Origin of the sequence: Achromobacter sp., assembly GCF_032113835.1 — a bacterium.
GTDB lineage: Bacteria > Pseudomonadota > Gammaproteobacteria > Burkholderiales > Burkholderiaceae_B > Achromobacter.
Genome location: NZ_DAMCTG010000041.1, coordinates 1 through 46145, shown reverse-complemented (window position 1 = coordinate 46145; position 46145 = coordinate 1). Strand labels below are relative to the sequence as shown.

General features: G+C 63.2%; 43 protein-coding genes and 1 pseudogene. 33 read left to right on the top strand and 11 right to left on the bottom strand.

Translation table 11 applies throughout. The features are described from left to right. Both RT697_RS15685 and mnmE read right to left on the bottom strand, forming a co-directional pair. Nucleotides 1-478: contractile injection system protein, VgrG/Pvc8 family (locus RT697_RS15685; protein WP_313700033.1), on the bottom strand; the 478-nt coding region annotated here is incomplete at its 3' end. A 180-nt stretch (nt 479-658) separates the two neighbouring features. Continuing rightward, complete coding sequence (mnmE, locus tag RT697_RS15680) at nt 659-2011, bottom strand: tRNA uridine-5-carboxymethylaminomethyl(34) synthesis GTPase MnmE (protein ID WP_313700032.1); 1353 nt, start codon at nt 2009-2011, stop codon at nt 659-661. Nucleotides 2012-2127: 116 nt separating this feature from the next. On the opposite strand from mnmE, the gene RT697_RS15675 reads away from it, so the two are divergent. From RT697_RS15675 to RT697_RS15630, 10 genes are all read left to right on the top strand, one after another. Continuing rightward, nucleotides 2128-3714 (top strand): ABC transporter substrate-binding protein, encoded by a 1587-nt coding sequence (locus RT697_RS15675; protein ID WP_313700030.1) that lies wholly within the window; start codon nt 2128-2130, stop codon nt 3712-3714. 19 nt (nt 3715-3733) lie between these two features. After that, the gene (locus RT697_RS15670) at nt 3734-4708 is read left to right on the top strand and encodes an ABC transporter permease (protein ID WP_313700028.1); all 975 of its coding nucleotides are present in this window, start codon (nt 3734-3736) and stop codon (nt 4706-4708) included. Further along, complete coding sequence (locus RT697_RS15665; RefSeq protein ID WP_313700026.1) at nt 4705-5625, top strand: ABC transporter permease; 921 nt, start codon at nt 4705-4707, stop codon at nt 5623-5625. Before RT697_RS15670 ends, RT697_RS15665 begins: the two co-directional genes overlap by 4 nt. Before the next feature lie 11 nt (nt 5626-5636). After that, nucleotides 5637-6647 (top strand): ABC transporter ATP-binding protein, encoded by a 1011-nt coding sequence (locus RT697_RS15660; protein ID WP_313700024.1) that lies wholly within the window; start codon nt 5637-5639, stop codon nt 6645-6647. Then, entirely contained in the window at nt 6644-7660 is a 1017-nt protein-coding gene (locus RT697_RS15655; protein ID WP_313700023.1) for an oligopeptide/dipeptide ABC transporter ATP-binding protein, read from the top strand. The genes RT697_RS15660 and RT697_RS15655 overlap by 4 nt, the downstream gene beginning before the upstream one ends. 111 nt (nt 7661-7771) lie before the next feature. Next, nucleotides 7772-8971 (top strand): M20 aminoacylase family protein, encoded by a 1200-nt coding sequence (locus RT697_RS15650; RefSeq protein WP_313700021.1) that lies wholly within the window; start codon nt 7772-7774, stop codon nt 8969-8971. A gap of 178 nt (nt 8972-9149) precedes the next feature. Further along, entirely contained in the window at nt 9150-10052 is a 903-nt protein-coding gene (locus RT697_RS15645; protein ID WP_313700019.1) for a TauD/TfdA family dioxygenase, read from the top strand. Nucleotides 10053-10107: 55 nt separating this feature from the next. Beyond that, nucleotides 10108-11151 (top strand): ABC transporter substrate-binding protein, encoded by a 1044-nt coding sequence (locus tag RT697_RS15640; protein WP_313700018.1) that lies wholly within the window; start codon nt 10108-10110, stop codon nt 11149-11151. Between the two features lies 1 nt (nt 11152). Next, nucleotides 11153-11983 (top strand): ABC transporter ATP-binding protein, encoded by an 831-nt coding sequence (locus RT697_RS15635; RefSeq protein WP_313700017.1) that lies wholly within the window; start codon nt 11153-11155, stop codon nt 11981-11983. 11 nt (nt 11984-11994) lie between these two features. Beyond that, entirely contained in the window at nt 11995-12873 is an 879-nt protein-coding gene (locus RT697_RS15630; RefSeq protein ID WP_313700015.1) for an ABC transporter permease, read from the top strand. A gap of 137 nt (nt 12874-13010) precedes the next feature. On the opposite strand, the gene RT697_RS15625 is transcribed toward RT697_RS15630, so the two are convergent. The 5 genes from RT697_RS15625 to rpmH form a co-directional block, all read right to left on the bottom strand. Then, nucleotides 13011-14456 (bottom strand): catalase, encoded by a 1446-nt coding sequence (locus RT697_RS15625; RefSeq protein ID WP_313700014.1) that lies wholly within the window; start codon nt 14454-14456, stop codon nt 13011-13013. Between the two features lie 285 nt (nt 14457-14741). Beyond that, on the bottom strand, nt 14742-16418 hold the full coding sequence (gene yidC, locus RT697_RS15620; RefSeq protein ID WP_313700012.1) for a membrane protein insertase YidC: 1677 nt from the start codon (nt 16416-16418) through the stop codon (nt 14742-14744). Between the two features lie 48 nt (nt 16419-16466). After that, nucleotides 16467-16739, bottom strand: a complete 273-nt coding sequence (yidD, locus tag RT697_RS15615; RefSeq protein WP_056566024.1) for a membrane protein insertion efficiency factor YidD — start codon at nt 16737-16739, stop codon at nt 16467-16469. After that, entirely contained in the window at nt 16736-17107 is a 372-nt protein-coding gene (locus RT697_RS15610; RefSeq protein WP_313700010.1) for a ribonuclease P protein component, read from the bottom strand. Before RT697_RS15610 ends, yidD begins: the two co-directional genes overlap by 4 nt. A 107-nt stretch (nt 17108-17214) precedes the next feature. Continuing rightward, nucleotides 17215-17349 (bottom strand): 50S ribosomal protein L34, encoded by a 135-nt coding sequence (gene rpmH, locus RT697_RS15605; RefSeq protein ID WP_006228069.1) that lies wholly within the window; start codon nt 17347-17349, stop codon nt 17215-17217. A 392-nt stretch (nt 17350-17741) separates the two neighbouring features. Between rpmH and dnaA the strand changes: the two genes are divergently transcribed. From dnaA to gyrB, 3 genes are all read left to right on the top strand, one after another. After that, nucleotides 17742-19202 carry a chromosomal replication initiator protein DnaA gene (gene dnaA, locus RT697_RS15600; protein ID WP_175124834.1) on the top strand — a complete coding sequence of 487 codons (1461 nt, stop codon included), beginning with the start codon at nt 17742-17744 and terminating at the stop codon, nt 19200-19202. Nucleotides 19203-19204: 2 nt separating this feature from the next. Next, nucleotides 19205-20314, top strand: a complete 1110-nt coding sequence (dnaN, locus tag RT697_RS15595) for a DNA polymerase III subunit beta (RefSeq protein ID WP_175124835.1) — start codon at nt 19205-19207, stop codon at nt 20312-20314. A gap of 97 nt (nt 20315-20411) precedes the next feature. Next, a complete protein-coding gene (gene gyrB, locus RT697_RS15590) occupies nt 20412-22859 on the top strand; it encodes a DNA topoisomerase (ATP-hydrolyzing) subunit B (RefSeq protein WP_313700009.1) in 2448 nt (815 codons plus the stop codon). Between the two features lie 899 nt (nt 22860-23758). Here the strand turns inward: gyrB and RT697_RS15585 are convergent. Continuing rightward, on the bottom strand, nt 23759-23923 hold the full coding sequence (locus RT697_RS15585; RefSeq protein WP_313700008.1) for a hypothetical protein: 165 nt from the start codon (nt 23921-23923) through the stop codon (nt 23759-23761). A 194-nt stretch (nt 23924-24117) separates the two neighbouring features. Between RT697_RS15585 and RT697_RS15580 the strand changes: the two genes are divergently transcribed. The 9 genes from RT697_RS15580 (at nt 24118) to RT697_RS15540 (ending at nt 33593) form a co-directional block, all read left to right on the top strand. Beyond that, the gene (locus RT697_RS15580) at nt 24118-25008 is read left to right on the top strand and encodes a DUF6216 family protein (RefSeq protein ID WP_313700006.1); all 891 of its coding nucleotides are present in this window, start codon (nt 24118-24120) and stop codon (nt 25006-25008) included. Between the two features lie 871 nt (nt 25009-25879). Beyond that, nucleotides 25880-27049, top strand: a complete 1170-nt coding sequence (locus RT697_RS15575) for a reverse transcriptase family protein (RefSeq protein WP_313700005.1) — start codon at nt 25880-25882, stop codon at nt 27047-27049. Further along, nucleotides 27024-27257 (top strand): cold shock domain-containing protein, encoded by a 234-nt coding sequence (locus RT697_RS15570; protein ID WP_313700004.1) that lies wholly within the window; start codon nt 27024-27026, stop codon nt 27255-27257. Before RT697_RS15575 ends, RT697_RS15570 begins: the two co-directional genes overlap by 26 nt. A 549-nt stretch (nt 27258-27806) precedes the next feature. Next, on the top strand, nt 27807-28556 hold the full coding sequence (locus RT697_RS15565) for an SDR family oxidoreductase (RefSeq protein WP_313700002.1): 750 nt from the start codon (nt 27807-27809) through the stop codon (nt 28554-28556). 113 nt (nt 28557-28669) lie between these two features. After that, entirely contained in the window at nt 28670-29044 is a 375-nt protein-coding gene (locus RT697_RS15560) for a nuclear transport factor 2 family protein (RefSeq protein ID WP_313700001.1), read from the top strand. A gap of 14 nt (nt 29045-29058) precedes the next feature. After that, nucleotides 29059-29646, top strand: a complete 588-nt coding sequence (locus tag RT697_RS15555) for a VOC family protein (protein ID WP_313699999.1) — start codon at nt 29059-29061, stop codon at nt 29644-29646. A 134-nt stretch (nt 29647-29780) separates the two neighbouring features. After that, nucleotides 29781-30737, top strand: a complete 957-nt coding sequence (locus RT697_RS15550; RefSeq protein WP_313699997.1) for a helix-turn-helix domain-containing protein — start codon at nt 29781-29783, stop codon at nt 30735-30737. Nucleotides 30738-31053: 316 nt separating this feature from the next. After that, nucleotides 31054-31443, top strand: a complete 390-nt coding sequence (locus tag RT697_RS15545; RefSeq protein WP_313699996.1) for a hypothetical protein — start codon at nt 31054-31056, stop codon at nt 31441-31443. A 200-nt stretch (nt 31444-31643) separates the two neighbouring features. Continuing rightward, entirely contained in the window at nt 31644-33593 is a 1950-nt protein-coding gene (locus RT697_RS15540) for a WG repeat-containing protein (RefSeq protein WP_313699994.1), read from the top strand. Nucleotides 33594-33810: 217 nt separating this feature from the next. Here RT697_RS15540 and RT697_RS15535 read toward each other — a convergent pair whose 3' ends face one another. Next, nucleotides 33811-34743: a LysR substrate-binding domain-containing protein gene (locus tag RT697_RS15535; protein ID WP_082578919.1), complete on the bottom strand. Its 933-nt coding sequence runs from the start codon at nt 34741-34743 to the stop codon at nt 33811-33813. Nucleotides 34744-34914: 171 nt separating this feature from the next. Between RT697_RS15535 and RT697_RS15530 the strand changes: the two genes are divergently transcribed. From RT697_RS15530 to RT697_RS15505, 6 genes are all read left to right on the top strand, one after another. Continuing rightward, the gene (locus RT697_RS15530; RefSeq protein ID WP_313699991.1) at nt 34915-35826 is read left to right on the top strand and encodes an amino acid ABC transporter substrate-binding protein; all 912 of its coding nucleotides are present in this window, start codon (nt 34915-34917) and stop codon (nt 35824-35826) included. Nucleotides 35827-35916: 90 nt separating this feature from the next. Then, nucleotides 35917-36681, top strand: a complete 765-nt coding sequence (locus RT697_RS15525) for an amino acid ABC transporter permease (protein WP_313700036.1) — start codon at nt 35917-35919, stop codon at nt 36679-36681. A 1-nt stretch (nt 36682) separates the two neighbouring features. Beyond that, nucleotides 36683-37372: an ABC transporter permease subunit gene (locus RT697_RS15520; RefSeq protein ID WP_313699989.1), complete on the top strand. Its 690-nt coding sequence runs from the start codon at nt 36683-36685 to the stop codon at nt 37370-37372. 64 nt (nt 37373-37436) lie between these two features. Then, complete coding sequence (locus RT697_RS15515) at nt 37437-38171, top strand: amino acid ABC transporter ATP-binding protein (protein ID WP_313700035.1); 735 nt, start codon at nt 37437-37439, stop codon at nt 38169-38171. 5 nt (nt 38172-38176) lie between these two features. Beyond that, on the top strand, nt 38177-39259 hold the full coding sequence (locus RT697_RS15510; protein ID WP_313699987.1) for a GntG family PLP-dependent aldolase: 1083 nt from the start codon (nt 38177-38179) through the stop codon (nt 39257-39259). A gap of 40 nt (nt 39260-39299) precedes the next feature. Next, nucleotides 39300-40208, top strand: coding sequence for an EamA family transporter (locus tag RT697_RS15505; RefSeq protein ID WP_313699985.1), 909 nt, complete (start codon nt 39300-39302; stop codon nt 40206-40208). A 72-nt stretch (nt 40209-40280) separates the two neighbouring features. Here the strand turns inward: RT697_RS15505 and RT697_RS15500 are convergent, their stop codons facing one another. Continuing rightward, on the bottom strand, nt 40281-40577 hold the full coding sequence (locus tag RT697_RS15500; RefSeq protein WP_313699983.1) for an acylphosphatase: 297 nt from the start codon (nt 40575-40577) through the stop codon (nt 40281-40283). Nucleotides 40578-40740: 163 nt separating this feature from the next. On the opposite strand from RT697_RS15500, the gene RT697_RS15495 reads away from it, so the two are divergent. Further along, on the top strand, nt 40741-41637 hold the full coding sequence (locus tag RT697_RS15495) for a phytanoyl-CoA dioxygenase family protein (RefSeq protein WP_312433644.1): 897 nt from the start codon (nt 40741-40743) through the stop codon (nt 41635-41637). Between the two features lie 124 nt (nt 41638-41761). Beyond that, nucleotides 41762-42925, top strand: a complete 1164-nt coding sequence (locus RT697_RS15490; RefSeq protein ID WP_105236807.1) for an alpha-hydroxy acid oxidase — start codon at nt 41762-41764, stop codon at nt 42923-42925. Between the two features lie 80 nt (nt 42926-43005). Here the strand turns inward: RT697_RS15490 and RT697_RS15485 are convergent, their stop codons facing one another. Next, complete coding sequence (locus tag RT697_RS15485) at nt 43006-43848, bottom strand: IclR family transcriptional regulator (protein ID WP_313699981.1); 843 nt, start codon at nt 43846-43848, stop codon at nt 43006-43008. Nucleotides 43849-44059: 211 nt separating this feature from the next. Here RT697_RS15485 and RT697_RS15480 point away from each other — a divergent pair, with 211 nt between their 5' ends. From RT697_RS15480 to RT697_RS15470, 3 genes and pseudogenes are all read left to right on the top strand, one after another. Further along, complete coding sequence (locus tag RT697_RS15480; protein WP_313699979.1) at nt 44060-45130, top strand: ABC transporter ATP-binding protein; 1071 nt, start codon at nt 44060-44062, stop codon at nt 45128-45130. 1 nt (nt 45131) lies between these two features. Beyond that, nucleotides 45132-46022 carry an ABC transporter permease gene (locus RT697_RS15475; RefSeq protein WP_313699977.1) on the top strand — a complete coding sequence of 297 codons (891 nt, stop codon included), beginning with the start codon at nt 45132-45134 and terminating at the stop codon, nt 46020-46022. A 19-nt stretch (nt 46023-46041) separates the two neighbouring features. After that, nucleotides 46042-46145: pseudogene (locus RT697_RS15470) on the top strand (ABC transporter permease); the annotation flags it as partial.

Sequence of the window (46145 nt, the reverse complement as noted above, 5' to 3'; positions counted from 1 at the left end):
TGATGCGTTCGACAAAGTGATAGTCGGTGTCGCCGGCCTGCACGCAGTATTCGCGGGTCTGATGCTCGGTCGTGCTGCGCTGTTCGTAGTCCTGGGTGACGCCATGCGCCTTGAGCACGGCTTCGGCGATCTGCGGGACGGTGATGCCTTGGAAGATGCGCCAGTCGGAACTGAGTTTCAAGCGCGCCAGGCGTGGCTCGACGACTGCCGAATAGCGCGTGCGCCGAAAGCCCGTTTCGTCTTGGACAAATGAGGAGATCGCGCCGTGCACGTAGCGAACCGGCGTGTCGCCGTGCCAGATAGTCAGTAGCGCAGCTCGGTCGAGGACATTGGCGAAATCGATTGCCGCGTTGCCGCTGGCCAGTTCCACTTCAAGAAGAAAGGTCTGGGACAACCCTTCTTGCAGCGTAAATTCGACGACCTCAAACGATTCGTCGCCGACAGTGAACGTGAAGCGCAGATTGGACTGGGTGGGCATGGCGAGCTTCCGGTTGCGACGGACCGCGGGGGGTCGTCCTTGGTGCCAAAAGGCACCACCGGTTGTAAAAGCCGCCGATATTTCGTGTAAATCAGAAGAGTCTTATTAATAAAGAAAGCTGATCTGTACAAGCGTGTTGAAGCCGTCCGGCGATATTGGACTGCTGAGTGAAGGGCCTGATTACTTGCCGATGCAGAAACTGGAGAAGATCTCGCCCAACAGATCATCACTGGTGAACTTCCCAGTGATACTCGACAAGCTGTCATGCGCCAACCGCAGTTCCTCGGCAAACAAGTCCAACACCCGGTCATCCTGGCCGGCATGCGCGGCAGCTAGTTCCAGATGCTCCGCGGCCTCCTGCAACGCATGCAAATGCCGCTCGCGCGCCAGCCACGGTGATTCCGCGCCAGGATTCCAGCCGGCGATTTGCAGCAGTTCCGCGCGAAGCGAATCCAGGCCGGCGCCCCGCTTGGCCGATATGCCTAGTTCGCCGGGGCCGGCGGTAAAGGGCTCGGGCAGCAGATCGACCTTGTTGAAGACTTTCAGCACAGGTGTGCGGGGAGGCAGCCGCGCGGTGATCTGCGCGTCCAGCTCGTCGCCCGGCTGGGTGGCATCCTGCAAATGGAGGATGACGTCGGCGCGTTCGATCTCCTGCCATGTGCGGGCGATGCCGATGCTTTCGACCGTGTCTTCGGTTTCGCGCAGGCCCGCCGTGTCGACAATATGTAGCGGCACGCCGTCGATATGGATTTCCTGCACCACTTTGTCGCGCGTGGTGCCGGCAATGGGCGTGACGATGGCGATATCGTCGCCCGCCAGCGCATTGAGCAGGCTGGATTTGCCCACGTTGGGCTGGCCGGCCAGCACCACATGCAAGCCCTCGCGCAGGATGACACCTTGCCGCGCCTGGGCGATCAGCGCGGACAGGTCGCCGGCCAACGTATCCAGGGTAGGACGCGCCTGATATTTCTCCAGGAAGTCGATCTCTTCTTCCGGGAAATCCAGGGTCGCCTCGACCAGCATGCGCAGGTGAATGATGCGGTCGGACAGGTCGTTGACGCGCGCCGAGAATTCGCCCGACAGGGACGCCATCGCGCCGCGTGCGGCCGCTACCGAGGACGCCTCGATCAGGTCTGCGACCGCTTCGGCCTGCGCCAGATCCATGCGGTCGTTCAGGAACGCGCGGCGCGTGAATTCGCCGGGTTCGGCAAGGCGCACGCCGAGGTCCCGGCCCGCGACAAGACAGCTATCGAGCACGCGCCGCAGCACGGCCGGACCGCCGTGTCCCTGCAGTTCCAGCACGTCCTCGCCGGTGTAGGAATGCGGCGCACCAAAGTAGATGGCGATGCCTTCGTCCAGCAGTTCGCCATCCACCGTCTTGAAGGGCAGATAGTGCGCATGGCGCGGCGTGAGATCGCGCTGAAACAGGCGGCGCACCAATCCGGACAGGTCCGCACCAGAAATGCGCACGACGCCGATGCCGCCTCTTCCGGGGGCGGTGGCGATGGCGGCGATGGGGGCGTAGGCGGACATATCAGGGGGAGATGGCTGGGCTAAACAATAGGGGAATATAACTGTTGCGCGGCGCGTTGTTTGCTGGTTACTGTGGCCCCGAGGTTCAAAACCCGAAACAACTCTGGGAGATCACGATGGCATCTCGGTTTTCGCGTGTCTTGGCCTGCGGCGCTGCCGCGGTGGTGATGGCCTGTGGCACATACAGTTCGGCCATGGCCCGCGACCTGGTGATCGGGTTGAAGACCGAGCCGTCGTCGATGGATCCGCAGTACCACGCGTTGACCCCGAATACGCAGATCTCCCAGACCATATTCGATACGCTCGTCGCCACGGACGCGCAGCTCAAACCGCAGCCTTCGCTGGCGGAATCGTGGACCGTCGATGGCAAGGTCTGGACCTTCAAGCTGCGGCCGAACGTGAAGTTCTCCGACGGCACGCCGTTTACCGCCGAGGACGTCGTCTTTACGTATGACCGCGTCCCGAAAGTGCCGAACAGCCCGTCGCCGTTCACGTTGTATCTGGGTTCCGTCGCCAAGACCGAAGCGGTGGATCCGATGACGATCCGCATCACCACCAAGGAAGTCGCGCCGAACCTGCTGGTCAATCTGGCGCAGTTGCCCATCCTGTCGAAGAAGGCCGCGTCGGGCCCCGCCGCGGAAGGCAAGACGACGACCGAATTGAACAGCGGCGATGGCCTGATCGGAACGGGTCCCTACAAGTTCGTGTCGTGGAAGCGCGGCGCTGAATTCGTGCTGGCGCGCAACGACAACTACTGGGGCAAGAAGCCCGAGTGGGACCGCGTGGTCTACCGCCCCATCAGCAACGCGGCCGCGCGCGTGGCCGCATTGCTGGCCGGCGACGTGGACATGATCGAGGATCCTCCCACCGACGATCTGCCCAAGCTCAAGTCCGACAAGAAGCTCTTCGTCGAGGAAACGCCGTCGGTGCGCGTGGTGTATGTGGCGCTGGATCAGTACGCAGAGCCGTCGCCCGGCGTGCAGGGCACCGAAAAGAATCCGATGAAGGACAAGCGCGTGCGCGAGGCCTTGTCGCTGGCGATCAACCGCGACGCGCTGGTCGAGCGTGTTATGGGCGGTGTGGCCCTGCCCGCGGGCAACCTGCTGCCCTACCCCATGTTCGGCTCCAGCAAGGAGCATTCGAAGGCGCCCAAGGCCGATGTGGAAAAGGCGAAGGCGTTGCTCAAGGAGGCGGGCTATCCGAATGGTTTTTCGATCACGTTGGGATCCCCGTCCGGTCGCTACGTCAACGATTCGAAGGTGGCGCAGGCCATCGCGTCCATGTGGACGCGCATTGGCGTGAAGACCAGCGTGGACGCGATGGCGCCTCCGGTGTTCTTCAAGAACCGCGACAGCTATTCGTTCTCGGCGTATCTGGCGGGCTGGTCTGTGACCAGCGGTGAAATGTCCAACGCGCTGACGTCGCTGCTGATGACGCGCAATCCGGAAGCGGGCCAGGGCACGACGAACCGCAGCCGCTATTCCAACCCCAAGATGGATGACCTGGTGAAGCAGGCCTCGTCCACGATGGATGACGCCAAGCGCGCTGAGTTGCTGTCGACGGCAAGCAATATTGCGATGGACGACTTCGCGATGCTGCCGGTGCATTTCGAGCTGTCGGTCTGGGCCATGAAGAACGACATCCGCTACCAGGGCCGTCCGGACCAGGTCACGCTGGCGCAGAACGCAACACTGAAGAAGTAAGCGCGCCGGGCGACCTCTCGTGCTTGCAACCATCGTCAGAAGGCTGCTGCAGACCATCGTCGTCATGCTCGTCATGTCGGCGTTGGTCTTTGCCGGCATTTACATGGTTGGCGATCCCGTCTCGATGCTGGCCAGTCCCGAAGCGACCGAGGCGCAGCGCGCCGCCATCAGCGCGTCGCTGGGGCTGGACCAGCCGTTGTGGCGGCAGTACCTGATCTTCATGAGCCAGGCCGTGCGCGGCGATTTCGGGAACAGTTTCCTGACCGGCGAGCCGGCCATGCATCTGATTCTGGAGCGCATGCCGGCCACGGTGGAGCTGGCCTGTGTGGCGATGCTGCTGTCGGTGATGATCGGCGTGCCGCTCGGCATCCTGGCCGGTTTGAAGCCCGCGGCGGTGGGTTCGCGCGCGATCATGACGGGCTCGGTGCTGGGTTTTTCGCTGCCGAATTTCTGGGTGGGCCTGATGCTCATCATGGTGTTCGCCGTGATGCTGGGCTGGGTGCCGGCCGGCGGCCGCGGCGACACGGTCAGCATCGGCTCGTTGCAGCTGAGCGTGCTGACGTTTGATGGTTGGCTTAGCTTGGCATTGCCTGCCGCGACCATTGCCCTCGCCAAGTGCGCGATGATCATCCGCGTGACGCGCGCCGCCACGCGTGAGGCGCTGCCGATGGATTACATCAAGTTTGCGCGCGCCAAGGGGCTGTCGGAAAAGCGCGTGCTGGGCGTTCACCTGCTCAAGAACATCCTGATTCCGGTGGTGACGGTGGCCGGACTGGAGTTCGGCCAGGTGATGGCGTTTGCCGTCGTGACGGAGACTGTGTTTTCGTGGCCGGGCATGGGCAAGCTGCTGATCGATTCCATCATCAACCTGGACCGCCCGGTGGTGGTGGCGTATCTGCTGCTGATCGTTTTCTTCCTGGTCATGTTGAATCTGGTGGTGGACATCATCTACACGGTGCTGGACCCCCGCGTACGCCTGGATAGCCGCCGATGAACACGCCCGCCACCGTTGCCACGCCCCCGGCCCCGACGAAAGAGCAGACGCCCTGGCGCCGCTTCGTGTCGGACTTCTTTGCCAGCAAGCTCGCGACGCTGGGGTTGGTGATGCTGATCGTGATCGTCGGGGCGGCGCTGCTGGCGCCGTGGATCGCGCCGCAGAATCCGTACGATCTGGCCAGCCTGGACATCATGGATTCGAAGCTCAAGCCGGGCAGCGAAAGCGGCGATGGCTCGATGCGCTACCTGCTTGGCACCGACGGTCAGGCGCGCGATCTCTTTTCCGCCATTCTCTACGGCATGCGCACGAGCCTCATGGTCGCCACCGTGTCGGTGCTGGCGGCCTTTGGCATTGGGGCCACAGTCGGACTGATTGCCGCGTATTTCGGCGGACGCATCGATGCCCTGCTGATGCGGATTGTGGATATCCAGTTGTCGTTTCCGGCGATCCTGGTGGCGCTGATGTTGCTGGCGATTCTGGGCAAGGGTGTGGATAAGGTGATCATCGCGCTCATCGTCGTGCAGTGGGCGTATTTCGCGCGCGCCGCACGCGGCGCGGCGCTGGTCGAGCGCGGCAAGGAATATGTGGAGGCGGCGCGCTGCATGTCGCTGTCGTGGTCGCGCGTGCTGTTCCGGCACGTGCTGCCGAACTGTATGCCGCCGCTCATCGTGATCGCCACGATCGATCTGGCGCACGCGATCGCGCTGGAAGCGACGTTGTCGTTTCTAGGTGTCGGCGTGCCGGTGACCGAACCGTCGCTGGGCATGCTGATCTACAACGGCTTTGAGTATCTGCTGTCCGGCCAGTATTGGATTTCGTTCTTTCCCGGCATTGCGCTGGCGCTGGCCATCATCGCCATCAACCTGGTGGGCGACCACCTGCGCGATGTGCTCAACCCGCGGCACGCGAATTGAGGACGGGAGCAATGCAGACAAGCGCGGCGCAACGTCCCCTGCCCGGCCCGGCCCCCGTACTTGAGGTGCATGGCCTGAAGACGCATTTCTTCACGCGCAATGGCGTCGTGAAGGCCGTCGACGGCGTGGACCTGACGCTGGCCGAGGGCGAGATTCTGGGATTGGTCGGCGAGTCCGGATCGGGCAAGAGTATTACGGGTTTTTCCTTGATGGGCCTGCTGGATGAACCTGGCCGCATCGTCGATGGCAAGGTGCTGCTCAACGGCGAGGACCTGCGCGCCGCGACGCCCGCGCGGTGGCGCCAGTTGCGGGGACAGGAGATCGCGATGATCTTCCAGGATCCGATGATGACGCTCAATCCGGTGCTGCGGGTGGACACGCAGATGATCGAGGCCGTGCAGGCGCACGCCAAGGTGTCGCGCGACGAGGCGCGCCAGCGCGCGCTGCAAACGCTTGCCATGGTGGGCATTCCGTCGCCGGAGGAACGCCTGCGGACGTATCCGCACCAGCTCTCTGGCGGCATGCGCCAGCGCGTGGCCATCGCGATCGCGCTATTGAATTCACCGCGCCTCATCATTGCGGACGAGCCCACGACGGCGCTGGACGTCACGATACAAGGCCAGATCCTGTTCGAGGTGCAGAAGCTCTGCCGGGAAACGGGGACCGGTCTCATCTGGATCACCCATGACCTGGCCGTGGTGGCGGGCCTGGCTGATCGCGTGTCGGTGATGTATGCGGGACGCGTCGTGGAAACGGGCACCACCGAGGCGGTCATCCGCCATCCGATGCATCCCTATACGCACGGGTTGATCGCATCCATTCCGACGCCGCAGGCACGCGGCAAGCCGCTGGTGCCGATCCCCGGCATGACGCCGTCGCTGTTGAACCTGCCACAGGGCTGTGCGTTCCGCGGGCGCTGTCCGCGCGCGACGGACGCCTGTCTGGTCGAACCGCCGCCTGTCGAAGTCCGCCCGGCGCAATGGGTGCGCTGCTGGCATGCTGGAGCGCCGGACGCGATATGAACGACGCCCTGAACAATCCCACGCCGATCCTTGCCCTGCGCGACGTCCAGCTGCGTTTCGTGCAGCCGGTGGATCTGGCCGGCCGCATCGCCAACTTGCTGGGCGCAGGCCTGAAGACGCAAGTGGTGCATGCGGTGGCCGGCGTCGACCTCGCGGTCAGGCCGGGCGAAGTGATCGGCATCGTCGGCGAGTCAGGCTGTGGAAAATCCACGCTGGGCCGCGTCGTGTCGGGCATCCTGCCGCCGACGGCGGGCGAGGTGCACTATCAAGGCAAGCCCGTGCACGCCATGAAAGGACCCGAGCGGCGCGCCTATGAACTGGGCGTGCAGATGATCTTCCAGGATCCCTACGCGTCCCTGAATCCGCGCATGCGCGTGCGCGAGATCATCGGGGAAGCGCCCGTGGCGCACGGCCTGATCCGCTCGCGCGACAAGCAGGAGTATGTGGCCGGGCTGATGCGGCAGGTGGGCCTGGACCCGAGCTTTGCACAGCGTTATCCCCATCAGTTTTCGGGCGGGCAGCGCCAGCGTATCGGTATTGCGCGGGCGCTGGCGCTGAAACCTTCGGTGATCGTCTGCGACGAGGCCGTGGCCGCGCTGGACGTGTCGATCCAGGCGCAGGTGCTGAATCTGTTCGAACAGCTGCGCGATGAGCTGGATCTGACGTATCTGTTCATCAGCCACAACCTCAGCGTGGTCAGCCATATCTCGGACCGCGTGGCGATCATGTATCTGGGACGCATCGTCGAGCTGGCGGACACGGATACCGTCTTCACGCGCGCCAACCACCCGTACACGCAGGCGTTGCTCAAGGAGCTGCCGACGCTGGTGCCCGGGCGGCGCACGTATCAGCCCATCCGAGGCGAGCTGCCCTCGCCGCTGGATCCGCCCACGGGATGTGCGTTTCACCCGCGGTGTCCCCATGCCATGCCGCGCTGCAAGGCTGAGCTCCCGCTCCTGCGGGAGATCGCGCCGGGGCAGTTCAGCGCCTGCCATCTGAACGATGCCGCCTGACCTGCGCCGAAAAAGGGCTGGACGCGGCACGCGGGGCGGCGCGAGAATTCCCGCAACAGCAGGCGTTTTGCGCGTGCGCCCTCCTTCAATCCAGACAGCTTATCCACAGCCATGAAAACCATTGCCGAAATCGAACGCGTACACGGGGACCTGACGGCCCTGCGACGCGATATCCATGCGCATCCCGAACTGGCGTTTCAGGAAACGCGCACGTCCAACCTGGTGGCCGAACGCCTGCGCGACTGGGGACTGGAAGTCCACACGGGGCTGGGGAAAACCGGTGTGGTGGGCATATTGCGCGCCGGCAGCGGCGGAAAGACCATTGGTTTGCGTGCCGACATGGACGCGCTGCCGATGCCGGAGCACAACCGGTTTGCCCACAAGTCCACGATCAGCGGGCGCATGCACGGCTGTGGTCATGACGGACACACGACGATGCTGCTGGGCGCCGCGCAGTATCTGTCCACGCATCGCAATTTCGACGGCACGGTCGTGTTCATCTTCCAGCCGGCCGAGGAAGGCGGCAACGCCGGCGCGCGCGCCATGATGCAGGACGGCCTGTTCGACAAGTTTCCCTGCGATGCGGTGTTCGGCATCCACAACATGCCGGGCATGCCCGTCAATCAGTTCGGTTTCCGGTCGGGGCCGACGATGGCGTCGAGCAATCGCTGGGACATCGTGATCAAGGGCGTCGGGGGCCATGCCGCCCAGCCGCATTCGTCCGTGGACCCCATCATCGTGGCCGCCGACATGGTGCACGCGCTGCAGACGGTCATCTCGCGCAGCAAGAATCCGCTGGATCAGGCGGTGTTGTCGATCACGCAGATCCACGCGGGCGATGCCTACAACGTGATTCCCGGCGAGGCCGTGCTGCGCGGCACGGTGCGCACGTATTCGGTGGAGACGCTGGACAAGATCGAGGCGGACATGCGCCGCATCGCCACTACCCTGCCGCAGGTGTATGGCGGCACGGGCGAGCTGGATTTCGTGCGCGCGTACCCGCCGCTGGTGAACTGGGAAAACGAAACCGCGTTTGCGGCCAAGGTTGCCGAAGACGCCTTCGGCGCGGAGAACGTGCTGCGCGACATGCCGCCGTTCATGGGCGCGGAGGATTTTTCGTTCTTCCTGGAATCCGTGCCGGGCTCATACCTGTTCCTGGGCAACGGCGACGGCGATCACCGCATGGAGTCGTACCACGGCATGGGGCCGTGCCAGCTTCACAACCCCAACTACGACTTCAACGACGCGTTGCTGCCGGTCGGTGCAACGTATTGGGTGAAGCTGGTCGAGGCCTTCATGCCGGCCAAGTAAGGACCGATACGCTATTTGCTTATATGCGGTTGGCCATGAAGCCGCGGGGGCGCCCTGCGGCTTTTTGCTATATGACGTAAAGCTTTGATCAAACGCCGATATCTTCGTTTGAGATACATGGCGCGGTTTCCATAATCGATCGTTCCAGCCATGCCGCAAGGCGAATTCGGAGCGATCGATGTCCCAGAGCAATGCCTTGCGGCGCGAAGCGCACGCCGCCCCCCAGCCGCAGTCCTTTGACGTGCGCCCCCTGCCCGGTCCCGTGGGCGCGGAAATCATCGGCCTGGACCTGTCGCACGAACTGACACCCGCGGATTTTGCGCGCGTGCACAAGGCGCACCTGGACCATCACCTGCTGGTGTTCCGCGACCAGCGCATCACACCGCAGCAGCACATCGATTTCAGCCGCCGCTTCGGCCGCCTGATGATCCACGTGCTGCACCAGTTCCACCTGCCTGGCCATCCCGAGATCCTGACGGTCTCGAACATCCTGGAAGACGGCAAGCCGATTGGTCTGGGTGACGCGGGCAAATACTGGCATTCGGACATCTCGTACAAGGAACTGCCCAGCCTCGGGTCGCTGCTGCATGCGCAGGAGCTGCCGGCCGAAGGCGGCGACACCTTGTTCGCGAACATGCACCTGGCCTACGACACCCTGCCGCAGGCGCTGAAGGACGCGATCGACGGCAAGCGCGGCGTGCATTCCTATCTGGCCCAGTACGGGCAACTGCAGAAGGAAGGCAACTGGCGCCCGAACCTGAGCGCGCAGCAGATTGCGCAAGTGCAGGAGGTGGTGCATCCGGTGGTGCGCACGCATCCGGAGAACGGCCGCCGCGCGCTGTTCGTGAGCGAAGGCTTCACGACGCGTATCGAGGGACTGCCGGACGACGAAAGCCGCGCGCTGCTGGCCGAACTGTTTGCCCACAGCGTGCGGCCCGAACACATCTACCGCCACAAGTGGCAGCCGCATGACCTGGTGTTCTGGGACAACCGCTCGCTGATCCACCTGGCGGGCGGCACGCCGGATCACCTGCGCCGCAAGCTGTACCGCACAACGATCGAAGGCGATGTGCCGTTCTGACGCGGCCCAATGGATGCACCACCCCGCCCCCAAATACTTATCCACAAGGAACGCCATGCGTTTGACCTCCACGCTACGGGATCGACTGGTCCAGACCGCCACGGGCGCGGGCCTCGCGCTGATACTTGCCGTGCTGGCGCTGGCTTCGCCCACACCGGCCATGGCCGAAGGGCGCATCCGCATTGCCGAACAGTACGGCATCGTCTATCTGCTGCTGAACGTTGCGCGCGACCAGCAGCTCATCGAGAAGCACGGCAAGGCCGAAGGTGTGGATATCTCGGTCGAGTGGGCCAAGCTGTCCGGCGGCTCCGCGGTGAACGACGCGCTGTTGTCGGGGGCTGTGGATATCGCGGGGGCGGGTGTGGGACCGCTTTTGACGATCTGGGATCGCACGCACGGCAAGCAGAACGTGAAGGGCGTGGCGTCGCTGGGCAACTTTCCTTATTACCTGGTCACCAACAACCCGAACGTGAAGACGATCGCCGACTTCACGGACAAGGACCGCATCGCCGTGCCGGCGGTGGGCGTGTCGGTGCAATCGCGCGTGCTGCAGCTGGCGTCGGCCAAGCTGTGGGGCGACGCGCAGTTCAACAAGCTGGACAAGATCTCGGTGGCGCTGCCGCACCCGGACGCCGCGGCGGCCATCATTGCCGGCGGCACGGAAATCACCGGCCACTTCGGCAACCCGCCCTTCCAGGAGCAGGAGCTGGCCGAGAACCCCAAGGCGCGCATCGTGCTCAATTCGTATGACGTGCTGGGCGGCCCCAGTTCGTCGACGGTGCTGTTCGCCACCGAGAAATTCCGCCGCGACAATCCCAAGACCTACAAGGCCTTCCAGGAAGCGTTGAAGGAAGCCGCCAGCTTTGCCGCCGCCAATCCGGAAAAGGCCGCGGACATCTACCTGCGCGTCACCGGCGCCAAGCAGGACCGCGACTTCCTCATCAAGGTCATCAAGAATCCCGACGTGCAGTTCAAGCTGCAGCCGCAGAACACGTTCGCGCTGGCGCAGTTCATGCACAAGGTCGGCGCGATCAAGAATGCGCCGGCCAGCTGGCGCGACTACTTCTTCGACGATCCCGTCACGGCGCAGGGCAGCTGACATGGCTGTGATCCCCGCCACCCCTGTGGATAACGTTCAACGGCCACCGCCTTTGCTGGCTGTGGATAAGGTGTCGATCGAATATAAGACGCGCGAACGGCGTGTTCGCGCGACGCATCAGGTCAGTTTTGACGTGCACGGCGCCGAGCGCTTCATTCTGCTCGGGCCGTCCGGCTGCGGGAAATCGACGCTGCTCAAGGCGGTGGCGGGATTCATCGAACCCACTGAGGGACGGATCGCGATTGACGGCAAGACCGTGCAAGGGCCGGGCCCGGACCGCATCGTGGTGTTCCAGGAATTCGACCAGTTGCCGCCCTGGAAGACGCTGCGCCAGAACGTGGCGTTTCCGCTGCTGGCGTCGCGCAAGCTCAACCGGCGCGAGGCCGATGAACGGGCGATGCACTACCTGGACAAGGTCGGGCTGGCGGGCTTTGCCGATGCCTATCCCCATACGCTGTCGGGCGGCATGAAGCAGCGCGTGGCCATTGCGCGGGCGCTGGCGATGCAGCCGCGTGTGCTGCTGATGGACGAGCCGTTCGCGGCGCTGGATGCGCTGACGCGCCGGCGCATGCAGGAAGAGCTGATGGCGTTGTGGGACGACGTGCGGTTCACGCTGCTGTTTGTCACGCACTCGATCGAAGAGGCGCTGGTGCTGGGCAGCCGCATTCTGTTGCTGTCCCCGCATCCGGGCCGTGTGCGCGCCGAACTGAATGCGCACGGCTTTGACCTGCACAGCCAGGGATCGGCGGCGTTTCAGGCGGCGTCGCGCCGCATTCACGATTTGTTGTTCGATAGCGCCCCGCTGGCTCAGGCCGAGCGCGCGGCGGCCTGAAAGGAGCGTGCATGAGCATCAGCCATGCCGGATCGGCGTTCATTCGCCCCGAGGTGGAATACGACCTGCCGCCCCTGCCCCCGCAAGCGGCCGAGGCGCCGCTGCCGTGGCACGAGCGGCTGTGGCAGCACGCCGCCCTGCGCAAGGCAGTGATCCTTGTCCTGTTGGCGGCGGTGTGGGAGCTGGCGGCGCGCTACACCGACAACGATCTGCTGCTGCCCGGCGCCTGGCAGACCGCTCAGGCCTTTGTCGAGGGCGTGACCAGCGGCGAGCTGCTGGCGCGCGCCGGTCAGTCGATGCGCGTGCTGGTGCAGGGCTATCTGGCGGGTGTCGTGCTCGCCTTTGTGCTGACGACGCTGGCGGTGTCCACGCGGTTCGGCCGCGATCTGTTGTCCACCCTGACGGCGATGTTCAATCCGCTGCCGGCGATTGCCTTGCTGCCGCTGGCGCTGCTGTGGTTCGGGCTGGGTGAAGGCAGCCTGATATTCGTGCTGATCCACTCCGTGCTGTGGGCGCTGGCGCTGAACATGTACGCGGGCTTTCTCGGGGTGTCTGACACCCTGCGGATGGCGGGGCGCAATTACGGGCTGACCGGGTTGCGCTACGTCCTGCAGATCCTGGTGCCGGCCGCCCTGCCCGCCATCCTGGCCGGATTGAAGATCGGCTGGGCGTTTGCGTGGCGCACGTTGATTGCCGCCGAACTGGTGTTCGGGGCGTCCAGCGGCAAGGGCGGGCTGGGCTGGTACATCTTTCAGAACCGCAACGAGTTATACACAGACCGGGTGTTCGCGGGCTTGGCCGCGGTGGTCATCATCGGTCTGCTTGTGGAAAACCTGGCGTTCGATACGCTGGAGCGCCTGACGGTCCGGCGTTGGGGGATGCAGCGGTGATGGGCGAGTGGTTTGCGGCCGTTGCTGCGGGATGATTCCGGCGATTGTGGCGGTGATTGTTGCGACGATCGTACGATTGGAATGAAAATTGGGGGCGGCAGTGATGCCGCCCCCATTTCATGGTCGATGCGTAACGTTTACAGCTTCAGTCCCAGCGCCTTGGCCACCCCTTCGGCATACGCCGGATCGGCCTTGCGGAAGTGATCCAGCTGGCGGCGCTGGATGACCTCCGGCACGCTCGCCATGTGACGGCCGATGTTGCCGAACAGCAATTCCTGCTGCGCCGGCGTCATCAGGCGGAACAAGGCGCCCGGCTGCGAGTAGTAGTCGTCGTCGACGCGATGATTCCAGCGTGCCGCGGCCTGGCCGTCCAGCGCCAGCGGCGGTTCGGCCGCCGAGGGCGTTTCCTTCCACTCGCCCGCGCTATTGGGCTCGTAGTTGATCGTGGCGCCGGCATTGCCGTCCACGCGCCCGGCCCCGTCACGATGGAAGCTGTGGAACGGGCACTTGGGCGCGTTCACCGGGATCTGGTGATGATTGATGCCCAGGCGATACCGGTGCGTGTCGCCGTACGAGAAGATCCGGCCCTGCAGCATCTTGTCCGGCGAGAAGCCGATGCCCGGCACCACGTTTGCCGGCGTGAAGGCGGCCTGCTCGACTTCGGCGAAGTAGTTCTCGGGGTTGCGGTTCAGCTCCAGCACGCCGACCTCGATGAGCGGGTAGTCGCCATGCGGCCAGACCTTGGTCAGGTCGAACGGGTTGATGTGATACGTCGCCGCTTCGGCCTCGGGCATGATCTGCACCTTCAGCGTCCACTTCGGGAAATTGCGCTCTTCGATGTTCTGGAACAGGTCACGCTGCGAGCTTTCGCGGTCGTGGGCGACGACCTGCGCGGCCTCTTCGTCGGTCAGACAGGCGATGCCCTGCTGCGACTTGAAGTGGAACTTCACATAGAAGCGTTCGTTGTTGGCGTTGATGAAGCTGAACGTGTGCGAGCCGAAGCCGTGCTGCTGGCGCAGGTTGGCGGGGATGCCGCGATCGCTCATCAGCGTGGTGACCTGGTGGAGCGACTCGGGGTTGAGCGACCAGAAGTCCCACGCCGCGGTGGCGTTGCGCAGGTTGGTCTTGGGATCGCGCTTCTGGGTGTGGATAAAGTCGGGGAACTTCAGCGGGTCGCGGATGAAGAAAACGGGGGTGTTGTTGCCGACCAGATCCCAGTTGCCTTCGTCGGTGTAGAACTTGATGGCAAAGCCGCGCACGTCGCGTTCGGCGTCGGCCGCGCCGCGTTCGCCGGCGACGGTCGAAAAGCGCAGGAACAGCGGCGTCTGCTTGCCGACTTTGGAAAAGATGTTGGCGCGGGTGTAGCGGGTGATGTCGTGGGTGACGGTGAACGTGCCGTAGGCGCCGGAGCCCTTGGCGTGGACGACGCGCTCGGGGATGCGTTCGCGGTCGAAGTGGGCAAGTTTTTCAATCAGCCAGAAATCTTCCAGCAAGGCGGGGCCGCGGGGGCCGGCGGTCAGGGTGTTGTTGTTGTCCGGTACTGGGGCGCCCGAGGCGGTAGTCAGAGGCTTCTTGTCGGTCATGGCACACTCCCTTGTTTAATCCAGGATGGCGCGGAAACCCGTTTGTCGGGCCGCGCGGCGTTGCAGCAAAACTCCGGCGGACAGGCCGCCGGAGGGCAAATTCAAAGCCATCATAGGTGTCATGGTTGGCTGTGTGAAGTTGATTGATCCTGCTTTGCCGATAAGTAATACCTATGTATATGCCTCATGGGCATAGAAAATGCTGAGTGTGCCTTCCGCGTTTCATTGGCAACGGGCGTAAAAAAAACGGCCTCGAAAGGCCGGTTTCTTGTTTCGGGAGGGCGATCAGCGATTGGCCGCCGCTTCCGACTTCTTCTGGATGGCGCGGGTGATGGACCACTGCTGCGCAATCGACAGGATGTTGTTGACGCACCAGTACAGCACCAGGCCGGCCGGGAAGAAGAACATCATCCCGCCGAACACCAGCGGCATGATCATCATGACCTTGGCCTGGATGGGATCCGGGGGCGTCGGGTTCAGTTTGATCTGCAGGAACATGGTGGCCATCATGATGGCGGGCAGAATGAAGAACGGATCGCGGACCGACAGGTCGTGAACCCACAGGATCCACGGCGCGCCGCGCATTTCCACGCTGGCCAGCAGCACCCAGTACAGCGAGATGAACACCGGAATCTGAACCAGCATCGGCAGGCAGCCGCCCAGCGGGTTGATCTTCTCGGTGCGGTACATCTCCATCATGGCCGCATTGAGCTTCTGCTTGTCGTCGCCGTACTTTTCCTTCAGGGCCTGCAGGCGGGGAGCCACCTGCTTCATGCGGGCCATGGAGCGGTAGCTGGCGGCGGCCAGGGGGTAGAACACGGCCTTGATCAGCACGGTCAGCGCCACGATCGTCCAGCCCCAGTTGCCCAGGATGGAGTGCAGCCAGGTCATCAGGGTGAACAGCGGCTTGGCGATGATGGTCAGCCAGCCGTAGTCGACCACCAGTTCCAGGCCGGGGGCGAGCGCCGCCATGGCCTTCTGGTCTTGCGGACCGACCCACAGGTGCGAGTCGACGCGCGCGGCAGCGCCCGGGGCGATGTCGCCGACGGCTTCGATGCTGCGGCCGGCATACAGGTTCGGCTGGACTTCAAGCAGTTCGTTGGTGCGCGGCTTGCCCTGCGGGGGAACCCAGGCCGTGGCGAAGTAGTGCTGGACCACGGCGATCCAGCCGTTGTCCGCCTGCTTGATGTAGCTGGCCTTCTTCTTCTGGATGTCGCTGAAGGTGCTCTTCTGGAACTTGTCCTGGTCCGAGTAGACGGCAAAGCCCGTGAACGTGTGATAGAAGCTGGACGTGTCGGCCGGGTCGTTGCCGTCGCGCTCGATCTGCAGGTACAGCGAGGGCGTTACGGGGGCGGCGCCGACGTTGGCCAGGTCATGGCGCACATCGATGTCGTAGCGGCCGCGATGCAGGGTGAACGTCTTGGTGACCTTCACGCCGCCGGATTCGCCTTCGAACGTGACGACCAGGTTGTCGCCGGTCAGTTCGCGTTCCTGGGAGACCAGGCGGAAAGGCGTCTGGTGGGTGGGGAAGCTTTGGCCGCTGGGGGCGCCGACCACGCCGGTCTGCACCACGTAGTTCAGGCCCGCCGAGCGGTCCAGCAGAACCGTGGGCTTGTCGGGCTGGCCGGTGGCCGGGTACTTCAGCAGTTCGGCGCGCACCAGTTGGGCGCCCATCGTGTCGAAGGTCAGGCGCAGCACGTCGGTGGTGATGACGACTTCTTCGGAGCGCGTGGGAACGGGCGTGGCGGCGCCAGGCACCGTGGAAGCCGGGGCAGCGGTGGCTGCCGGCGCGCTGGGCACAGACGGCGTTGCGTTGTTGGCTGCAGCCGGCGTTTCGCTCGTGCTGGCCGCGGGCGGGGCCCCGAACAGCGACGGCTTGCCGTTATGGATTTGCCAGTTGTTCCAAAGGAGCAACAGCGAAAAGGAAAAAATCATCCAGAGGACGGTTCGTCGGATATCCATGGTGCCTACTGAAGTGAATACGGGCCAGCAAAGCCCGCCAGTTTAGCGTCAATCGTGCTCGATGCGGTGGCTGTGGGAGCAGCAACGGGCGTCGTTGGTTCCCTTGGCCGGCGGAACCGGATCCAGGCCCCCGGGTGACCAGGGGTGGCACCGGCCGATGCGCCGGACTCCCATCCAGAAGCCGCGCCATGCACCGTGGCGCTCGATCGCTTCGATCGCGTACGCCGAGCAGGTCGGAGTAAAACGGCACTGCCGGCCGATCCAGGGACTCAGGAAGAACCTGTAGAACCGGATCGGGGCAATGAGTAGTGCCTTGATCATCGCGAGATCCGCTCAAAGTGAGCGTCCACTTCGGCTCGGGCGGCGCGTTTCAGCGCAGTGAGCGTGGCGGGCGCGACCTTGCTATGCAGGCGCACGACGTAATCTTTTGCCGGCAGCGCCAGGCGCCGATGGCGGAACGCTTCGCGGATGACCCGCTTCAAGGCGTTGCGCGTCGAGGCGTGGGCGGCGAACCGCTTGGCGATGATGAGCCCCAGCCGGGCACAGGCGTCCTGGCCGGGAGGCAGATCATTGGGAGCCGCGCTCACAATGAAGAATGCCCCTCGGGCAAGACGCCGGCCTTTAAGGGCGGCGGCAAACTCGGAGGGGCGATGCAGCCGCGCCTCCGGGGGAAGCGTGGAGCGCGGCATGGACTGCGGATCAGGCGGTTGCGCGGAACCGGAACAGGATTGCGAGAGGTCTTGCAATATGGTCGGTCCGTGCGAAAGTCAGTTTCCGGAAAACCGGAAAACTGGACTTAGACGGCCAGACGCTTGCGGCCCTTGGCGCGGCGGGCGCTCAGGATGGCGCGGCCAGCGCGGGTTTTCATGCGCACGCGAAAGCCATGGGTGCGCTTGCGACGGGTAACGGAAGGTTGGTAGGTGCGTTTCATGGACAATCCACAAAAAGAACAAAGTCAGAAGGGACCTGCCCGGAGGGTTCCTCGTCGCGCTAAGCAGAAGCGGGTATCCAGAGAGCGTTTTTGCAACGGGTTTTGCAACCGGTGCGAAAAACAACTCTTAGACGGGGCTCTGTACCGAGAATTTCATCTCGGGCGACCTATTCAGCAAAGCTAAAAACCGGACAAATTGCTCTTGTAGGAGCGTGTCCGGCCAAGCTTTCTGCGAAACCTTCTGACAGACAGAATTCGGAAAAGCCCACCATTTCAGCAAGTTTTCCCTGTCTTGTCAAACAGTTAAGGGGTGATCATATAGACACTCATGCCCTTCCCTGTGGATAACCCCCGCCCGGGCAAGGTAGAATCGAGGTTTGAATAAGAGCGACATGAAAGAATTCTGGCAGACCTGCGTCAGTCGTCTTGAGCAGGAACTCCCCCCCCAACAAATCAGCGCGTGGATACGACCGCTGGTCCCGCTTGCGTACGACGAAACGCAGGCGGTGCTGCGCGTTGCCGCGCCCAACCGCTTCAAGCTGGATTGGGTGCGCAAAAACTTTTCCCACCAGATCGAAGCGTTGGCCGCGGAGTGGTTCAAGCGTCCGGTGCAGGTGCTGTTCGAGCTGCCTTCGCAAGGGACCGCGCCGCGTATGCCGGTCGCGCCCGTGCGTGCGCAGCAGCCAGCCCAGCAACCGCACCCGTCCGCTGCGCCCCCTTCCGGCGCCGCGCCGCCCGTGACGGTCACCGTGACCACCGCCCCGCCCCCGCCCGCCACGACCGCCGCTGCGCAGGCCGTGAACGCGGACGCCGCCAACATCGTGTACGAGCGATCGCGCCTGAACACCGACCTCACGTTCGAGAACTTCGTGACCGGTAAGGCCAACCAGCTCGCGCGCGCTGCGGCGCTGCAGGTCGCGGAAAATCCCGGCACCTCGTACAACCCGTTGTTCCTGTATGGCGGCGTCGGCCTGGGCAAGACCCACCTGATCCACGCCATCGGCAACGCCATGGTGGCGGCGGGCACCGGGGTGCGCGTGCGCTACGTGCATGCCGACCAATACGTGTCCGACGTGGTCAAGGCGTACCAGCGCAAGGCGTTCGACGATTTCAAGCGTTACTACCATTCGCTCGATCTTCTGCTGATCGACGACATCCAGTTCTTCTCCGGCAAGAACCGCACGCAGGAAGAATTCTTCTATGCGTTCGAGGCGATGGTCGCGCAGCGCAAGCAGATCATCATCACCAGCGATACGTACCCCAAGGAACTGTCCGGCATCGACAGCCGCCTGATCTCGCGCTTTGACTCGGGCCTTACGGTCGCCATCGAGCCGCCGGAACTTGAAATGCGCGTGGCGATTCTGCTGCGCAAGGCCGAGTCCGAAGGCGTGCCCATGCCCGAGGAAGTGGCCTTCTTCATCGCCAAGCACCTGCGCAGCAACGTGCGCGAACTGGAAGGTGCGCTGCGCAAGGTCCTGGCCTACGCGCGCTTCCATGGCCGCGACGTGCTGACGGTGGATGTCTGCAAGGAAGCGCTGAAGGACCTGCTGTCGGTGTCCAACGGCCAGATCACCGTGGAAAACATCCAGAAGACGGTGGCGGACTTCTACAAGATCAAGGTCGCCGACATGTACTCGAAACGCCGGCCGGCCAATATCGCGTTGCCGCGCCAGGTTGCGATGTACCTGGCCAAGGAGCTGACCCAGAAAAGCCTGCCGGAAATCGGCGATTTATTCGGCGGCCGTGATCACACCACGGTGCTGCACGCCGTTCGCAAGATTTCCGATGCCCGCGCCAAGCAAGCGGAGCTCAACCATACCCTGCACGTGTTGGAACAAACTCTAAAAGGATGAACATGCAACTCGTACAAACCACACGCGATGCATTGCTGAAACCGCTGTCGACTGTGGCGGGCATCGTCGAAAGACGCCATACCCTGCCCATTCTTGCGAACATCCTGATGCGCAAGGAAGGCAACAAGGTTGCCTTCATTGCGACCGACCTGGAAGTGCAGATCACGACGCACGCCGACTTTGGTGTCGGCCAGGACAACGAGTCCACCACGGTGGCCGCGCGCAAGCTGCTGGACATCCTGAAAGCCCTGCCCGATACCGGCGACGTGCGCCTGGCCCTGGCCAGCAACAAGCTGTCGGTGCAATCCGCCAAGAGCCGCTTTGCGCTGCAGACGCTGGCCGCCAGCGAGTTCCCCACCGTGGCTCAGCCCGAGCAGTGGGACGTCTCGCTCACCATGCCGCAGCGCACCTTGCGCCACCTGTTCAACATGGTGCACTTCGCCATGGCCCAGCAGGACATCCGCTACTACCTGAACGGCATGCTGCTGGTGTTTGAACCGGGCCGTGTGCGCGCGGTTGCCACCGACGGCCACCGTCTGGCGCATTGCTCGACCGAAGCCGACGGCATCGCCGAGCGCCACGAAGTCATCGTGCCGCGCAAGACCGTGCTGGAAATGCAGCGTCTGCTTGAAGACTCCGACGAAACCGTCTCCATCGACGTCGCGCCGGGCCAGATCCGTTTCCGCTTTGGCGACGTCGAGCTGGTGTCCAAGCTGGTCGAAGGCAAGTTCCCCGATTTCACGCGCGTGATTCCCACGAACTACTCGCGTCACTTCCTGGTCGGCCGCGAAGCGCTTCAGGGCAGCCTGCAGCGCGCCGCCATCCTGACCACGGACAAGTTCAAGGGCGTGCGTCTGCAACTGGCGCAGAACCAGATGAAGATCTCGTCCTCGAACGCCGAGCAGGAAGAGGCCCAGGAAGAAATCGACATCGACTACAGCCATGAAGCGCTGGACGTGGGCTTCAACGTGGGCTACCTGCTCGACGTGCTGTCCAACGTGAAGGTCGACAACATCCAGTGGTCGGTCATGCCCGATGCCAACGCGTCGGCGCTCATCACCCTGCCCGAAGACGACCAGTTCAAGTACGTCGTCATGCCGATGCGGATCTAGTCCGCACTCCCCCGTGGGTTTGTGCCGCTTGCGGACCGGATGGTCCGCGGGCGGTCCGGCCGCCCAGGCCGTTCTTTAAAGCGTTATCGATACAGACATGTCAGATCAGCAGAACACCACTCCCGAGACCGGCGGCTACGGCGCTGACTCGATCAAGATGCTCAAGGGGCTGGAGGCCGTGCGCAAGCGCCCCGGCATGTACATCGGCGACACGTCCGACGGCACCGGCCTGCACCACATGGTGTTTGAGGTCGTCGATAACGCCATCGACGAAGCCCTGGCCGGCTATTGCGACGACATCGTCGTCACGATCCACACCGACAACTCCATCTCGGTCACGGACAACGGCCGCGGCATCCCGACCGACATCCACAAGGACGACGAATTCCACCGCAGCGCGGCGGAAATCGTCATGACCGAACTGCACGCCGGCGGCAAGTTCGACCAGAACTCGTACAAGGTGTCCGGCGGCCTGCACGGCGTGGGCGTGTCGTGCGTGAACGCGCTGTCCGAGTGGCTGCGCCTCACCATCCGCCGCAACGGCGAAGTGCACCAGATGGAATTCCGCCAGGGTGAGCGCGTGGCGCCCCTGGCCGTGACCGGCACGACCGACAAGCGCGGCACCGAAGTGCGCTTTTTGGCCGACCCGATCATCTTCAACAACATCGAATACCACTACGAGATCCTCTCCAAGCGCCTGCGCGAGCTCTCGTTCCTGAACAACGGCGTCAAGATCCGCCTGATCGACCAGCGCCAGGGCAAGGAAGAGAACTTTGCGTTCTCGGGTGGCGTGAAGGGCTTTGTTGAATACATCAACCGCGCCAAGACCGTGCTGCATCCGAACGTGTTTTCGGTCAGCACCGAGTCCGCTGCCGGCGGCGTGTCCGTGGGCGTCGAAGTGGCGATGCAATGGAACGACAGCTACAGCGAAAGCGTGCTGTGCTTCACCAACAACATCCCGCAGCGCGACGGCGGTTCGCACCTGACCGGCCTGCGCGCCGCGATGACGCGCATCATCAACAAGTACATCACCGACAACGAACTGGCCAAGAAGGCCAAGGTCGAGACGTCCGGCGACGACATGCGCGAAGGCCTGGCCTGCGTGCTGTCGGTGAAGGTGCCCGAGCCCAAGTTCAGCAGCCAGACCAAGGACAAGCTGGTGTCCAGCGAAGTGCGTCCGGCCGTCGAAGAAGCCGTGGCTCGCACGCTGGAAACCTGGCTGCTCGAGCACCCGAACGACGCCAAGGCCCTGTGCAACAAGATCGTCGAAGCCGCCCGCGCCCGCGAAGCCGCACGCAAGGCGCGCGAAATGACGCGCCGCAAGAGCGTGCTGGAAGGCGCCGGCCTGCCCGGCAAGCTGGCTGACTGCCAGGAAAAGGATCCCGCGCTGTGCGAGCTGTACATCGTCGAGGGTGACTCCGCAGGCGGCTCGGCCAAGCAGGGCCGCGACCGCAAGTTCCAGGCCATTCTGCCGCTGCGCGGCAAGGTGCTGAACGTCGAGAAGGCGCGCTTTGACCGCCTGATCGCCAGCGAACAGATCGCCACGCTGATCACGGCGCTGGGCACCAGCATCGGTCCCGACTTCAATGTGGAAAAGCTGCGCTACCACCGCCTCATCATCATGACTGACGCGGACGTCGACGGCGCACACATCCGCACCCTGCTGCTCACGCTGCTGTACCGCCAGATGCCCGAGCTGGTGCAGCGCGGCTACGTGTACATCGCGCAGCCGCCGCTCTACAAGGTCAAGGTTGGCCGCGAAGAGCGCTATCTGAAGGATGACCAGGAAGAAGCGCAGTTCATGCTGACGCTCGCCCTGAAGGACGCCGAGATCATCTCGGGCGGCAACATCATCCGCGGCGAAGAGCTGAACGACCTGGCGCGCCAGTACGTGGCGGCCGACGGCGTCATCGCGCGCCTGTCGCGCGTGTTCGACGTGGGCGCGCTGTCGGCCATGGCCGAAGGCGTGGAGATCAACCTGGAAACCGCTGAGGCCACCGCGGACTCCGCCAAGCGGCTGGCCGATGCCATGCGCGATCCCATCAACGGCAATGGCGTCGAGGTTGTCCCGCAATTCGACGAAGCCACCGAGCGCCATCGCCTGTCCGTGCAGCGCATGCACCACGGCAACGTGCGCGTCAGCATCATCGACGCCGACTTCATCAATGGCTCGGATTACGCCATCCTGTCCAAGGCCGCCAAGAGCTTCCTGGGCAAGGTCGGCGCGCGTTCGATGGCCGCCCGCGGCGAAGGCGACAAGCGCAAGGAGCAGCCCGTGTCCGACTTCCGCGAAGCCATGCAGTGGCTGCGCAGCGAAGCCGACCGCAGCATTTCCAAGCAGCGCTACAAGGGTCTGGGTGAAATGAACCCCGAGCAGCTGTGGGAAACCACGATGGACCCGAAGGTGCGCCGCCTCCTGCGCGTGCAGATCGAGGACGCCATCGCGGCCGACGAAGTCTTCACGACGCTGATGGGCGACGACGTCGAACCGCGCCGCAACTTCATCGAAACGCACGCGCTGTCGGCGGGCAACATCGACGCTTGATCGTGTAGGATCCCGTTGGGATTTAGATTTTTCCAAATAAATTTAGATTTCATAAGACGAAACCCGACCGGTAGCGGTTGGGTTTTTTCTTATTGGCGGGTGGTTGCAATGTGACGACCCGCTTCTTTGCTCGATGCGAGCTGGATGGCGACGAAATTGCTGTTCGGCAATGTCACAGCCTTAGCATCCCTTCGCCTTGATCCGCAGCGCGCGGCCATCGCGATGCTCGACACGCTAGAAGCCGGTCGCTGTGCTGACGCCTTGCAGTGCACCCAGCCCCTCGATGCGGTGCGGAACACGGCATCGAGCTTGCCACGGAAGTAGGAGCCGGCGATGGCAGAGATGTGCGTTTTGCGCCTTGCGAAGAACCGCCCCCGCTGCAAGCCGAGATTGTTGCCCAATCTCTCCCAAACGCCGTGGAACACCTTTTGCAGATAGCAGCTGGCCCTACTAGGGCCACCTTCGGGCTGTCTTGAAGCGACTGGCTGGGCGCATCATCTCAACAGCGCTGCCGCGCAGCATTCATAAGGTTGCTGAATTGCTTGGGATGAACCGGGAGGCGGCTTATTGGTTGGCAAGAAGCGGCTTCATGAAAGCCGAACCACTTACGCCGAAATGAGGGTGCGGTGCTCGTGTAACCCGTTTGGAGGTGGAGAGGTTCCGACGAGAATACGTGTTTGCCACAGAGTTGGCAGAAGCTCTGAAGACCCGGTCAACGAAGGTTGTGCGCGCGCTCGCAGAACTGGACATGTACCCAGCTTCTTCAAGCGGGATGGAAACGTGTGGAAAGATCTTCTACGCACGCGCGAACGAAACTGAAGGATGGCTCGTCAGCTTGGGAGCCAAGCCCCCTTCGACGGATAGAGAATGAACTGAACCGCGACATTTGGCTCGCTTCCTCAAGCCGCGTCTGCGCGGTTTACGTCGATCGCTTCCAGAACAAGGTTGATTGGCGCGGGATCGACCAAAAGCGCATCTCGGTTTTCTCGCAGATCTGCGTCCGTGTAATTCTGGCTTAGCAGGTCGTCGATGAGTTCCTGCTGTCTTGGCTGATCAAAGCGCAACGTAAACGCTCCTCCTTCTTGAGGACGAAATGGCCCTGACCTTCAGGCTTGAGCCCGAGGCACCTTCCGATCTCACTTGGGGGATGGATAGCTTCCCGCTTGAAGTCACATGCAGTCCCTTGCTTTTTGCCGGAATGGATTGTTGCGAAGGTGGTTAGCATCTGGGGCTCTTATCCACAGAGCAAAGAGCATAAATGCTTCAACTGTTCACCCCTCTTGTCCAGAGCTCCTGGATCGCGCCTGTTCTTTCGACAGGGCTCTTTTTACTGCTATGCCTTTGGATCCGGGCGCGAGCGGGATCCGCGCACTTTCTTTTAGACCGACTTTGGCGAATTGCAGCCGGTCGGCGCGAAGTCCAGGATTTGGTGCTGAAAGATATCCAACAGGAAAGTCGCGACCTGGAGATCTTTAGATTTTTCTATCGTGTGCCCTTGCAATCCTTGGCCGACCTGCACAAGCTCGACAGGTGGGCGAAAGCCCACAACGTCGGTATGTCGAAGCTGAAAACTCTGTGGCGTTGGGTTGATGTGCGCAATTCGGCGGTCGTGCGCAGGCCGCACAGCATGTCGATACCGGCTCTAATCTTCCTCGTCGTCGTGTTGTGGATTTTGTCTATGATTGCCGGTTCCTTGCTCGCTTCGCCCTACGGGTACTTTCACATGAAAGAGTCGAAGGTCTGGTTCAAGACGGACGCGAATACCGTGAGAAACATGACCCTATGGGGCGAAGACTGGGTTTTCGCTGCCAAGGAATGCGCTGCGGAAAGTCCGGATCTTCTTGAGAAAACAAGCTTTCGGAAGTCGGAGCTGCTCGACCTATGCAGGGCGTTAGACAGTGGCAGCATGAAAGACCAGGTGCACTCGCTCGTGAAGCAGCAGAGGTGGCTAGCCTCGCTTTTCCTTCTCTCCTTTATCGTGGGCCTGGCGGTTGCCATTCGCGCAGCTTTAGGCACGGTTGAGGCAGAAAAGCTTTGGAAGGAGCTGCATTGCTCGCCTGCCGTACCCGAGGCGATTGAGCCGAGCGGGATCCCGCATGTCAGCTGTGGAGGCAAACCTCAAAATGACCGCTCCGAGGAGCCCGTCTAGCCCTTGACGACTCAACGACGATGTCCACCCTCGGCGGCCCATGTGCTGCCTCACTCGCCCTAAAAATACTCCTGGCGGACGTCGTTGAGTGGATGTGAATTTCTTTGCATAGGCCAGGGACGGTGAATTCCTTGCGTTCTTCGATGCGCTTGAGCAACATCTGGTTTGGGAAGCGAGGTTTGCTTGTGGCGCGCAGCGGGATGGCGGCCGAATTCGTCGTCGGCCGTCCACAATCGATATGCTTGGTTGGCCGCATTCGAGTGTTCTGATCAAAAGATCTTTAGAGCTCTTGTCTTGTTTAAGAGAGTGGATCTTGGGCGATCAGAGAGGTCAAATTCACGGGCAAGCACGAACGTACCGCGCACTTGTAATTAAGATACCTTTCGTTTAATCTTGTCGCGTCTGGGAGGTTCTCCCAGTTGCGAGCTGTCATTAAACCCAACGCAGTGTGATGGAGCGTCCGTGTTGCATTTGCAACGATCTTCGGATCGCTACCAGGGAGGCCGCGGCCCGCGCCGACGTACGAGCGCCCCGCGCCTGACCTGCTTCTGTTGTCAGGCATAAATGGTGGTGAGTTAGCGTTTTAACTGGTACTTCCGCTCTTTCTTTAGCTTCGTAAGCGAACTCTGAATGGCAGTTGTTGGCATTCGCCGCAACAATAACTTGGAGATTCAACTATGAAGTGTTTTATCGAAGTTCGTTGGGACAGCCAGCGCCGTAGCTTGGAAAACTGCGGCGCGCAGATGCAAACCAGTTTTAATGTGCGACTCGGGATTAGTATGTGTGTTTCACACATCGTTATCTTCCTGAGTGGTTGGTTCAAGTATTTCTTGAGTTAACCGGCTCACTTCCCTTTCTCTCTCGCAGCCGTATGAATAGAATTACTTTTGCTTCGAGGCCAATCGCTTCGAGAGCGGCGCTAGCAAAAACCCTCAGCTTAGACGAGCGGGTTCTCAGGGAACTTGAACAGAACGTTAATGCTCTTTACCTTTGCTTTGAAAGGCCAAAGAAGCATGGTGAGGGGATGCGAAGCATTACGGCTCCCAAACCTGCGTTGATGCAGGTCCAGCGTCGCATAAACACACGTATCTTCTCTGGCTGCAAATTTCCGCGTTATCTCCATGGCTCCATCAAGGATCTCGAAGCTCCGAGGGATTTTTTGACCAATGCGAGCGAGCATAAGGCGGCAGAACACGTAATAACGCTGGATATCAAAAATTTCTACCCTTCTATTGAGCGAGAGGAAGTTTTTAAGATATTCAAGTACCTGCTTAGGTTCCCCGATGAGGTGGCGACCTCACTGACCTCCTTGGTGACACTGAATGGCGTCGTTCCCCAAGGCGCACCAACGAGTAGCTTTATCGCGAATATGGTCTTCTATGATCGCGAGCCAAAACTTGTCGAGGAATTTATTCGTTCGGGGGTCCGGTACACGAGACTATTGGATGACATTACGCTCAGCTTTTCCAACCGAATTTCCAGTGAGAAGCTCAAAGGCGAAGTGATCGGTAAGGTCCGAGCCATGTGTTCGGAGAAGGGTTTCAAGCTTCACGACGGGAAGCAGAGGATCCACGCTTTAATTTCCTCACCCAATCCTGCAATTGTCACGGGCGTGTCCATCAGAAATGGCAGGGTCGGGTTGCCGCCAGTTTACAGAGATAAAACGCGAGCGAAGGTGCACACTTGTGTAAAGCAGTTCGATGCTGGTCATCAAACCGCTGCCGAGTATCACCGGCTACATAACTCCGCCCTCGGCGATGTCACGCTGCTGAAGAGGTTGAACTACAGTTGTGCCGAAGCTTATGCCGAAAAGCTTCGGTCCTGCCTGCCGACTTACAGCCCAAAGAAGGCTCGACAATTGCGGAGGATGTGTGAAGATCTTGCGATTAAAATGCGGCCAAGTTCGGTGGCCGCGCTAACTAGACGCTTTCATGTGCTAATGCACTGCTTGACCGTTCTGAGCAGAACGAGGCCCAACCAGGCAAGCACCCTTCGCACTCTTCTGCGCACTTCGCATGCAAAGGCGATATCGAATGGATGAAACTGGCACAGTTAAGGTCATTGATAGTCTGAAGGGCTTCGGCTTTATTACACCAACGAAGGGCCGCGAAGTTTTCTTCCATGTGAGCAACTGCTCGGTCGGCATCTTACAGCTGAGAGTTGGGGATGCGGTTCGATTTCAAATCGTTGGTGAGGGCAGAGGGCGTCGAGCTGTTAACGTAAGTCCAACCGATGCCAATAGAGCCTAATTTAGAAGGCAAGTTGAGCCGTAAGGAGCGCGGAGAACAGATCTAGGGAAATTTAGCGAAATGGGACATCTCGATCTGGTACGACCTACCAGATGTTAGATGGCCTGAGGGCGACGGCACGTGATATCTAAATGCTGATGGGATCCTACAATCCAGTTTCGTCCCGTGAATACCTAGTTTTTCCCGGGAGTTCTGGCGTTCGTAATAGGGGCTGCTTTTGCAGCCCCTTTTTCTTTGGTTCTCGGCAATTCAAGCCGATCCGCTGCTATGCGAGCGGTTCCAGATTTCGCCATCGACCAGGTGAAAAACCGCCCTGCCCCCAAACACGAGGCAATCGCTGGAATCTCCCATCAACGGGTCCATGCATGACATGCACCGGTGCGCGTCTATTATCCATAAACATGGATAGTCATTCCAATTTTGCAGGGTTTATCCATTATCCCAGCGCGCCTACAGTACCTCCATGCCCAGTCAACACGGCGTTTCAGGGGACTTCCCTCCCCCAGCCGGCTGACTGACAACTTCCTCATCAGGTAAATGGAGCTCAACATGAATCAGCAACTCAACGGCAAGATCGCACTCGTCACCGGCGGCACTACGGGCATCGGCCTGGCGACCGCCCAGGAACTGGCCGCGCAGGGTGCGCGCGTCTTCATCACCGGACGCCGCCAGGCCGAACTTGACGCCGCCGTGGCCAGCATCGGCGTTGCGGCGACGGGCATCCGTGCCGACGCGTCGGTGCTGAGCGATCTGGACAACGTCTACGCCCAGATCGCCAAGAGCGCCGGCAAACTCGACATCCTGTTCGCCAACGCGGGCGGCGGCGACATGATGCCGCTGGGCGCGATCACGGAAGAGCACTTTGATCGCATCTTCGGCACCAACGTGCGCGGCACCTTGTTCACCGTGCAAAAGGCCTTGCCGTTGCTGGTCGACGGCGCCTCGGTAATCCTGACCGCGTCGACCGTATCGATCCAGGGCACGGAGAATTTCAGCGTGTATAGCGCCAGCAAGGCGGCGGTGCGCAACTTTGCGCGCTCATGGGCGCTGGATCTGAAGCCGCGCGGCATCCGCGTGAACGTCGTCAGCCCCGGCCCGATCCGCACGCCGGGCCTGGGTGGTCTGGTTCCCGACGAAGCCCGCCAGGGGCTGTTCGATCATCTGGCCGCGCAGGTGCCGCTGGGCCGCCTGGGCGAACCGCAAGAGATCGGCAAGGCCGTGGTGTTTCTGGCTTCCGACGCGGCGAGCTTCGTCAATGGCATCGAGCTGTTTGTCGACGGCGGAATGGCGCAGGTCTGAGCGCATTGCGCTTCCGATCGCGACTTCTCAACATGAAATTCTTGACTCATTGCGTACTGGCGCTGGCTGCGATGTGCAGCGCGCCTTATACGCACGCACAGGAAACATCACCCATGAAACCCGACACGCACGACGCCGCCGATGTGGCGCAACGCTTGATCGACATCCATTTTTCGATATGGAACGACGCCAATGCCCAATCCCGCGAATCGAAGTTTGACCAGGCGTACACACCCGATTTCTTCGTGGCCGATCAAAGCGGCGTCGCTACGGGTTACGCGGAAGTGAACCGCCTGATTGAGCAGTTGCAAGGCACCCATGCGGGATTCCAATTCAAGCCCGCGCCGATCACTTGGAATCATGGTGTCGGCCGCGTGGTCTGGAGCTATGGTCCGCGCGGCAATCCGGATCAGGTGCACGGCGAAGACATCTTCACCATCAAAGACGGCAAGCTTGCGAGCGCCCACGTCTTTCTCGATCGTCCGTAAGCGAGATACGCATCATGAAACTACTGGCTTCTTGCTTCATGGCAATTGGCGTTCTGGCAGGTGGGGCATCGCAGGCGGCTGGCATCCGGGTCGCGGGTGTGGATCACGTGGGTATCAACGTGCCCGATCTGAAGCAGGCCGAGGCATTCTTCGATAGCGCTTTCGGATGCAAACCCGTGACACGAATCGGGCCATTTCAGCTGGATCCGACGGCGCCGGCCGATGCTGGGGGCTTCGCGCCCCGCGCCGATAGCGTCACGATTGCCATGCTGCGTTGCGGAGCAGGGTCGAACATCGAGTTGTTCGAATACAAGAATTCGCGGGGCAGCAAGACCATGCCTCATGCCGAGGATATCGGCGCCTCGCATATCGCGTTCTACACCGACGATATCGAGGGCGCGGTGTCTTATCTGGAGGCGCTGGGCATCACTGTTCTGGGTAAGCCCGTCACGATGACATCGGGCGACACCGAAGGTGAGACATGGGTTCACTTTCGCTCGCCTTGGGGGTCAGATATGGAACTCGTCAGCTACCCGAATGGCAAGGGATATGAACGCCGCAGCCGCCTCAGGCTGTGGAATCCCAAGCATCCGGGTCAGTGAACCGTCAAATGACCATCGACAGGATCGATGACCCCAGAAGCAAGGTCGCCACGGCCTGAGGCGCGCAGCAAGCATGCGGTGCGCGGGATCATCCGCGCGATGCGCATTCCGATGTTGGCAGGACGAAATTTCCCATGAATGATCCAGATGCCTTGGTCCAGTTGTGGTCGACCGATACCGTTCCCGCGACGCAGAAAAAAAACTACTGGATAGACGCGGTCGGCCAGTCAATCGACAAGGTCGACATCACCATCCCGGACGACGCGCACTTTCGGGCGGAACTTCGATCGCGAGAGATGGGTGTGTTGCGCATCAGCAAGACCGAAACCAACGTGGGCGTGACGGTCCGGCGTACTGCGGCCAACATCGCCAAAGATCGTCATGAACGCTATTTCCTCGTTGGGTCATACCGCGCCATGTGGTCGTTGGGCACCCGTGGACGGGCGGAACGCTTGCAGCCTGAGGATCTTGTTCTGTTGAGTTCCCGCCGGGAATACACGCTGCGCCTGCCGGATGACTCGGAGGTCTTTACGCTGGGTTTTCCGAGCAGCTGGATCAGCCTGTGGATAGCCGATCCTGAGGATCACGTCGGCGTGCGATTGGATGCGTCGACGGGCTGGTCTCGTGTGTTATGCGCGTTTGTCCGGCAGCTATGTTCGCAGTTTGCGAGCGCAGCGGTTGATATGCAGGGCACCCTCGTCGATCAACTCGGCGCCCTCGTCGGCCTTGCTGTGGAGGAGGCTCCGGACATGACACGCAGCGCCGCCAGAAGTGTGTATGAACGCATCACGAAGGTTTTGCTCGACCGCCATGTTGAATCCCATCTCAAGGCTGCAGATGTGGCGGCGGATCTGGGCATCTCCGTGCGTACTTTGTATCGGCACACGTCCGGATTACGGATATCGATTCCGCGCGCGATTGCCGAGATACGTCTGGAGACGGCGAAGCGAATGCTCTCCAGTCGTGTCTTTCGCGCCTTGAGCGTCGCGGAGATTGGCCGCAGGTGCGGCTACAGCGATGCATCGCATTTTGTCAGGCAGTTTCGTCTGTTCTGCGGGCTGACGCCCGGCGAGTTTCGCCGGCAGGCCTAGGTTCGCACCGGCATGTCGTGGAGAGCCCGCGCCGCTGATGTCGGGGTCGGGGGGCTGCAGCCAAAGGTGGCGCAACCAGGCAATCACCGTGGCGCAGAACGGCCATTGGCGTTCCGGACCCGCTACTAGAATTTTTGGCGTGTTGCAGGATGCCTTTGCCTTGATTGTGGTTCGGACGAGTGCGGGAGCGTTCGCCTCAACCGCTTTCCGAGCCGCATTTTCAGAGACACCAAAAATGATAGTAGAGATCGGCAGTGCCAGTTCGGCGCCAGTTGTTTCGCGGTACGACCCCCCCGCACCCCCTCCCGCTTCTCAAGTGAATGAAGTCAGCGCCACGGCGCCGGAGTCGCAGACAAATGCCGACGCGTCGTCGGCCGACGCGTCGGCGGCGCAACAGAGCCAAGAGTCAGATCCCGCCAAGAACGGAGGCGAATCGCTTGAGTCGCTCAGGGAGCAGATCGCGCAATTGGAGAAGCAGCTTGCGCAAGCGTTGGAGGAGTTGCGCGATGTTCAGTCAGCCACCATGGATGAAAAGCAGAAGGCGGCGCTGACGGCCGCCCTGCAGGTGAAGGTGGCGGTGTTGAACTCGTCTTTGATGTCCATGATGATGAAGCTGGCAGAGGCCATTGCGAATGAAAACGGCAAGAACTTTGAGAGTGCGGTTGCGCTGGCTGCGTCTCAAGGTGGTGGCGGCAGCGCGGGTTGAATGGACGCCGGCGGATCCGCCCACGGTTGATTCCCGAATACACTTCGGTCAGGAAGACCTGACGAAAGGCCGTGCGGATTGAAGATGTTTGCACATCGAAGGCCAGCCCTGACCGGGCTGGCCTTCAGCTTTTTGAGCCCGGCCGTCGAGGTCTGGTAATCAAGCGCCCCGGGGCGCATTCGCAATCAAAGGAAGTAGAGATGGGAAATCGGGCCTGGCTGTATCTGTGCTCGGACGAGGACGAAGGCGCGCCGCCGGCTGAGATCGCCAGCGCGAACGGCAACCTGCCGACGTTGTGGCAGGTGCTGCTGGCCAATGGCGAGCCCGGTGCGGCGCCAGATGACCAGGATCTCCTTGGCGATGTCGACGGCGATGGCGACGGAGCGGGCATTGCCGCCGATGCGCGTGCCGCCCGCGCGCGTCTGGGTGAATTGGCGGCGTTCATGCGGTCGCACGCGGAGCGTGACGATGCGCCGCTGGTGTTGCAGTTCGATGCCGCCATGCAGTACCTGGACGAGCTTATCGATGAACACGATGGCGAAGGCGAGTTGTGGATAAGCGCGAATCTGAACGAACTGTCGTGGCTGCACGCGGACGGCGCGCAGGCTTACGTTCGCGAGGCGCGAACGTTGTGCGACGAACGCTGGCATGCGTTGCAGCAAGGCATGCAGGCGGGCGACGTGGCCGCCATCTGCCAGTTGCTGGACGTGCAGGACGCCGGCGACGCCTCCGGCTGGGCCTGGCGATTTGGCTTTGGCGGGCTGTCGCATTCCTACTTCCATGAACAGGAGCCGGCTCGCACGGTCAGTTTCGAGGACTACGTGGCCGAGGGTGGCGACGACGAGGGCGCGTGGCTCGGCGGCGGGTTGTACCGCTACCGTGTGGACAAGTTGTGGGGGCTGCGGGCCGTCGATCCGGAAGCCGAATCCGACGACGATGACGACGACTGCTGGCTGCCGGTGATGGCGCCGCAGTGGGATGCGATCTGGTCCAGCGGCGCGTCCGATGAAGGCGTGCTGTGGATAAGCCGCGAAGGACGCACCGGGCTGCTGCAGGTCGCGGAGAACGTCGCGCGCGTGCTGGTGGCGCCGCGCTTTGACGCGGTGTGGGATTTTGAAGAAGACGTGGCGAGCGTCCAGGTCGCCGACAAGGTCGGTCTGATCGCTGCGGATGGCCGTGAAATCCTGCCGCCGTCGCTGGACGAAGCCTGGAACTGCGCGCAAGGCCTGGTGGTGGCGCGTGTGGGGGATCGGCTGGGCTTTGTGGATAAGTCGGGCGGCTGGGCGATCACGCCGCGCTTCGAGGACGCGGGGTCGTTCTGCCCCGGGGGCCTGGCGCCCGCGTTCGAGGCGCAGGCCTGGGGGCTCGTCGACCGGCGCAGCGATTGGGTGGCGGCGCCCGAGTGGGACGACGTCTATTGGGACGAGGACTTGCACGCGTTCATCACCGAGCGCGATGGGATGGAGGGGCTGATCGACGCGTCGGGGCGCCCGGTGTTGGACGCGAGCTTTGCCGCGCTGGCGCCGCTGGATACCGCGGCGGATGCCGCCGAGCTGTGGACAAGCGGTCTGATGCGGATCAGCGTCCTGACGCAAGATGCACGGCGCGGCGTGGTGGATGGCGAGGGGGCGGTACGCGTGCCCATCGTTTACAGCGATCTCGGTGAGGTGAGCTGGCTGCCGTCGGAACGGCCTGGCATTCCGGAGCCCGCGCCTGAAGGCCAGGCGGGACGGTATGCGCGGATCCTGGCGAATGTGGGGCGTGATGGCGATGGCGACGAGACGTGGGCCGAAGGCGTCTATGACATGGTTGAGGGGCGTGAAGTGCTTGCTTGCCGGCATGTGCTGACGTTCGGGTTGACGTGGGACGGCGGGTATGGGTGGCTGGTGATGCAAGCGGACGAAGCGCCCTGCCCTCACAACGTGGACGGGTTTTACGTGGGCGTGGCGCGCGCTGGGGGCGACTGGCTGCATGAGCCGGCCTACGCCTGGATCGGCTCGCCGGAATCCTTGCAGACGGCGGCGGGCGTCTATAACGGCCCGCCGGCGATTGTCGAGCAGTGGAACAAGGGCGAGCCGGTGCGGGCCATGCGGGGCGATACGGGTGGGCTTGTGATGCTGCACCGTGATGGGCAGGTGACGCCGACCTAGGCAGTTGCGGCAACGGTGTCTGACACCCTGGGGAGATGGTCGTCGGTTTGCGGCGGTGTCTCATAGGGTGTCAGACACCTGATCGTGCTGGCCTCGCTCCCAAGACCTCCAGACTTGCGCAACGGTGTCTGACACCCAGGGGAGATGGTCGCCGGTTTGCGGCGGTGTCTCATAGGGTGTCAGACACCGTCTCCACGCTCATCGCCGCCGTGAACGCCTACCGGGGCGGGCGCGCCTTCAGATCTCCCATCTCTTCCTGCATCAGCTGATGCGCATAGCGCGAGAACACCGTGACCAGGCGTGTGCGCGTGTGATACGGCGGGTACAGCAGCGCCACCGTGACCGGCACCGCAGGGCTGAACGGGCGGACCTCGACGCCGTTCGCTTCGTACTCCTCGCGTGCGGCCAGGGGGTTGATCAGCGCCACGCCCAGCCCCGCGCCCACCAGCGCGCATACCGACGATCCCAGCCCGGCTTCGGCCACGGTGTGACGTTCGACCTTGGCGGACTTGAAGACGGCGTCGATCTTTTCGCGCAGCGGCGTGCCGCTGGGAAACGCCACAAAAGGTTCACCCGCAAAATCGGCGGGTTTGAGCTTCTTCAGTTTGGTCAGGCGGTGACCGCGCGGCAGCACTGCGACGCAGCTCATCGTGAGCACCGGCTCGACCTGGATGCCTGGCGCCTCGCCCGACAGCATCGCCAACCCCGTGTCGCAGAAACCCGAGCTGATCCAGTTGTGGACCGCGCTGGCGTTGCCCGAGTGGATGGACACCATGACGTCCGGGTATTCGGTCTTGAAGGCGGCGACGATGCGCGCCAGGAGCCCGCCCGCCAGGCGTGGCATGGCCGCCACACTCAGGCGGCTGGCGCTGAACGAGCGGATGCTGGCCGCCGCCGATTCCAGGCCGGCGAGGCCGATGAAGGTCTTTTCGACCTCCTGAAAGAAGCGCGACCCGTCCTGGGTCGGGCTCAGCCGGCTGCCATTGCGGTCAAACAATGGAAACTGGGTGATGGCTTCCAATTGCGCGATTAAGCGGCTAACGTGCGGCTGCGAGGTATGCACTCGGCGCGCCGCAGCGGTCATGGATCCGGTCATCATGACGGCGCGGAACGCCTCAATGTGTCGCAAGCCCATGCGAGTAATGGCCATGTCAAATCCGTATAGAGGAATACCTGATTGGAACTGGATAAAACCATACTGCTAGTTGATACTTTTTGCCAGCCGCGGGGCTCATCGCGGGACGCGGCGGTCGCCAGCCAGACTGGAATCGCCGATCGTGAACATAAACACGCGCCGCACGTACGGCGCCAAGGGAATCAGATGAAAGCACTTGCCGCGATCTCCGTCGCCGCCGCCCTGCTGGGCACCACCGCGACGGCCCATGCCGAAGGTCCCAGCCGCCTGGACAAGATCCGGGAAACCGGCGTCATCACGATTGGCCACCCCGAAACGTCGGTGCCGTTTGCCTATCTGGACGGCAATCAGAAGCCGATCGGCTACACGGTCGAGATCTGCCAGGAAGTCGCCAAGTACGTGCAGGAAGCGCTGAAGCTGCCCAAGCTGGAAGTCCGCTACAACCCGACGACGTCGGCCACGCGCATTCCGTTGCTGGCCAACGGCACGATCGATCTGGAATGCGGCAACACCACCAACAACGAAGCCCGCCACAAGCTGGTGTCCTTCGCGCCCACGACCTTCGTGGCGCAGGTGGTGCTGGTGGCGCGCAAGGACGGCGGCGTGGACCCCAATGACCTGTCCTCGTTCCGCGGCAAGACCATCGCGGCGCAGGCCGGCGGCCAGACGTTCAAGCTGATCTCGCAACTGAATGCGCAGGGTAACCTGGGCATCTCGATGGCGCCCACCAAGGACACCGCCGAGACCATCCTGATGGTCGAATCGGGCCGCGCCGCGGGTTCGGCCAACGACGACGGCATCGCCTACGGCGCCGTGGCCTCGTCCAAGAACCCGGACGCCTTCGTGATCGGCAAGAAGGGTCTGGAACTGGCGCCCTACGGCATCATGCAGCCCAAGGACGATCCCAAGTTCAAGAAGGTGATCGACGACGCCGTGCTGGACCTGATGAAGACCGGCAAGGTTGCCGCACTGTACGACAAGTACTTCAACGCGCCGATCCCGCCCAAGCAGATCAATCTGAAGTACCCCATGAGCGACGCGTTGAAGCGCGCGCTCGCCAAGCCCACCGACTCGGGCGATCCCAAGGCCTACGAGTAAGCAGCATGCCGCGGGGCGCAGCGCGTTCCCGCGGCGAATGACGAGGCAAAGACGCCGGCCATGACCGGCGTTGCAATCAAGGGCGAGGGCATGAATTACAACTGGAGTTGGAGCGTCTTCCTGGAGATGTCGCCGGACGGCGTGCATACCTTCCTGGAAACGATCCTGATCGGCGTGGGCTGGACGCTCGCGCTGGCATTGACGGCGTGGGTTTTCTCGTTGCTGTTGGGATCCTGGCTGGGCGTGATGCGCACGGTGCAGTCGCGCCTGATGAACGCCATCGGCGCGACGTATGTGGAGCTGTTCCGCAATGTGCCGTTGCTGGTGCAGATGTTCCTGTGGTATTTCGTGCTGCCCGAACTGCTGCCGCATGCCTGGGGCCTGGCGATGAAGCAGATGCCGCAGCCGTGGGGGCAGTTCGTGCCTGCGGTGTTGTGCCTGGGTTTTTACGGCTCGGCCCGCGTGGCCGAGCAATTGCGCGCCGGCATCCAGTCGCTGCCGCGCGGCCAGTTCCAGGCGGGGACCGCGCTGGGACTGACCGAGGCGCAGGTCTACCGCTACATCATCCTGCCCGAGGCCTATCGCATCGTGCTGCCCCCGCTGACCTCGGAGTTCATGGGCACGATCAAGTACTCGTCGGTGGCGCTGACCATTGGCCTGTTGGAACTGACGGGCCAGGCGCGATCCATGGCGGAGTTCAGCTTTCACATCTTCGAGGCGTTTTCGGCCGCGACGGTGATCTACCTGATTTTGAACGGCATCGTCGTGCTGGGAATGCGCACGCTCGAGCGCCGTGTCGCGGTGCCTGGCCTGATCGGCACGGCCGCGAAGTCGCCTGCGGGATTGGGGCGCTGACATGGGCAAATTCGATTTCGATGTGATCTGGGGCTCGCTGCCGTACCTGTTCCAGACCGGCATGACGTTCACGCTGACGCTGACCGTGCTGGCGGCGGTGATGGGTCTGGCGCTGGGCACGATCCTGGCGATGATGCGGTTGTCGCGCTACAAGATCCTGTCGGTGCCGGCGGGCATCTACGTGAACGTGATGCGTTCGATCCCGCTGCTGCTGGTGATCTTCTGGTTCTACTTTTTGATGCCCTACATCGCCGCGTGGGTGGTGGGTTCGCCCACGCCGCTGCGCGTGGGGGCGTTCAACTCGGCGGTGATCACCTTCACGCTGTTCGAGGCCGCGTACTTCTGCGAAATCATGCGCGCCGGGATCCAGTCCATCGCGCGCGGCCAAGTGTCGGCCAGCATGGCGCTGGGCCTGAACCATTGGCAGGGCATGCGGTACGTCGTGCTGCCGCAGGCGCTGCGCAACATGGTGCCGGCGTTGCTGACGCGCGTCATCATTCTGTTCCAGGACACGTCGCTGGTGTACGTGCTGTCGCTCACCGACTTCCTGGGCGCCGCGTCCAAGATCGGGCAGCGCGACGGCCGGCTGGTCGAACTCTATATCTTCGTGGCGGTGGTGTATTTCGTGATTTGCTTCACGGCATCGCGTCTGGTCAAGCAGCTTGAAAAGCGCACGCGGGTGCTGCGCTGAGCCGCTTGCCGCGGCGCCCACGTTATCCACAGGTTCAACGATGCAATCCTCTTCCAATCCCCCGATGATCGAGATCCGGCAGGTCAGCAAATGGTACGGCGACTTCCAGGTGCTGGACGACTGCTCCACCACCGTGCGCCGCGGTGAAGTCGTGGTGGTGTGCGGCCCGTCCGGGTCGGGCAAGTCCACGCTGATCAAGACCGTCAACGCGCTCGAGCCCTTCCAGAAGGGCGAGATCGTGGTCAACGGCGTGTCGGTGGGCGATCCGCGCACCAACCTGCCCAAGCTGCGCGCAGTGGCCGGCATGGTGTTCCAGCACTTCGAGCTGTTTCCGCACCTGTCGGTGACTGAGAACCTGTGCCTGGGACAGATCAAGGTGTTGAAACGCGGCAAGGACGAAGCGCGTCAGCGCGCCCTTGCGCTGCTCGAGCGCGTAGGCCTGTCGGCGCACAAGGACAAGCACCCCGGCGAACTGTCGGGCGGCCAGCAGCAGCGCGTGGCGATTGCCCGGGCGCTGTCGATGGACCCGGTCGTGATGCTGTTCGATGAACCCACGTCGGCGCTGGACCCGGAGATGGTCAACGAGGTGCTGGACGTGATGACCGACCTGGCCGGCGAAGGCATGACCATGATGGTGGTGACCCACGAGATGGGATTTGCGCGCCGTGTCGCTGACCGTGTGATCTTCATGGACAGCGGCAAGATCGTCGAGGACTGCCAGAAGGAGCAGTTCTTCGGCAAAGTCGAGGAGCGTGCCCCGCGCACGCGCCAATTTCTTTCCAAAATTTTGCAGCACTGAAAGCCATGACCCAGCGGACCCCCGCCGAACCTCCCCCAACTCGCGTCGACCTGCGCAGCGATACGGTCACGCACCCGACCGCGGCCATGTACGAGCGCATGCGCACCGCGCCGATCGGCGATGACGGCCTGGACGGCGATCCGACCGTGCGCGAGCTGGAAGCGTATGTCGCGGCCAGTCTGGGCAAGGAGGCGGGCCTGTTCGTGCCGAGCTGCACGATGGCCAACCTGCTTGCCGTGCTGGCGCAAACGCAACGCAGCGAGCAGGTGGCGCTGGAAGCGACCGCCCACATGTACACGTCGGAACGCGGCGCCGCCACGTTCACGGGCCTGTTCTACCAAGGCTTGCCCGGCGCCGAAGGCGCGATGGACCTGAACCGGCTCGAAGACGCGCTGATGACGGGCGGCCACCGGCTCAAGACCGCGCTCGTGGCGATGGAGACGTCGCACAACAACGCGGGCGGCGCAGTGCTGCCGCTGGACCATATGCGGGCCGTGCACGGCATGGCGCGCGCAGCCGGCGTGCCGGTGCACCTGGATGGTGCGCGGCTGTTCAACGCGGCGGTGGCGCTGGGCGTGCCGGCCGCGGACATCACGCAATACACGGATACGGTGTCGCTGTGCCTGTCCAAGGGTCTGAGCGCGCCGGTGGGCGCGGTGCTGGCAGGAAGCCAGGCTGTGATCGCCAAGTCGCGCACGGTGCGCCGCATGCTGGGCGGCACGCAGCGCCAATCCGGCATCATGGCCGCCGCGGGCCTGGAAGGCGTGCAGCACATGAGCGCGCGTCTGGCCGAGGACCACGTGCGCGCGCGGCGCTTGAGCGACGGCATCAATGCGATAAAGAGTGGGCTGACAGGCGCCCAGGCGCCCGCGCTGACCGCGACCGTGCCGCAAACCAACATCGTGCAGGTCGAGACCGCCGACACCGGCATGACCAACGCAGAGTGGGTCGCCGCCCTGCAGGCGCAAGGCGTGCTGACGCGTCCATGGGGCCGCACGCGGCTGCGTTGCGTCACGCATCGGCATATCGGCGACGACGATATCGACGTCGCCATCAAGGCGTTTTCCGCGGTGCTGAACGCGCGCTGATTCAGCCTTTTTTGGGGTGGGCGATGCGATAATGCCCGCCATGTCCACCCCCACTCATCTAACCCGAAAAGACTATTTCTGCGCCTTGGCGGTGGTGGTCATCTGGGGCCTGAATTTCGTCGTCATGAAGGTCGGCATGCGGGGCTTGTCTCCGATGATGCTGGGCGCGTTGCGATTCGCGCTGGCGGCCTTCCCGCTCATTCTCTTCGTGCGCATGCCGCGGCTGCCGTGGCACTGGGTCGCGGCCTACGGGCTGGTCCAGGGGCTGGGCCAGTTCGGCCTGCTGTTCACCGCGCTCAAGTTCGGCATGCCGGCCGGCATGGCGTCCCTTGTCATCCAGACCCAGGCATTCTTCACGCTGCTGCTGGCCGCGCCGGTGCTGCATGAGCGCGCGCGGCGGCATCACTGGATCGGGCTGGGCGTGGCCGCGATGGGGCTGGCCGTGATTGCGGGGGCGCGCGGCGACGGGCCGGGGCAGATGACGATGCTGGGCTTCGTCCTGACGCTGGGGGCGGCGTTCATGTGGGCGACGTCCAACATGATCGTCCGGCTGGCCAGCCGCAAGGCGCCCGGCTACGATCCTTTCGCGTTCATTGCCTGGAGCAGCGCCGCCCCGGTGCTGCCTTTCCTGGCGCTGGCCGTGCTGATCGACGGCTGGGAACCGGTGGTGGGCATGATCACCGGCATCGGCTGGGGCGAGGCGCTGTCGGTGCTGTATCTGGCGGTGCTGGCGACCCTGGTTGCCTACACGCTGTGGACGCAGCTGCTGTCGCGCCATCCGGCGGCCAAGGTCGCGCCGTTCTCGCTGCTGGTTCCGGTGGTGGGGCTGTGGGCGGCGTCCATGGCGTTCGGCGAGCGGCTGCAGCCGCTGCAATGGGTGGGCGCCGGCTGCGTGCTGGCCGGGCTGATCATCAATCAGGTGGGCGCGCGCTGGTTGCGCACACGCTGACGCCCGTCAGCCTTTACGGTACCGGGGCCTCGTCCGCCCGGCCTACAGCGTGCCGGCGAGGGCCCGCGGCCCTCAAAGTTGCTCGAAGCGGATGTAACGCTTATCGGTGTACTCCCGGCGCGTGATGATTTCCTGCACCGACGCGCCCGGCGGTCCCCGGCGCAACCATTCCAGCATGTGATCGACCTGGTCGGGCGTGCCCTGCACCAGCGCTTCGACCGTGCCGTCCAGCATGTTCTGCACCCAGCCCTTCACGCCAAGCATGTGAGCGCGCCGCACCGTGGCGTGCCGGTATCCCACGCCTTGCACCGTGCCGCTGACGGTGACGTGGACGGTTTCGATCTGGGTATCGGCCTTAGGGTCTTGCATGGGTTTTTCCTTCGGATGATGCGCCGCCACGCATGACTGGCGTAGGCGGAACCGGCTACAGCGGATGGTCTATAGGCCCGGCGGGCTTCGAAGCGATACGTTAGAGCCCATGTCAAAACGTGCCAGCTAGAAATACCCATTACCAGAGCTTGGAGAAGCCATTATGGAAGAGACCAGTTTGTTGTCGGATGCCGAGACAGCGCGCTACAGGGATCAGGGGTACCTGGCCTTGAAGGACATGTGCCCTCAGGACGAGGTCGGCTACATCCGCAGGACGCTGCTGGACTTGTTCTCGAACAAGACGGGTTACAACGAGGGCGCGCAGTATGACTTTGTCAGCCGCGACGACCCGAGCAAACCCGCGAAGTTTCCGAGTCTGCACGATCCGCGACATTATGCCCCGGGCCTGCTGAAGACGGTTTACCACGAACGCACCCTGGAACTTGCGCGGCAACTGCTGGGCCCGCAGGCGGCGCTGTATGGCGAGCATGCGTTGCTCAAGCCCGGCCCGCACGGTCCGGAAACGCCGTGGCACCAGGACGAAGCTTTCCGGTCGCCGGACTTTGTCTACAACGAGCTGAGCATCTGGCTGGCGCTGCAGCCGGCCACCGTCGAGAACGGCTGCATGCAGTTCCTGCCGGGCTCGAACAAGTGGGACGTGCTGGAGCATCGCTCGCCGGGGGGCGACAAGAGCCTGCATCCGCTGGAATGCTGCGGCGATTTTCCGCGCGACCAGGCGGTGGCCGAGCCCCTTGATCCGGGCGGCATCACCGTCCACGATGCGCGCACGCTGCACTTCACCGGACCGAACACGTCGCAGACGCCGCGGCTGGCCTACATCCTGATCTACAACACGCCGCCGGTCTACAAGCCGGGACGCCGGGAATTCCCGTGGCTGGAAGGCCGCTGGACCGACAGCCAGACCCGCAAGAAGCAATGGCACAAGCGCGGCGGGCTGGCGGTGGACGTGATGCGCCGCCTGCCGGGCGCGCGGCTGACCAGCCCGCGCTGGGTGGCGTGGGCAACGATACGCGCGGTCAGCAAGGTGTGGCCGCGCTAGGGCTGGGCGTGCAGGGGCCATAGAGCCTTTGCGCAGGGGGGCGAACGGGGCCGGCAAGCGACGCTTGCCGGCCTCGGCGCGTATACTGGGCGGCGCTGGCGCCCCCTATCTCTCCACAGACACCATGACCGCTAACCTTTCTACGATCACCTGCATCGAAGATTTGCGCGTTGTCGCGCAAAAGCGCGTGCCGCGCATGTTCTACGACTACGCCGATTCCGGCGCCTGGACCGAAGGCACCTATCGCGCGAACGAAAGCGACTTTCATCGGATCAAGCTGCGCCAGCGCGTGGCGGTCAACATGGAAGGCCGGTCGCTGCGCACCACCATGGTGGGCCAGGACGTGGTCATGCCGCTGGCGATTTCGCCCACGGGCCTGACCGGCATGCAGCATGCCGACGGCGAGATCCTGGCCGCCAAGGCCGCCGCCGATTTCGGCGTGCCGTTCACGCTGTCCACGATGAGCATCTGCTCGCTGGAAGACGTGGCGCAGGCCACCGGCAAGCCCTTCTGGTTCCAGCTCTACGTGATGCGCGACCGCGAGTTCGTGGGCAACCTGATCGACCGCGCCAAGGCCGCGGGCTGCTCGGCGCTGGTGCTGACGCTGGACCTGCAGATCCTGGGCCAGCGCCACAAGGACATCAAGAACGGCCTGTCGACGCCGCCCAAGCCCACGCTGCGCAACCTCATCAACCTGGCGACCAAGCCGCGCTGGTGCATGGGCATGCTGGGCACCAAGCGCCGCACCTTCGGCAACATCGTCGGCCACGCCAAGGGCGTGAGCGACCTGTCGTCGCTGTCGTCGTGGACCGCCGAGCAATTCGATCCCCGCCTGAGCTGGGACGACGTGGAATGGATCAAGCAGCGCTGGGGCGGCAAGCTCATCATCAAGGGCATTCTTGACGTCGAAGACGCGCAGCTCGCCGCCAACAGCGGCGCCGACGCGCTCATCGTCAGCAACCACGGCGGCCGCCAGCTTGACGGCGCCATGTCGTCCATCGCGGCCCTGCCGGGAATTGCCGATGCCGTGGGTTCGAAGATCGAAGTGTGGATGGACGGCGGCATCCGCTCCGGCCAGGACATCCTGAAGGCCGTGGCGCTGGGCGCGCGCGGCACGATGATCGGCCGCGCCTTCCTGTACGGACTGGGCGCGTATGGCCAGGCCGGCGTCACCCGCACGCTGGAGATCCTGTACAAGGAAATGGACACGACGATGGCGCTGTGCGGCCGCCGCACGATCGAGCCGGGCGACCGCAGCATCCTGCTGCCGGGCACGTATCCGACCTGATCGCCAACCCGCAATGAAAGAACCCGGACCTTGTCGTGTCCGGGTTTTTTTATGCGTCGACGCCGCGCAGCGGGCCCCGGCTATACCCCGTTGCCCGTGCCCAGAAACTGGCTGGGCCGCCGTAGCGCGGGGTCGAACGGATTGATCTGCGCGCCCACCGCGTCGGCCTCGCGCCGCAGCATTTCCACGATCAGCGGCAGGCGTTCGTCGCTGATGCGTTCGATGGGCGCCGCCACGCTCAGCGCCGCGACCGTGACGCCGTTGGGATCGTAGACCGGCACCGCCAGCCCCGCGATGTTGGGGAACACGCCCTGCCCCTGGCTGCGCGCGTAGCGCAGTTCCAGGCATTCCTTGATGCGCACGCGCATCGAGATCTCGTCCACGAAGCCCAGGTGATGCAGGCGCGGGATGTTGAAGCGCATGACCTCTTCGCGCTCGGCTTCCGGCAGGCTGGCCAGCAGCACGAGGCCGCCCTGTCCCATGCCGAGCGGCACGCGTCCGCCGATGTCGCCGGTGTGCGAGCGCACCGGAAAGGCGCCGTCCACCCGATCGACGCAGACCGCGTCAAAGCCGCTGCGCACCAGCAGAAAGATGGTGTCGTTGAGCATGCCCGACAGGCGCAGCATCGCGGGCCGATAGAGGGTGCGCAGGCTGGACTGATGGTTGCCGGCGGCCGCCGCCAGCGAGAAGAAGGCGACGCTCAGTTGATAGCCCTTGCTTTGGGCCGGCTGCTCCACCACGCCCTCCTGCATCAGACCCTGCAGCACGCGGTGCACCGTGGCCTGCGCCTGGCCCGTGCGCGCGGCGATATCGGTCAGGCGCAACTTGTCTCCCTTGGCGTCGGCCAGCACGCGCAGTACGGCGAAGGCCCGCTGCAACACGCCCTGGCCCGCGGAATCCTCCGGCATTTCTGATTTCTTCATTCTCGGGTTCCGATAATCAAAATAGTCTGACGTATTTTTATCAAGAAATTCAGTCTTACGGAAATAACTAATAAATAATTCGATTCTTCGGAAAACCCTAATTGACCCTCTGTTTTGGCGGCTCCTAGACTGCGCCATCACTTAGGCAGCCTGGGCGGCACATTTGCCCACCCGGCGGCGCAAGGCCCGAATGGGTCACGAGGTTTGGATCATGGCATTTCTGCGGCTGGACAACGTCTCCAAGAACTACGGCGATCTGCGTGTCGTCTCGGACTTCTGCCTGTCGGTCGACAAGGGCGAGTTCGTCTCGCTGCTCGGTCCCTCCGGCTGCGGCAAGACCACCACGCTGCAGATGATTGCCGGCTTTGCCGACGTGACCTGCGGCACCATCACGCTGGACGGCCGCGACATCACGCACGCCAAGCCCAACACGCGCGGCCTGGGCATCGTGTTCCAGAGCTATGCGCTGTTTCCGCACCTGACCGTGGCCGACAACGTGGCCTTCGGCCTGAAGATGCGCAAGGTCGAACGCGCCGAACGGCAGGACCGTGTGCGCGAGGCGTTGGCCCTGGTCAAGCTGGACAAGCACGCGGACCGTTTCCCGCGCGAACTGTCGGGCGGCCAGCGGCAACGCGTGGCGCTGGCGCGCGCGCTGGTCATCCGTCCGCCGGTGCTGCTGCTGGACGAACCGCTGTCCAACCTGGACGCCAAGCTTCGCGAGGACATGCAGTTCGAGCTGCGCAGCATCCAGCGCAAGATCGGCACCACGACCGTCATGGTCACGCACGATCAGGCCGAAGCGCTGTCGATCAGCGATCGCGTCGTGGTCATGCAGGACGGCCGCGCCACGCAGGTGGACGCGCCCTACCGCATGTACGAACACCCGCAAACCGAGTTCATCTCGCGCTTTGTCGGCAAGACCAATCTGCTGCCCGGCCGCGTGACGCGCTGCGGCGCGCAGGCCGAAGTCCAGACCGGCGCGCTGAGCCTTGTCGTCGACGGCGAAGGCCTGCGCCACGGCGACAACGTGCAGCTGTCGCTGCGCCCGGAAAAGCTGGTGCCCGTGCCTTCGGGCCAGGGCAAGCTCGCCTGTGTCGTCAACACCCGCTATTTCCTGGGCAGCCAGTGGATGTACGACCTGGATTCGCCCGTGGGGGCGCTGACCATCCTGACGCCCAACGACGGCCGCCGCCCGCATGACGACGGCGAACAGATCGGGCTGGACTGGGCGGACGGTGTGCTGCGCGTGCTGCGCGCGCCGGTTGCAGCTGCGGCGGACTGACATGGCGACGCTGACGCAACGCGGCGCCGCCGCCAACCCGCCCAAGCCGCGCAACGACGGGATGCTGGCCATCCTGGGATCGATCCCGCTGGCCCTCGTGTTTCTGACGCTGGTGCTTACGCCGCTGGCGTTGACCTTTGCCCTGTCCTTCCGGCCGTTCGATTACGCCACCGGCATCCAGCCGGGCCACACGCTCGAACATTACCTGGCCGTGGTGACGGACGGCTACTTCATCGAGATCTTCTGGCGCACCTTCTGGATCGCCGGCGTCACCACGCTGATCTGCGTGCTGGTCGGCGCGCCCGAGGCCTACATCCTGTCGCGCATGCGCAAGCCCTGGCGCTCGATCTTTCTGTTGGTGGTGCTGTCGCCGCTGCTGATCTCGCTGGTGGTGCGCGCGTTCGGCTGGAGCATGCTGCTGGGGCCGGGCGGGCCGCTCGGCAAGGCGGCCGCCGCGTTGGGGCTGGGAACGCTGCTGTACACGCCCACCGCCGTCATCATCGGCCTCGTGCACGTCATGCTGCCCTTCATGGTGATTCCGGTCTGGACGTCGCTGCAGAAGCTGGACCCCACGGTCGAGCACGCCGCGCTGTCGCTGAACGCCTCGCGCTTTCAGACGCTGACGCGCATCGTGCTGCCGCAGGCCATGCCGGGCATCCTGTCCGGCAGCCTCATCGTGTTCGGCCTGTCGGCCAGCTCGTTTGCCATCCCCGCGCTGCTGGGCGGAAGGCGTCTGAAGATGGTGGCCACCGTCGTGTACGACGAGTTCCTGACCGAGCTGAACTGGCCGCTGGGCGCGGCCATTGCCATCGTGCTGCTGATCGTGAACGTGATCGTCATGATGGCGTACAACCGCGTCGTCGAACGCTCTTACCGCCGCAGCCTGGGCTGAGCCGCGCAAGGAATCGAACATGCAGAAGAACGGTCCTTTCGCACTGGCGTTCAACTTTCTGGTGGTGGCGTTCGTGCTGGCGCCGCTGGTCATCGTGTGCCTGGTGGCGTTCACGCCGGACTC

Coding starts and splice junctions, on each gene's coding strand:
- mnmE (WP_313700032.1), bottom strand. CDS start 2,011: ATGTCCGCCTACGCCCCCATCGCCGCCATCGCCACCGCCCCCGGAAGA.
- RT697_RS15675 (WP_313700030.1), top strand. CDS start 2,128: ATGGCATCTCGGTTTTCGCGTGTCTTGGCCTGCGGCGCTGCCGCGGTG.
- RT697_RS15665 (WP_313700026.1), top strand. CDS start 4,705: ATGAACACGCCCGCCACCGTTGCCACGCCCCCGGCCCCGACGAAAGAG.
- RT697_RS15660 (WP_313700024.1), top strand. CDS start 5,637: ATGCAGACAAGCGCGGCGCAACGTCCCCTGCCCGGCCCGGCCCCCGTA.
- RT697_RS15655 (WP_313700023.1), top strand. CDS start 6,644: ATGAACGACGCCCTGAACAATCCCACGCCGATCCTTGCCCTGCGCGAC.
- RT697_RS15650 (WP_313700021.1), top strand. CDS start 7,772: ATGAAAACCATTGCCGAAATCGAACGCGTACACGGGGACCTGACGGCC.
- RT697_RS15645 (WP_313700019.1), top strand. CDS start 9,150: ATGTCCCAGAGCAATGCCTTGCGGCGCGAAGCGCACGCCGCCCCCCAG.
- RT697_RS15640 (WP_313700018.1), top strand. CDS start 10,108: ATGCGTTTGACCTCCACGCTACGGGATCGACTGGTCCAGACCGCCACG.
- RT697_RS15635 (WP_313700017.1), top strand. CDS start 11,153: ATGGCTGTGATCCCCGCCACCCCTGTGGATAACGTTCAACGGCCACCG.
- RT697_RS15630 (WP_313700015.1), top strand. CDS start 11,995: ATGAGCATCAGCCATGCCGGATCGGCGTTCATTCGCCCCGAGGTGGAA.
- RT697_RS15625 (WP_313700014.1), bottom strand. CDS start 14,456: ATGACCGACAAGAAGCCTCTGACTACCGCCTCGGGCGCCCCAGTACCG.
- yidC (WP_313700012.1), bottom strand. CDS start 16,418: ATGGATATCCGACGAACCGTCCTCTGGATGATTTTTTCCTTTTCGCTG.
- yidD (WP_056566024.1), bottom strand. CDS start 16,739: ATGATCAAGGCACTACTCATTGCCCCGATCCGGTTCTACAGGTTCTTC.
- RT697_RS15610 (WP_313700010.1), bottom strand. CDS start 17,107: ATGCCGCGCTCCACGCTTCCCCCGGAGGCGCGGCTGCATCGCCCCTCC.
- rpmH (WP_006228069.1), bottom strand. CDS start 17,349: ATGAAACGCACCTACCAACCTTCCGTTACCCGTCGCAAGCGCACCCAT.
- dnaA (WP_175124834.1), top strand. CDS start 17,742: ATGAAAGAATTCTGGCAGACCTGCGTCAGTCGTCTTGAGCAGGAACTC.
- dnaN (WP_175124835.1), top strand. CDS start 19,205: ATGCAACTCGTACAAACCACACGCGATGCATTGCTGAAACCGCTGTCG.
- gyrB (WP_313700009.1), top strand. CDS start 20,412: ATGTCAGATCAGCAGAACACCACTCCCGAGACCGGCGGCTACGGCGCT.
- RT697_RS15580 (WP_313700006.1), top strand. CDS start 24,118: ATGCTTCAACTGTTCACCCCTCTTGTCCAGAGCTCCTGGATCGCGCCT.
- RT697_RS15575 (WP_313700005.1), top strand. CDS start 25,880: ATGAATAGAATTACTTTTGCTTCGAGGCCAATCGCTTCGAGAGCGGCG.
- RT697_RS15570 (WP_313700004.1), top strand. CDS start 27,024: ATGCAAAGGCGATATCGAATGGATGAAACTGGCACAGTTAAGGTCATT.
- RT697_RS15565 (WP_313700002.1), top strand. CDS start 27,807: ATGAATCAGCAACTCAACGGCAAGATCGCACTCGTCACCGGCGGCACT.
- RT697_RS15560 (WP_313700001.1), top strand. CDS start 28,670: ATGAAACCCGACACGCACGACGCCGCCGATGTGGCGCAACGCTTGATC.
- RT697_RS15555 (WP_313699999.1), top strand. CDS start 29,059: ATGAAACTACTGGCTTCTTGCTTCATGGCAATTGGCGTTCTGGCAGGT.
- RT697_RS15550 (WP_313699997.1), top strand. CDS start 29,781: ATGAATGATCCAGATGCCTTGGTCCAGTTGTGGTCGACCGATACCGTT.
- RT697_RS15540 (WP_313699994.1), top strand. CDS start 31,644: ATGGGAAATCGGGCCTGGCTGTATCTGTGCTCGGACGAGGACGAAGGC.
- RT697_RS15535 (WP_082578919.1), bottom strand. CDS start 34,743: ATGGCCATTACTCGCATGGGCTTGCGACACATTGAGGCGTTCCGCGCC.
- RT697_RS15530 (WP_313699991.1), top strand. CDS start 34,915: ATGAAAGCACTTGCCGCGATCTCCGTCGCCGCCGCCCTGCTGGGCACC.
- RT697_RS15525 (WP_313700036.1), top strand. CDS start 35,917: ATGAATTACAACTGGAGTTGGAGCGTCTTCCTGGAGATGTCGCCGGAC.
- RT697_RS15520 (WP_313699989.1), top strand. CDS start 36,683: ATGGGCAAATTCGATTTCGATGTGATCTGGGGCTCGCTGCCGTACCTG.
- RT697_RS15515 (WP_313700035.1), top strand. CDS start 37,437: ATGATCGAGATCCGGCAGGTCAGCAAATGGTACGGCGACTTCCAGGTG.
- RT697_RS15510 (WP_313699987.1), top strand. CDS start 38,177: ATGACCCAGCGGACCCCCGCCGAACCTCCCCCAACTCGCGTCGACCTG.
- RT697_RS15505 (WP_313699985.1), top strand. CDS start 39,300: ATGTCCACCCCCACTCATCTAACCCGAAAAGACTATTTCTGCGCCTTG.
- RT697_RS15500 (WP_313699983.1), bottom strand. CDS start 40,577: ATGCAAGACCCTAAGGCCGATACCCAGATCGAAACCGTCCACGTCACC.
- RT697_RS15495 (WP_312433644.1), top strand. CDS start 40,741: ATGGAAGAGACCAGTTTGTTGTCGGATGCCGAGACAGCGCGCTACAGG.
- RT697_RS15490 (WP_105236807.1), top strand. CDS start 41,762: ATGACCGCTAACCTTTCTACGATCACCTGCATCGAAGATTTGCGCGTT.
- RT697_RS15485 (WP_313699981.1), bottom strand. CDS start 43,848: ATGAAGAAATCAGAAATGCCGGAGGATTCCGCGGGCCAGGGCGTGTTG.
- RT697_RS15480 (WP_313699979.1), top strand. CDS start 44,060: ATGGCATTTCTGCGGCTGGACAACGTCTCCAAGAACTACGGCGATCTG.
- RT697_RS15475 (WP_313699977.1), top strand. CDS start 45,132: ATGGCGACGCTGACGCAACGCGGCGCCGCCGCCAACCCGCCCAAGCCG.